Annotated in this window: 50 protein-coding genes (1 of these 50 running past the window's edge); 17 read left to right on the top strand and 33 right to left on the bottom strand. The window is 46.7% G+C overall.

The features are described 5' to 3' along the window. The 6 genes from yidD to xerD all read right to left on the bottom strand — a co-directional run. Window positions 1-219 carry the 5' portion of a membrane protein insertion efficiency factor YidD gene (yidD, locus tag F7D20_RS03630; RefSeq protein ID WP_194253481.1) on the bottom strand. The gene continues 27 nt to the left of window position 1, outside the view, so only the first 219 of its 246 coding nucleotides appear in the window; it begins with the start codon at window positions 217-219; its stop codon lies off the left edge, out of view. 46 nt (window positions 220-265) lie between these two features. After that, window positions 266-718 (bottom strand): ribonuclease P protein component, encoded by a 453-nt coding sequence (gene rnpA, locus F7D20_RS03625; RefSeq protein WP_022252514.1) that lies wholly within the window; start codon window positions 716-718, stop codon window positions 266-268. A 3-nt stretch (window positions 719-721) separates the two neighbouring features. Further along, the gene (locus F7D20_RS03620; protein WP_158462883.1) at window positions 722-1,471 is read right to left on the bottom strand and encodes a uroporphyrinogen-III synthase; all 750 of its coding nucleotides are present in this window, start codon (window positions 1,469-1,471) and stop codon (window positions 722-724) included. A 6-nt stretch (window positions 1,472-1,477) separates the two neighbouring features. Further along, window positions 1,478-2,497, bottom strand: a complete 1,020-nt coding sequence (locus F7D20_RS03615; protein ID WP_022252512.1) for a DUF4271 domain-containing protein — start codon at window positions 2,495-2,497, stop codon at window positions 1,478-1,480. A 3-nt stretch (window positions 2,498-2,500) separates the two neighbouring features. Continuing rightward, window positions 2,501-3,775: a methionine adenosyltransferase gene (gene metK, locus F7D20_RS03610; protein WP_158462882.1), complete on the bottom strand. Its 1,275-nt coding sequence runs from the start codon at window positions 3,773-3,775 to the stop codon at window positions 2,501-2,503. Window positions 3,776-3,891: 116 nt separating this feature from the next. Further along, window positions 3,892-4,818, bottom strand: a complete 927-nt coding sequence (xerD, locus tag F7D20_RS03605) for a site-specific tyrosine recombinase XerD (RefSeq protein WP_158462881.1) — start codon at window positions 4,816-4,818, stop codon at window positions 3,892-3,894. 127 nt (window positions 4,819-4,945) lie between these two features. On the opposite strand from xerD, the gene aroQ reads away from it, so the two are divergent. Both aroQ and F7D20_RS03595 read left to right on the top strand, forming a co-directional pair. Next, window positions 4,946-5,368 (top strand): type II 3-dehydroquinate dehydratase, encoded by a 423-nt coding sequence (gene aroQ, locus F7D20_RS03600; RefSeq protein ID WP_022252509.1) that lies wholly within the window; start codon window positions 4,946-4,948, stop codon window positions 5,366-5,368. Between the two features lies 1 nt (window position 5,369). Continuing rightward, window positions 5,370-6,008: an O-methyltransferase gene (locus F7D20_RS03595; protein ID WP_022252508.1), complete on the top strand. Its 639-nt coding sequence runs from the start codon at window positions 5,370-5,372 to the stop codon at window positions 6,006-6,008. Window positions 6,009-6,037: 29 nt separating this feature from the next. Here F7D20_RS03595 and F7D20_RS03590 read toward each other — a convergent pair whose 3' ends face one another. The 12 genes from F7D20_RS03590 to F7D20_RS03535 all read right to left on the bottom strand — a co-directional run bounded on the left by F7D20_RS03590 (window position 6,038) and on the right by F7D20_RS03535 (window position 19,230). Continuing rightward, window positions 6,038-7,267 (bottom strand): FtsX-like permease family protein, encoded by a 1,230-nt coding sequence (locus F7D20_RS03590; protein WP_022252507.1) that lies wholly within the window; start codon window positions 7,265-7,267, stop codon window positions 6,038-6,040. 78 nt (window positions 7,268-7,345) lie between these two features. Next, a complete protein-coding gene (rbfA, locus tag F7D20_RS03585; protein ID WP_022252506.1) occupies window positions 7,346-7,681 on the bottom strand; it encodes a 30S ribosome-binding factor RbfA in 336 nt (111 codons plus the stop codon). Between the two features lie 74 nt (window positions 7,682-7,755). Beyond that, window positions 7,756-8,592, bottom strand: a complete 837-nt coding sequence (murI, locus tag F7D20_RS03580; RefSeq protein ID WP_022252505.1) for a glutamate racemase — start codon at window positions 8,590-8,592, stop codon at window positions 7,756-7,758. Next, on the bottom strand, window positions 8,589-9,131 hold the full coding sequence (locus F7D20_RS03575; protein WP_158462880.1) for an OmpH family outer membrane protein: 543 nt from the start codon (window positions 9,129-9,131) through the stop codon (window positions 8,589-8,591). Before F7D20_RS03575 ends, murI begins: the two co-directional genes overlap by 4 nt. A gap of 115 nt (window positions 9,132-9,246) precedes the next feature. Beyond that, window positions 9,247-9,732 (bottom strand): OmpH family outer membrane protein, encoded by a 486-nt coding sequence (locus F7D20_RS03570; protein ID WP_158462879.1) that lies wholly within the window; start codon window positions 9,730-9,732, stop codon window positions 9,247-9,249. Between the two features lie 136 nt (window positions 9,733-9,868). After that, the gene (locus F7D20_RS03565) at window positions 9,869-10,384 is read right to left on the bottom strand and encodes an OmpH family outer membrane protein (RefSeq protein ID WP_158462878.1); all 516 of its coding nucleotides are present in this window, start codon (window positions 10,382-10,384) and stop codon (window positions 9,869-9,871) included. 56 nt (window positions 10,385-10,440) lie between these two features. Next, entirely contained in the window at window positions 10,441-13,077 is a 2,637-nt protein-coding gene (locus F7D20_RS03560) for a BamA/OMP85 family outer membrane protein (protein ID WP_158462877.1), read from the bottom strand. 81 nt (window positions 13,078-13,158) lie between these two features. Further along, window positions 13,159-13,923: an isoprenyl transferase gene (locus F7D20_RS03555; RefSeq protein ID WP_158462876.1), complete on the bottom strand. Its 765-nt coding sequence runs from the start codon at window positions 13,921-13,923 to the stop codon at window positions 13,159-13,161. Beyond that, window positions 13,923-14,606 (bottom strand): DUF6089 family protein, encoded by a 684-nt coding sequence (locus F7D20_RS03550; protein ID WP_022252498.1) that lies wholly within the window; start codon window positions 14,604-14,606, stop codon window positions 13,923-13,925. Before F7D20_RS03550 ends, F7D20_RS03555 begins: the two co-directional genes overlap by 1 nt. 32 nt (window positions 14,607-14,638) lie before the next feature. Then, window positions 14,639-16,105, bottom strand: a complete 1,467-nt coding sequence (locus F7D20_RS03545; protein ID WP_158462875.1) for a DUF6242 domain-containing protein — start codon at window positions 16,103-16,105, stop codon at window positions 14,639-14,641. Between the two features lie 309 nt (window positions 16,106-16,414). Further along, a complete protein-coding gene (pckA, locus tag F7D20_RS03540) occupies window positions 16,415-18,028 on the bottom strand; it encodes a phosphoenolpyruvate carboxykinase (ATP) (RefSeq protein ID WP_022121513.1) in 1,614 nt (537 codons plus the stop codon). Window positions 18,029-18,318: 290 nt separating this feature from the next. Then, window positions 18,319-19,230, bottom strand: a complete 912-nt coding sequence (locus F7D20_RS03535; protein ID WP_158462874.1) for a DNA/RNA non-specific endonuclease — start codon at window positions 19,228-19,230, stop codon at window positions 18,319-18,321. A 204-nt stretch (window positions 19,231-19,434) separates the two neighbouring features. On the opposite strand from F7D20_RS03535, the gene upp reads away from it, so the two are divergent. After that, complete coding sequence (upp, locus tag F7D20_RS03530) at window positions 19,435-20,094, top strand: uracil phosphoribosyltransferase (RefSeq protein WP_158462873.1); 660 nt, start codon at window positions 19,435-19,437, stop codon at window positions 20,092-20,094. 609 nt (window positions 20,095-20,703) lie between these two features. On the opposite strand, the gene F7D20_RS03525 is transcribed toward upp, so the two are convergent. Then, entirely contained in the window at window positions 20,704-22,365 is a 1,662-nt protein-coding gene (locus F7D20_RS03525) for a nucleoside kinase (RefSeq protein ID WP_158462872.1), read from the bottom strand. 107 nt (window positions 22,366-22,472) lie between these two features. Here F7D20_RS03525 and F7D20_RS03520 point away from each other — a divergent pair, with 107 nt between their 5' ends. The 9 genes from F7D20_RS03520 (at window position 22,473) to F7D20_RS03480 (ending at window position 33,454) form a co-directional block, all read left to right on the top strand. After that, window positions 22,473-24,182: a Na/Pi cotransporter family protein gene (locus tag F7D20_RS03520; protein WP_158462871.1), complete on the top strand. Its 1,710-nt coding sequence runs from the start codon at window positions 22,473-22,475 to the stop codon at window positions 24,180-24,182. A gap of 148 nt (window positions 24,183-24,330) precedes the next feature. Continuing rightward, a complete protein-coding gene (locus F7D20_RS03515) occupies window positions 24,331-25,326 on the top strand; it encodes an NAD-dependent epimerase/dehydratase family protein (protein WP_158462870.1) in 996 nt (331 codons plus the stop codon). Between the two features lie 2 nt (window positions 25,327-25,328). Further along, window positions 25,329-26,378: a phosphatase PAP2 family protein gene (locus tag F7D20_RS03510; protein WP_158462915.1), complete on the top strand. Its 1,050-nt coding sequence runs from the start codon at window positions 25,329-25,331 to the stop codon at window positions 26,376-26,378. A gap of 219 nt (window positions 26,379-26,597) precedes the next feature. Further along, a complete protein-coding gene (gene miaB / locus F7D20_RS03505) occupies window positions 26,598-27,932 on the top strand; it encodes a tRNA (N6-isopentenyl adenosine(37)-C2)-methylthiotransferase MiaB (protein ID WP_158462869.1) in 1,335 nt (444 codons plus the stop codon). Window positions 27,933-27,992: 60 nt separating this feature from the next. Beyond that, on the top strand, window positions 27,993-29,846 hold the full coding sequence (locus F7D20_RS03500) for an ABC transporter ATP-binding protein (RefSeq protein WP_158462868.1): 1,854 nt from the start codon (window positions 27,993-27,995) through the stop codon (window positions 29,844-29,846). A gap of 56 nt (window positions 29,847-29,902) precedes the next feature. Next, window positions 29,903-30,835, top strand: a complete 933-nt coding sequence (locus F7D20_RS03495; RefSeq protein ID WP_158462867.1) for a lysophospholipid acyltransferase family protein — start codon at window positions 29,903-29,905, stop codon at window positions 30,833-30,835. Between the two features lie 33 nt (window positions 30,836-30,868). Continuing rightward, window positions 30,869-31,687 carry an alpha-1,2-fucosyltransferase gene (locus tag F7D20_RS03490; RefSeq protein ID WP_158462866.1) on the top strand — a complete coding sequence of 273 codons (819 nt, stop codon included), beginning with the start codon at window positions 30,869-30,871 and terminating at the stop codon, window positions 31,685-31,687. A 12-nt stretch (window positions 31,688-31,699) separates the two neighbouring features. After that, a complete protein-coding gene (locus F7D20_RS03485; RefSeq protein ID WP_022252484.1) occupies window positions 31,700-32,641 on the top strand; it encodes a glycosyltransferase family 2 protein in 942 nt (313 codons plus the stop codon). 12 nt (window positions 32,642-32,653) lie between these two features. Beyond that, window positions 32,654-33,454: a glycosyltransferase family 2 protein gene (locus F7D20_RS03480; protein ID WP_158462865.1), complete on the top strand. Its 801-nt coding sequence runs from the start codon at window positions 32,654-32,656 to the stop codon at window positions 33,452-33,454. Between the two features lie 59 nt (window positions 33,455-33,513). On the opposite strand, the gene F7D20_RS03475 is transcribed toward F7D20_RS03480, so the two are convergent. The 7 genes from F7D20_RS03475 to F7D20_RS03445 all read right to left on the bottom strand — a co-directional run bounded on the left by F7D20_RS03475 (window position 33,514) and on the right by F7D20_RS03445 (window position 43,273). After that, a complete protein-coding gene (locus F7D20_RS03475; RefSeq protein WP_022252482.1) occupies window positions 33,514-34,287 on the bottom strand; it encodes a glycosyltransferase family 2 protein in 774 nt (257 codons plus the stop codon). Window positions 34,288-34,309: 22 nt separating this feature from the next. After that, window positions 34,310-35,509: an ATP-binding protein gene (locus F7D20_RS03470; protein ID WP_158462864.1), complete on the bottom strand. Its 1,200-nt coding sequence runs from the start codon at window positions 35,507-35,509 to the stop codon at window positions 34,310-34,312. A 157-nt stretch (window positions 35,510-35,666) separates the two neighbouring features. Beyond that, window positions 35,667-37,013, bottom strand: a complete 1,347-nt coding sequence (locus F7D20_RS03465) for an adenylyltransferase/cytidyltransferase family protein (protein WP_158462863.1) — start codon at window positions 37,011-37,013, stop codon at window positions 35,667-35,669. 25 nt (window positions 37,014-37,038) lie between these two features. After that, window positions 37,039-38,112 carry a pyridoxal-phosphate-dependent aminotransferase family protein gene (locus F7D20_RS03460; protein WP_158462862.1) on the bottom strand — a complete coding sequence of 358 codons (1,074 nt, stop codon included), beginning with the start codon at window positions 38,110-38,112 and terminating at the stop codon, window positions 37,039-37,041. Window positions 38,113-38,119: 7 nt separating this feature from the next. Beyond that, window positions 38,120-39,178: a CDP-glycerol glycerophosphotransferase family protein gene (locus F7D20_RS03455; protein WP_158462861.1), complete on the bottom strand. Its 1,059-nt coding sequence runs from the start codon at window positions 39,176-39,178 to the stop codon at window positions 38,120-38,122. A 21-nt stretch (window positions 39,179-39,199) separates the two neighbouring features. Continuing rightward, window positions 39,200-41,146, bottom strand: a complete 1,947-nt coding sequence (locus F7D20_RS03450; protein ID WP_158462914.1) for an LTA synthase family protein — start codon at window positions 41,144-41,146, stop codon at window positions 39,200-39,202. Window positions 41,147-41,293: 147 nt separating this feature from the next. Next, window positions 41,294-43,273, bottom strand: a complete 1,980-nt coding sequence (locus F7D20_RS03445; protein ID WP_158462860.1) for a helix-hairpin-helix domain-containing protein — start codon at window positions 43,271-43,273, stop codon at window positions 41,294-41,296. A 180-nt stretch (window positions 43,274-43,453) separates the two neighbouring features. On the opposite strand from F7D20_RS03445, the gene F7D20_RS03440 reads away from it, so the two are divergent. Next, on the top strand, window positions 43,454-44,104 hold the full coding sequence (locus F7D20_RS03440) for a DUF4294 domain-containing protein (RefSeq protein WP_158462859.1): 651 nt from the start codon (window positions 43,454-43,456) through the stop codon (window positions 44,102-44,104). Window positions 44,105-44,538: 434 nt separating this feature from the next. Here the strand turns inward: F7D20_RS03440 and F7D20_RS03435 are convergent, their stop codons facing one another. From F7D20_RS03435 to cysS, 4 genes are all read right to left on the bottom strand, one after another. After that, a complete protein-coding gene (locus F7D20_RS03435; protein ID WP_158462858.1) occupies window positions 44,539-45,567 on the bottom strand; it encodes a M28 family peptidase in 1,029 nt (342 codons plus the stop codon). A gap of 45 nt (window positions 45,568-45,612) precedes the next feature. Then, window positions 45,613-47,361 (bottom strand): membrane dipeptidase, encoded by a 1,749-nt coding sequence (locus tag F7D20_RS03430; RefSeq protein ID WP_158462857.1) that lies wholly within the window; start codon window positions 47,359-47,361, stop codon window positions 45,613-45,615. After that, the gene (locus tag F7D20_RS03425; RefSeq protein WP_022252473.1) at window positions 47,362-47,829 is read right to left on the bottom strand and encodes an Lrp/AsnC family transcriptional regulator; all 468 of its coding nucleotides are present in this window, start codon (window positions 47,827-47,829) and stop codon (window positions 47,362-47,364) included. It abuts the gene before it with no gap. A gap of 77 nt (window positions 47,830-47,906) precedes the next feature. Beyond that, window positions 47,907-49,397 carry a cysteine--tRNA ligase gene (gene cysS / locus F7D20_RS03420; RefSeq protein WP_158462856.1) on the bottom strand — a complete coding sequence of 497 codons (1,491 nt, stop codon included), beginning with the start codon at window positions 49,395-49,397 and terminating at the stop codon, window positions 47,907-47,909. A gap of 367 nt (window positions 49,398-49,764) precedes the next feature. Between cysS and F7D20_RS03415 the strand changes: the two genes are divergently transcribed. After that, window positions 49,765-51,270, top strand: a complete 1,506-nt coding sequence (locus tag F7D20_RS03415; protein ID WP_022252470.1) for an acetyl-CoA hydrolase/transferase C-terminal domain-containing protein — start codon at window positions 49,765-49,767, stop codon at window positions 51,268-51,270. 139 nt (window positions 51,271-51,409) lie between these two features. On the opposite strand, the gene F7D20_RS03410 is transcribed toward F7D20_RS03415, so the two are convergent. From F7D20_RS03410 to F7D20_RS03400, 3 genes are read right to left on the bottom strand one after another with little or no spacing between them, the layout of a single operon-like run. After that, window positions 51,410-52,399 carry an FKBP-type peptidyl-prolyl cis-trans isomerase gene (locus F7D20_RS03410; RefSeq protein WP_158462855.1) on the bottom strand — a complete coding sequence of 330 codons (990 nt, stop codon included), beginning with the start codon at window positions 52,397-52,399 and terminating at the stop codon, window positions 51,410-51,412. Between the two features lie 43 nt (window positions 52,400-52,442). Further along, window positions 52,443-53,318: an FKBP-type peptidyl-prolyl cis-trans isomerase gene (locus F7D20_RS03405; RefSeq protein WP_158462854.1), complete on the bottom strand. Its 876-nt coding sequence runs from the start codon at window positions 53,316-53,318 to the stop codon at window positions 52,443-52,445. Window positions 53,319-53,350: 32 nt separating this feature from the next. Further along, window positions 53,351-53,953, bottom strand: a complete 603-nt coding sequence (locus F7D20_RS03400; RefSeq protein WP_022252467.1) for an FKBP-type peptidyl-prolyl cis-trans isomerase — start codon at window positions 53,951-53,953, stop codon at window positions 53,351-53,353. A gap of 138 nt (window positions 53,954-54,091) precedes the next feature. On the opposite strand from F7D20_RS03400, the gene F7D20_RS03395 reads away from it, so the two are divergent. The 3 genes from F7D20_RS03395 to F7D20_RS03385 all read left to right on the top strand — a co-directional run bounded on the left by F7D20_RS03395 (window position 54,092) and on the right by F7D20_RS03385 (window position 57,604). Further along, the gene (locus F7D20_RS03395) at window positions 54,092-54,790 is read left to right on the top strand and encodes an SIR2 family NAD-dependent protein deacylase (protein ID WP_158462853.1); all 699 of its coding nucleotides are present in this window, start codon (window positions 54,092-54,094) and stop codon (window positions 54,788-54,790) included. A gap of 102 nt (window positions 54,791-54,892) precedes the next feature. Then, window positions 54,893-57,190, top strand: coding sequence for a ribonuclease R (gene rnr, locus F7D20_RS03390; RefSeq protein WP_158462852.1), 2,298 nt, complete (start codon window positions 54,893-54,895; stop codon window positions 57,188-57,190). A gap of 237 nt (window positions 57,191-57,427) precedes the next feature. Then, the gene (locus F7D20_RS03385) at window positions 57,428-57,604 is read left to right on the top strand and encodes a hypothetical protein (protein WP_158462851.1); all 177 of its coding nucleotides are present in this window, start codon (window positions 57,428-57,430) and stop codon (window positions 57,602-57,604) included. Window positions 57,605-57,671 lie beyond the last annotated feature (67 nt).

Below are 57,671 nucleotides of genomic sequence, written 5' to 3'. Positions count from 1 at the left end.
ACCCCATGGGTTGCATCTTAATATGCGCCTGACAGCAAGCAGCATGCCCTTGAAGGGTCCATGCTTGAGTATAGCCTGACGGGCATACTCTGAGCACGTAGGCGTAAACCGACAAGAAGGAGGTGTGAAGGGAGTGATGCACTTCTGATAGAACAGGATAGGCCCAACCAGCAACTTGGTCAAGACCATTTTAAAGCCCTGCCATACCCACTTCATCATTTGCTTCAGGCTAAACACCATTTTCTTCCCTTCCAAAATATAGTGTCTACTTATCTTCCTTACTGCACGAAGGCAATCTGTCTTCCTCATGGAGCAGTTTGTCTGCCACACGTCGCAGAAGTATTTGTATCTTACTTTCCACTCTTGCCGTATCATGCAATTTGGCATCCTGCCATATCACCGCCAACAGCAATTTCTTGCCTGTTACTTTCTCCAAGGCTTCAGCAATCAAAGCCTTGTTCTTGCGATAAGCCTCACGAATCTGTCGTTTCACACGATTTCTCTTGACTGCACGCTTGAAATAACGCTTCGAAACACTTATCAACAACTCAGTACTGGCTGCCTTCTCGCTCTGGCAGTCATCAACAAGTAAGAACACACCTCTTATTGGCCAGGCTGAGAAAGAACTGGCTTTTCCGCTGAAGAGTTGGTCTATGAGCAACTTGCGACACAACCTCTCTTCCTTGCCAAAAGTATAGGTTCCTGTTGTTGATTCCATTTTCTATTTATTATGCTTCTGCAGATAATCCTTTAGCGCACCCGTCATGGATGGGAATTCCTTGGTTGGTGCACTGAGGTCTAAACGAAGTCCCTCCTCGTCTACCGTCTTGGCTGTTGCAGGGCCAAAAGCACCGACTGCGACCTTGCCTTGCTTGAAGTTAGGGAAGTTCTTCTTGAGAGCCTTCACTCCTGTTGGGCTAAAGAATACCATCATATCGTAATCAAATCCCTCGATTTCTTCTTCGGTGAAGTCATTGCTCACGGTACGATACATCACACACTCGGTATGGTTGAGTTTCTTCTCATCAAGCAGATTCTTGACATCATCATTATGCACACAGCTCAATGGTACGAGATACTTCTCTGTTTTATGACGAGCCATCTGTGGTATCAATCCATCAATCTTTCCTGTTGTTCCGAAGAACACCTTGCGCTTGCGATATTGCACATATTTCTGGATATAAAGGGCGATGGTCTCAATCACACAGAAATATTTCATATCTTCTGGAATGGTGATTCGCATCTCTTTTGCCAGATTGAAATAGTTATCAACTGCATGGCGTGATGTGAAAACTACTGCAGTATAGTCGAGCAAGTTTATCTTCTGCTGACGAAACTCCTTTGCAGAAAGTCCCTCAACCTTGAAGAATGGACGGAACACACATTCTACACCATACTCCTTCTCAATATCATAGTAAGGCGATTTCTCACTTGCAGGTTTGGGTTGAGAAACTAAGATCTTTTTAATCATTTTGTCTTAAAAGTTTATTTTCAAATAATGGCTCATCAATACCAGTCCTCCACACAATGCAGAGAAAGGCACCGCTTCGAGGGCACAAAAGTACAAAAATATTTGCAAAAACGAGCCGTTTCCTCTAAAAAAGATGATATAACTCTTATAAAATGAGAGGATTTTAACTAATCCTACCACTATCAGAGCATAAATGATAGCTGCATCCAGCGATAAATTAAAGTATGTCAACAGCATAACTACTGGAAACAAAAGCACTCCTTCACATGAGAAGAGAAAGAGATAAGCTTTCATCCATTGTACGTTTTTTTTTCTATCAAAGAACACCCATCCCACAACAGAATAGAGCAATGCCTTGAACAGAAAATAAGAAGCCACAACTCCAGCATAGATTGCTATCACCTGATACTGCTCGATGGTAAATGTGTCGCTGATTGATGCTCGAGAATAAAGAAAGAATCCAATGGCTCCCAACAAACAGGTTTGCAGCACCAAGAAGAGTTGGAACCTCAATTCAGTAGAGGTCTCCGATATCTCGGTAGTACCAAAGCGAGGCGTATAAAAGAACTTTCGTAACTGCCGGAGGATAAACTCACGTGACTGAGCAAAAGCAACACATGCCAATACAAAGCATAGCAACAACAGCGATGTGACAAAGTTGTCGCCCGAAACCGAATATGGAACCGGGTCGCCCGAAACACCCATTCGACCGCCACGCAACTCGGGATGAAATAAAGAGTCCTTCGAAAAGAAAGACTCTCTATAATATTGCGGCAAGGAGACATCCCGAAAGCTCTTTCCTGCAGGATGACCCGGCAAATGAAGGGTGTCAGGCATCGTGCTCCATCTGATTTCACTGGGCTTGATATGAGCCCGAATCATGGAGTCCTGCTGAGCCGGTGTCGCATTGCGTGGCAACCAGCTCAGCACTTTCCGTGGCGTAAGTTCGCCTGTATGCACAACGGGGTTCTGAAGACTTTCTTCTTCAGCAGCCTCTACCTGTACAGAATCTGCCTGTAACACCATTGCTTAGAGTCCGAAAACTTTCTTGATTTCTTCTACCTTGTCCAACTTTTCCCAAGTAAACAACTCTACCGTCATCTTCTTGATTTCATGATAACGGCTGGTGAATATCTTTTCCACCACCTCGTTCTTGCGACCCATGTGTCCATAGGCAGCAGTCTCAAGGAACATAGGCTGACGCAATTTTAATTTACGCTCAATAGCCTTAGGGCGAAGGTCGAACATCTCCATTATCTTTTTCGCAATCTCACCATCAGTCATATTGACATGGCTACGACCATAAGTATTGACATAAATGCTTACAGGCTCTGCCACGCCGATAGCGTAGCTTACCTGTACGAGCATCTCGTCTGCCACACCTGCAGCCACCATGTTCTTGGCTATATAACGAGTGGCATAAGCAGCCGAACGGTCTACCTTGCTGCTGTCCTTACCCGAGAAGGCTCCTCCACCATGAGCACCTTTGCCTCCATAGGTATCAACGATAATTTTACGACCGGTAAGACCAGTATCACCATGAGGACCACCTATCACGAACTTGCCTGTAGGATTGACATAATACTTGATGTCATCATTAAACAAGGCCAGCACCTTTTCACTCAACTGCTTCTTGACACGAGGAATCAGGATATTGATCACGTCCTCTCGGATTTTTGCCAGCATAGCCTCATCATCATCGTTACCATTAGCATCTTTAATAAAGTCATCATGCTGAGTTGACACCACGATGGTATCAATGCGCTGAGGGATATTATCGTCAGAATACTCTATAGTAACCTGGCTCTTAGAGTCAGGACGGAGATATGTCATCTCCTTGCCTTCCTTACGGATATTGGCAAGCTCGCGCATGATAATCTGAGCCAAGTCGAGCGACACTGGCATGTAATTATCCGTCTCGTTGGTAGCATAGCCGAACATCATACCCTGATCTCCGGCTCCCTGTTCCTCATCCTCCTCACGGCTTACGCCTCTGTTGATGTCATCACTCTGCTCATGAATGGCTGTAAGCACGCCACAAGAGTCTCCGTCAAACTGATATTCCGACTTAGTATAGCCTATCTTCTTGACGGTCTTGCGGGCGATAGTCTGCAAGTCTACATATTCCGACGAGCGAACCTCACCCATAATAATTACCTGACCAGTGGTGCAGAAAGACTCAATAGCGCAATGAGCGTTCTCGTCGTAAGCCAAAAACTGATCAAGCAAAGCGTCTGATATCTGGTCAGCCACTTTATCTGGATGTCCTTCAGAAACTGATTCTGATGAAAACAAATATGCCATATTTTTTCTTGTTAAAATCTTGGTTATTATATATATAATATTTATCGGGCTGCAAAGTTACGCATTATTTTCCACATACCAATGTGTTTGCTCAAAAAAGTTGTGTTTTTTGACTTTTATCCATTCTTATCATACATGATGTTGCGAGGATGATGCTCCAAGATGGCCTTTCTGAGGTCGGAATCCTCCAGATGAGTATAAACTTCTGTCGTTCCTATATCCTCATGTCCAAGCATGGCTTGTATGACTCGCAGGTCGGCACCTCCCTTGAGCAATGCTGTGGCAAAACTATGCCGCAAGGTATGGGGCGAGATGGTCTTGGTGATGCCTGCCATGATCGCATACTGCTTGATCATAATCAGAATCATGGTACGAGTAAGATGAGCGCCCCTGCGATTGAGGAAAACATAGTCTTCCTCACCCGGTTTGATATTCATCTTATTACGGTCGCCATACCAGGCATGCAATTCATCCAATGCCTTCTGCGAGATAGGAACCAACCGTTCTTTGTTTCCCTTTCCCAATATACGAACGAATTTCTCCTCCTCAAAAAGATTGCTCAACTTAAGATTGACAAGCTCACTCACACGCAAGCCACACGAGAAGAGTACTTCAATAATGGCTTTGTTGCGTTGCCCCTCCCATTTACTTAGGTCGATAGCATTTTCCAGTTGGTCTACTTCCTCAGTTGTCAGATACTCAGGCAAGTGCTGACCCACCTGTGGATTTTCCAACAACTCGGTAGGATCATCCTTAAGATAACCATCAAGAACCAAGAAACGATAGAACGAGCGTATGCCACTCAGGATACGGGCCTGTGTACGGGCTCCCACCCCAACATCATGGATAGATGCCGAGAAATGCTGTAAGTCTGGCAATTTGACATCAAGCACTGACATATTGTTCTGAGCCACATAACTGAGCAAGTAATCCAAATCGTGCCTGTATGCCTCCAACGTATTGACAGAGAAATTGCGCTCCAACTTAAGATATCTCATATAGTTCTTTACAATTTCCGTACTCGTTTTCTTGCTTGTTTCCATTTTTATTATTACCTTTGCATATACAACTGCGAACATGAACGCCTATAGCCCTCAGACAACAGGCTCGCTCTTTGCTCGCAAAAGTACAAAAAAATTCTGATATTTAAAACAAAAACATCGTTTAGATATGAAGATACAGATTATCAATGGCCCCAACCTCAATCTGCTTGGTGTTCGCGAGCCAGGTATTTACGGCAACAATTCTTTCGAAAGTTACCTTCCACAACTGAAGGCTAAATATCCCGATATCGAGATAGAGTATTATCAGAGCAATATCGAGGGCGAGCTCATCAATAAGTTGCAGGAAGTAGGATTCAGTTACGACGGAGTTGTTCTCAATGCCGGTGCCTACACGCATACCAGTATAGCCCTGCAAGACTGTATACGGAGCATGAAATGCCCCGTAGTGGAAGTTCATATCTCCAACGTTCACAAGCGTGAGGAATTCCGACATCACTCTTATCTGTCGGCAGCTTGCCTGGGTGTTATCTGCGGCTTCGGATTAGCTTCATACGACCTTGCCATTGCCGGCATTTTAGCACAAAAATAGCATGACAGAGACAGAGGTTATTGACAAGTATATCTGCCAGCATATTGAGCCAGAAGGCGATTATCTGTATCGACTGTACCGCGCCACCAATATTCACACCATCCATGGGCGTATGGCAAGCGGACACATACAAGGCAGACTGTTAAAGATGCTCGTTGAGATGATTCGTCCCAACAACATTCTTGAGGTAGGTACCTTCAGTGGATACAGTGCCATCTGTCTGGCAGAAGGTCTGAAAGAAGGAGGCAAACTGTACACCTTCGAGATCAACGACGAAATGGAAGACTTTACCCGACCATGGATAGAAGGCTCATCGGTTGCCGACAAGATTGACTTTCGTATAGGAGATGCAAACATAGAAGCACCCAAACTGGGCATTACGTTCGACATGGCGTTTGTTGATGGCGACAAACGCACCTATCTCGAAACTTACGAAATGGTATTGGGTCTCCTGAATCCAGGAGGCTATATCCTTGCTGACAACACCTTATGGGATGGACATGTGACAGATTCCTGTTACGACCACGACCACCAGACTCAAGGCATACGCAAGTTCAACGATTTCATCGCCAAAGATCCTCGTGTAGAAGTTGTCATTCTTCCTTTGAGAGATGGTCTTACCCTTATCAGAAAGAAATAGCTTACACTCTCAAAAGAAAGATTCACTCATTAATTTATCAACCGCTTGCTAAGATACCTTACGGGATACCAGACTGAAAGCCATCCCACGGCAATGACCGTCACCAAGATAAGCAACACATCCAGATAATGTACACTGACAGGATAGGCATTCACGATAAACGACCCCTCAGAGTCGCCCAAACGCACCAATCCATATTGTTGCTGAAGGAAACAAAGCAAAAGTCCCAAACCGATACCAAAGAGTGCTCCAACAGCAGAAATCATTCGTCCTTCAAAAAGAAAGATACGAGCTATTTGCTTATCTGTGGCACCCAAGTTTCTTAATGTCAGAACATCATCCTTCTTGTCGATGATGAGCATAGACAGCGAGCCTATAATATTGAAGCAAGCCACCACCAGAATAAAAGTAAGGAAGATGTAGGCTATCATCTTCTCTATAGACATGATGCGAAATGTGTCTTCCTGCTGTTCATAGCGGTCGAGCACCTTATACTTTCCTCCTGCTATCTTGAGCATTTTCGACTTTACAGCCTCAAGATCACTACCCGGCTTCAAGCGAATCTCCAATGAGGACAACATACCTTGCTGTCCAAACAGATTACGGGCAAAGGCAATAGAGGTGATGATATAATTCTTGTCATACTTCGACTGCTTAACAGAGAACAGCACACCTGGGCTATTGATCGAGTCGACCACAAAGCCTGCATCAGGATTGGACATATCAAACTGTCCTTCCTTCTGTGGAGCATAAATTCGCAGAAATCCATTCCATTGCGCTCCCACACCGAGAGTCTGGGCCAACCTTATGCCCAAGACTCCAAACTCCAAATTGGCAGCATGCAAGGAAAAAGTACCGTCGCCATAAAGGATATCTGTGATATGCGTCAACTCCGAGAAGTTGTCATCCACACCCTTCACCATAACCATGGCTTGCTTATCCTGATAGATGGCCAAAGCCTGATCTTCCACCGACTCAGTAGCGACATCTACCTGTGGCAATGCCTTTATCTCGGTCAATATGGGATCATCGGCAGGAACCGTCTTTCCCTCTACAGGAACAACTTTCAGTTGCGGGTCAAAGTTGGTGAAAAGCGAAGCCACCAAATCGTGGAATCCATTAAATACGCTCAGCACTATGACCAATGCCATAGTAGCCACAGCTACACCTATGGCACTGATAGCACTAATGATATTAATGGCATGCGTACTCTTCTTGGCAAAAATATACCTTCTCGCAATGAAAAAAGGAAAATTCATAGATTCTGCTTTGCTTGTTTGGCCTAAAAGTTTACAGGGAGTCAAATACGCCAGTCTTGACTCCCTTATTCTCACATCCTACTTTTTCAATAATTCATCAATGCGCTCCAGATAATCCAAGCTGTCATCAAGGAAGAATCGCAACTCAGGAATAATGCGCAACTGATTTCTCACATTCTTGCCCAAATCGTAACGAATCGTCTTCTCGTTGGCAGTAATGTTCTGCAATATCTCCTCTCCCTTCTCTGATGGAAACACACTGAGATAGGCTGTACAGATGCTGAGGTCTGGGCTTATTTTCACCTTGGTCACACTCACCATCACACCATGCATCATGCGTGTTTGAGACTGGAAGATAAGACTGAGCTCTTTCTGCAGCAGTCTTGATATACGGTTTTGTCTTGTTTCTTGCATATTTTTCTCAATTTTAAAGTATAATCATTCAATTCTTTGAACAACTAAACATAAATACACTGGTTATAAAACTATTACTCTAAGTCCACATGAGTCACATTGACGCGCTCATGCAGAAAAATCTGTGCAGACTCTTTGAACTTTTCCTCACTCTCAGTGGTAAGATACTGACAAGTGCCGTTTTGCGTGATATTACGCTCCAGTTCTGGATGCCTGTTCAGATATTCGTGAAGGCTATTAGCCACATATTGCCCTTGTGGTACGATACGCACACCATCAGGCACATTCTTCACTATGCTGTTCATCAGCAAAGGATAATGCGTACAACCCAAAATGACGGTGTCTATATCCGAATCCTTCCTCATCAGCTGATCGATACGTTTTTTTACAAAATAGTCGGCTCCCGGGCTATCTGCCTCATTGGCTTCCACAATAGCTGCCCATAAAGGGCAAGCCACACCACTTACCTGAATATCTGGCCACAGTTTTCCTATCTCCATCTTGTAGCTCTCGCTCTTGATGGTTCCTTCCGTAGCAAGAATACCCACATGTCTGCTTTTTGTAAGGTTGCCTATCACTTCAGCTGTAGGACGAATAATACCCAATACCCTACGATTGGGGTCAAGCTCCGGAATATCCCTTTGCTGGATGGAGCGCAAAGCCTTTGCCGAAGCTGTATTACAACCCAATATCACCAGATGGCAACCCATAGAGAACAACTTAATAACAGCTTGACGGGTAAACTTATACACAACCTCGAACGAACGAGAGCCATAAGGAGCCCTGGCATTATCACCTAAATACATATAGTCGTATTGCGGCAAAACCTGGCGAAGTCCATGCAAAATAGTCAGACCGCCATAACCAGAATCAAAGATTCCAATAGGACCTGGATTAGAAGGCAACATCATTTCAAATTCTCCTTGATTAATAGGGTTACATCCTCACCACATAGGGCATTCACATAAGGAAAAGCTCCCTTGTCTGTGTTCAGAATAAAAGCAAGTCCTTTCACCTTTCCCACCTTTTGCACAGCAGCATCTATCTGCGCCTTTAATGGAGCATAAGCATCAGCATCAGCCTGTTGCAAGAGGCGCACAGCCTCCGCCTTGAAGGTGACATTCTTAGCCATCAGTTCACGAAGCTCGGCCTGTCTCTTTTCCAAGATAGAAGGCGCAAAACTTCTCTGTCCGTCGAGGAACTCCTCGTACTTGGCATTAAACTCATCCTCAGCACGCTTGGTTTCAGCATCATACTTCGCTCTGAGGTCGTCCATATTATGCTTGGCTATCGCATAACCAGGCATGGTATGAAGCACCTCTTCATAGCTGAAATACCCAAAACGCAAAGACTGTTCTACAGGAGCCACCACTTGTGGATGAGCAGACTGCTGAGCCGAAGCCACAACAGGCATAAGCATAAAGACCAAAGGCAAGAGTATCTGTTTCATGAGTTACACCTTTTAGATAATGAAAATAAATAATGACACCTTATTATATATAAGAGAAACAAGGGCAAGCATGGATGCCTGCCCTTTTTATTCTATTGTCCAACCAGTAATCGGATTACTTGATCTTAGACTGAACTTCCTTAGTTACATCTACGACGTTGGAGCCTGTGTAAATAGCAGCACCCTCCTCGAAGATATAAGTATAGTTGCCAGCCTTGCCTACAGCGTCAATGGCAGCACGCACCTTGGTAACGATAGGTTGCATCAGCTCGTTGCTCTTCTTCTGCAACTCCTGCTGACCATCCTGATAAGCCTGCTGAATCTTCTGCTGAAGTCCCTGCAACTCTGTCTCCTTCTGCTGCTTAGCAGTAGCGTTCATAGTGCTTGCACCCTTCTGGTACTCGTCAGCCTTGCGCTGGAACTCTTCCTGCATAGCCTTCAACTCGTTGTCCTTCTGCTTCTGCAGAGCCTCAAGCTCACCATTAGCCTTAGCAACATCTGGCAGAGCCTGCATGATAGTCTGGGTGTTGACCTTACCAAACTTCTGCGCCATCATTGTCATAGGAGCAAGAAGCATCAACATTAAAACTAATTTTTTCATTGTTCTATTTGTTTTTAATTATTAATTCACTACTGTTTATTAGTTCTTTCGGTTGCAATATAATAACCGCTTGCAAAGATAGCACAATTTTCCGATTATGCGAAAAGAAAAGCTATTATTTTAAGCCTTATTAGGCTTAGTTGGCAGAATAGCCCAATTTCTTCAGCACTTCATTGCTGATGTCGATCTTTGGCGAGCCGAAGATAATGCCACTGTTGCTGGCACGGTCGAGAACCAACGAATAGCCACGCAGGTCGGAAACCTCCTTTACGGCATTGTAGATTTCCTCCTGTATAGGTCCCATCAGCGCCTCACGCTTCTTGAAGAGCTCACCCTCAGGACCGAAGTATTTTTTCTTCAGTTCGCTGGCTTCTTTCTCCTTGTTCATGATAGCCTCCTGCTTGTTTTTTTTCTGCTCTTGCGAGAGGAAGACCACTTCGTTCTGATAGTTCTTGTACATGGTGCTTGCCTCTATGTTGAGAGCTTCCACTTCTGCCTGCCACTTTTTGCTCACCTGGTTGAGCTGTTCGTTGGCACGCTCATAGGCAGGCACATTTTTCAGGATGTACTCCATGTCTATCAAGGCATATTTCTGTGCGTTCGCTGTGATGGCCATTACTGCCATCATCAGCATCATTATTATCTTCTTCATTTCAAATCCTCCACAAATGAATTCTTCACTTTTCGTTCTTCACTCTTCACTTTAAATTAGAACTCCTGTCCCAAGATGAAGTGGAACTGACTTCCACCCTTCTTATACTGACTTCCGTTCCATACCTTGTCGAAACCATAAGCCCAGTCGATACCCATCAAGCCCACCATAGGCAGGAAGATACGTACACCCACACCGGCACTGCGCTTCATGCTGAACGGATTGAAGTTCTTGGTTTCATACCAAGCATTACCAGCCTCAACGAAGGTCAAACCATAAATAGTGGTGTTACCCAAGAGGAAAGGATAGCGGAGCTCCAATGAGAAGCGGTCGTATGCATAAGCATAATAGCCAGTACTGCGGTTGTAAGATACCGAACCATTCTCGTAACCACGAAGACCGATAGTCTCCTCACCATAGTATGATGAATATCCGCTCATGCCGTCACCACCCACATAGTAGGTCTCGAACGGACTCTTCTTATACTTGTTGTAAGCTCCCAACAAGCCAAGCTCCACACGTGTCATCAGCACGAAGCACTTCTGGCCATTGGTCAGGGCTGTATAGGTCTTGGCCTTGAACTTCCACTTGTGGTATTCTACCCAGCGATATTTCTCCTGCTGCTCGGCAGCATAGGTAGGCGACTTGGAATCGTTGGCAAGATTCTTATAGTCCTTGCCATCAAACATACTCCATGGTGGAGTAAGGTTGACACTTGCCTCAAACTCAGAGCCTCTTCGTGGGAAGAGCTGGTTGTCGGTAGATGTACGGTTGAGCGAAATGGTAAAGTTCAGGTTGTTCGCATTACCATTGGTCATCAACATATAGTTCCAGTTCTTCATCATGTAGCGCTGATAAGCCACCTGTACCGAGAGGGTAAAGTAATCATCAGGCCAACGCAGGCGCTTGCCCCATCCGAGGCTCAAGCCCAGCATCTGAATGTACTTATCTGGATCGTAATAGTTTTCGTAATTGTTATAATAGCTATTACCATAACCATACATATAACTGTAGTAGTTGTTCATGTAGGCACTGTTGTAATAGTTGCTCGACACGTCGGTAGACTTACTATAGTAGGCACCCACACTGAACTGGATAGGACGCTTTCCGCCAAACCAGTTGGTAGAATAGCTGATGTTGTACGACTGATAATAGGTACCGTTGGTCTGCGCACCGATGCTCAGCACCTCGCCGTCACCAATAGGCATAATGCCGCGATGCTCTTTGTTCTTGTTGAAGAGGTTGCGCATAGAGAAGTTGTTCAACTTCAATCCCACACGACCGATAACACCCGTCTGACCCCATCCGAGCGAGAACTCTATCTGGTCGTTGCTCTTCTGTGTAAGGTCGTAGTTGATGTCTACGGTACCATCCTCGTAGTTAGGCTTGATATCTGGATTCATCTTCTCAGGATCGAAGTGTCCCATAGAAGCCAACTCACGCAGAGAACGATTGACAGCTTCCTTAGAGAAGAGGTCGCCTGGCTTGGTACGAAGCTCTCTACGAACCACATTCTCGTACAGACGGGTGTTACCGTTGATACGAATATGACTCAGATAAGCCTGTGGGCCTTCAGTAACTCGCATTTCCAGGTCGATAGAGTCGCCATCGATATTCACCTCTGCAGGATTGATGTTCGAGAACACATAACCATTGTTGTAATAAAGGTTGCCAACAGCATCTTCATCCTCATTGAGTCGCTTGTGCAACAACTTCTGATTATACACATCGCCCTTCTTCATACCGAGCAATGCCGACAGATAGTCGGTAGAGTATACGGTGTTGCCCACCCATGTCACGTTGCGGAGGAAATACTGCTTACCCTCATCCACCTTCAGATAGATGTCCACATGCTTTCCATCGTAATTGCTGACACTGTCTTCCAGAATCTGGGCATCACGATAGCCATGCTCATAATACTTGTCGATAAGTTTCTGCTTGTCTTCCTTCCAGCGTTCGGGAGTAAACTTCTTGGCTTTGAGGAAGCTGCTCAGCTTGCCAGCCTCATGAGTCTTGGCAAAGGCACCTTTCGAGAAGAGTCCACCCTTTATCTTACGGTCGCTCAGTTTCTCGTTACCCTCGATGGTAATCTTGTGAACCTTTGTTTTCTCCTTCTTATCCACCACTACGTCGAGGATGACATGATTCTTTTCTGTCACATCCTCGCGCTGGTTGATCTCGATATCAGCATTCTTAAAGCCTTTATCGTCGAAATATTTCTTGGCCAGAATCTTAGCACGGTCTATCATGTTAGGAGTCAGCTGAGTACCTTTCACCATACCCAACTTCTGCTCCATATCCTCACGCTCGCTCTTCTTCAGACCGATATAGTTGATATTGGAGATACGTGGACGTACCGACAGATAGATGTGCAGATAGAGTTTATCACCCACAATAGAGTCGGCAGCCACAGCCACCTTAGAGAACAAGCCATGCTTCCAATAGCGTTTTACCGCATTGGTAATATCATCACCAGGCACTTCTACCTGCTCGCCTACCGACAGGCCAGAGATACCGGTGAGTACATAGTCTTCATATCCCTCGACACCCGACACATTGATGCCTCCTATGGTCAGTGTACGAGGAGTACCGGCATACGAGATGTCTGGGTTTACTATCTTGTCCTGTGCCTGCACCTGCATTCCTATAGCCAGGCCATACAAGAGGATGAAAATCTTTCTTATCTTATCCATTGATGTCTTATATGTATCAAATACGTTGCTTTATCTTATTTTATTCTGGTCGAAGACAGCCTATACTGATTCAGCTAACTCCTACTTTTCTTCTTCCTCCACCTGCGCCTCTGTCTTGCCGAAGCGACGCTGCCTGCTCTGATAGCTTGCTATGGCCTTGCGAAGGTCTTCCTCTCTGAAGTCAGGCCAATAAGTGTCGCAGAAATACAGTTCCGAATAGGCTATCTGCCACAACAGATAGTTGCTGATGCGCAGTTCGCCTCCTGTACGTATGAGGAGTTCTGGGTCGGGCATGAAATAAGTGTCCAGATGACGGCTGAAGTTTTCCTCTGTGAGTTGCTTCTCCAGCTCATAATAACTGCCAGTAGGGCAAGAGCCGTTGGTCAAAGCCTCGAAAACAGTTTCCTTCATAGCATTGACAATTTCCCATCTCGACGAGTAGCTCAAGGCCACCACCATGGTCATGGCGTCATTCTGTGCCGTATGCTCCATGGTCTGCCACAACTTGTCCTGCACCTGTTGTGGCAGGCGCTTTATGTCGCCAATGACACGGAACCTCACATTATTCTTCATAAAGATCTCGTCCTCAAGCGAAGTAAGGACAAGTCCCATGAGTGCTGCCACCTCGTCAGCCGGACGATTCCAGTTCTCGGTAGAGAAAGTATAGAGTGTGAGATACTTTACTCCGAGGCGTGTACATTCCGACGTGATGCGGCGCACTGTCTCCACTCCAGCCTGATGGCCGAAGCTGCGCTCCTTTCCGCGTTCTGTAGCCCAGCGTCCATTGCCATCCATGATGATAGCGATATGCTGGGGTATTCTGTTCATATCCAAGTCGTTAGCCATTAATCTTCTTTATTGCAAGTTCTACATTTAGCACTAAAGCTGTAAGTAAGCGTCAGCTGAAGTGCCGAATAGCAGTCGGTATTCTTGAAGAGTCCACTGCTCTTGATGCCATAAGGATCCTTCACTCCGTCGAGTTCATCGCTCAACGAGAAGTGTATCGCCCAGTCGAGCCCTACATTCACTCTTTCTGACATCTTATATTTTATGCCCAGTCCGATGGGCACATTGCCTGTAAATACATTTTTATCGCCACCTTTCACATACGTAGCTCCCAGACCTCCAAAGATGAAGGGAGTGAGACGCTTGGCTCCGCGATAGTCGCGCCCTGTACCATAAGGCCAGAAGTTGTATTCGAATACCAAGTTTACGTCTACCAGCGTATTGCTGAAACTATAGGAGGCATCCTCAAAATCTGGATAATAAGTTTCCACCTTGTCAGATGAACCTTTCAGCTTACCGAAGCTCACTCCCATTTTCAGAGCCTTATAAGCATCTATATTATAGCGCCCCACGACTGTTCCCAAGGGTTGCATCTGGGCAAATATATTGCCATTGAAATCGCCCTCGTAAGTCACAAGTCCTACTCCAGCACCCACCTCCATACGATACTGCGGGTCATCCTGCGCACTCATCCGAGCAGCAGTAGCCATCATTATCAGTATCATGAAGAGTATCTTGCGCATGCTTTTTACACCTTATTATATATAGGGGTATTTTAGTTTTTTCTCAACCATCCGTCACGATTGTAGCGTCCCTTCCATACATTGCCACCATTTACCAACCAGTAGATATAGGTGTCGTATGATGTTCCGTCGGGAGCCACAGCAGCTTCTTTCACCTTGACAAAAGCAAAAGGCTTGGTCTTGTCGAAGGCAGGTGTCTGTTTTGGCATGACGACCATGGTGTCTACCTTCCAAGAGAGACCACCATCGATGCTCTCATACCATTTGGCGTCGCTACCGAGCGCTATATAGCTATCTTCAGCCTTAGCTACTACAAGCTGGTCGAGCTTTGGCATCTTGTAGGGTTGGTTGTTGTCGTACTCTACGAAGTTCCACTTGCTGCCAGCGAAATTATTGCCTGAGAAATCGATGGTACGGTTCCATACCATGGCGATAGTATCAGTCTTCTCTGTTGTGTTGCGGTTTCCGATAAGGAGTACATTCTCTGCATCCTTGGTAGAGCGAACAGCCGAATATGACATATTGATATTTGAAACTGGCAAGTACTTGGCGTCAGCATCAAGTTGCTCTGCTGTCCATGAAGCACCCTTGTCAGTAGATACAGAAATGCCGGTTACGCCTTCGTCATTTCCTGAGTATGCATAAAGATTCTTGCTGCCAGCTCCTATCAACTGCTTGAGCGAGGCAAAAGTACCAACGAGAGTCCAATTCTCCGCATCCATAGACTTCAACAGCTGATGCGTTTCTGGATTAAGAACATAGATACTATTGTCGAACACCACCACATTCTCGGCAGCCTGATTACCCAAGTTAGCCTCAGTGCTGACATCTTTCCACTGCTTGCCATTCTCGCTCTTAAACATCTCAAGAGCACCTTCAGCATTTTTACCGAAGAGCACAACCTTTCCACCTGCACTGACAGCCTTCATGCTATTAAGTGCAACCAACTTAGCATTGGCCTGTGTCAAAGACTGCCAAATAAAGGTATCAGGGCGCTGCGTGTGCACGTTTACCTTCACTTTGTAGTCGGCATAAGCTGAAGCATCCTGTGCATAGACACGGATAGCCTTCTCCTTGGTCTTGGTAAAGTCAATAGAGTCGGTACTGTTGTACCACACGAGAGAATCGGTCTCGCCCTCTTTCTCAGGCTTCTGCTTTACATAATTTATCTGAATATAACTGCTGTTCTTGGCAGAAATAGTAGCAAGAACGGCAGCGATACGAGTATTCACAGGGAGAGAATCGAGATTATAAATCTCATGATTGGCCTGGTCGATGGTGAAACCGAAGGTAGAGCCGTCTACGACACCTCTCAGGAGAGAATCACTAACGCCATCCTTCTTCTTTCCGAACTTGTCCATCTTGCCCAACGAGAAGTCGGTGATGGCAGTATCATGATAATATACTATATTAGTATTGTTGTCAGTGCTGTCAAGACAAGACGACAACGACAAACCTGCTGTCACCAGCAAGATGAAAGCTAAAAACTTCCTTTTCATTACACTCTAAATATTTTTAGCTGCAAATTTACGGAGAATTCTTCAAAAAAAGTCCCTTTTGTTCGCTTTATTATGCAAAATATGGAAATTAACGGCAATTTTTAAGTTTGTTTAGTGATTTAAAGGAACTATTCTGGCAGTTAAGCCACCTGTTTCCAGTTTTTTTCTTTCAATGGTTTAGCCTTTCAGCCTTTATGCTGAAACAAAAGAAATCCCATTTCTCTTGCGAGAAACGGGATTCCATTATAATGAATTTTATCGATTTTTCGATAGGAACATGCTCCCCCGTCATGGGAAAGCGTGCTTGAATTAGAGCTGTGGACCAGCAGCAACAAGAGCCTTACCAGCCTCGTTAGTCTCGTACTTCTTGAAGTTCTTGATGAAACGAGCAGCCAAATCCTTAGCCTTCTCCTCCCACTGAGAAGCCTCAGCGTATGTATCACGTGGATCGAGGATCTTAGGATCTACGCCTTCCAACTGTGTAGGAACTACGAAGTTGAAGAATGGGATAGTCTTTGTAGGAGCAGCGTCGATTGAGTGGTCGAGGATAGCGTCGATGATACCACGTGTATCACGGATAGAGATACGCTTGCCTGTACCGTTCCAACCTGTGTTAACCAAGTATGCCTTAGCACCAGACTTCTGCATCTTCTTAACCAACTCCTCAGCGTACTTAGTTGGGTGCAACTCCAAGAATGCCTGACCGAAGCAAGCAGAGAATGTTGGAGTAGGCTCGGTGATACCGCGCTCTGTACCAGCCAACTTAGCTGTGAAGCCAGAGAGGAAGTAGTACTTAGTCTGCTCAGCGTTCAAGATAGATACTGGTGGCAATACACCGAATGCATCTGCTGACAAGAAGATAACCTGCTTAGCAGCTGGACCCTGAGAGAATGGACGCTGGATGTTCTTGATGTGGTAGATAGGATAAGATACACGAGTATTCTCGGTAACAGTCTTATCTGCGAAGTCAATCTTACCATCCTTAGCTACAGTTACGTTCTCGAGGAGAGCGTCACGTGTGATAGCACCGTAGATGTCTGGCTCAGACTCCTTGTCGAGGTTGATAACCTTAGCGTAGCAACCACCTTCGAAGTTGAACACACCCTCGTCGTCCCATCCGTGCTCATCGTCACCGATCAACTTACGCTTAGGATCTGTTGACAATGTAGTCTTACCTGTACCAGAAAGACCGAAGAAGATAGCAGTGTTCTCACCGTTCATATCTGTGTTGGCAGAGCAGTGCATAGAAGCCATACCCTTCAATGGCAAGAAGTAGTTCATCATAGAGAACATACCCTTCTTCATCTCACCACCATACCATGTGTTGATGATAACCTGCTCCTTAGAAGTTACGTTGAAGACAACAGCAGTCTCTGAGTGGAGACCCAACTCCTTCCAGTTCTCAACCTTTGCCTTAGAAGCATTGTAAACGATGAAGTCTGGCTCCTGATCGAACTCAGCCTCGTTCTGAGGACGGATGAACATATTTGTTACGAAGTGTGCCTGCCATGCTACCTCAACGATGAAACGTACCTTCATACGTGTATCCTTGTGTGTACCGCAGAAACCATCTACTACGAACAACTTCTTGTTAGAAAGCTCCTTCTTAGCGATCTCCTTAACGGCGTTCCATGCCTCTGGAGTAGCCTTGTGGTTATCGTTGTGATACTCCTCAGAATCCCACCATACTGTGTCGTGAGATGTAGCATCGTCAACGATGAACTTGTCTTTAGGAGAACGACCGGTATAGATACCTGTCATTACGTTAACTGCACCGAGCTCAGTCTCCTGACCAACCTCAAAACCCTCGAGACCTTCCTTAGTCTCCTCGTTGAACAATACCTCATAAGAAGGATTGTAGAGAACCTCAGTTGTACCTGTGATTCCGTACTTTGCTAAAACTGACTTATCAAACTTTGCCATTTTTATTAAATGTATTTAAGTTGTGAATTAATTCTTTCTAACTTTTAAGATGTTATTCTGATTTTCTTTCAAAGCCGCCGCAAAGTTACGAAAAATATGTTTCCCGACCAACTTTAGCTTATATATTTCCTGCATTTTAAAACCTTTTTAGGTTAAAGAAAATTAAATGAAAGGATTTCAGCCGCAATTTGGCACATAGACTTTGCAAATATTATTAACCCGATGCACTTTGGGGCGAAAAGTTACACCTTATTATATATAGCAAGCCAGACTTGCCACAGCCCAAAAAACTACCAACTGTCCAAATCGCACTCGGCCTCTATCCGGTTCTCCACCTTGTCATCAAGATGACTGAAGAAGTTGAGTCCCGTCATCTTTTCCACCTCATCTACCGAACGGGCATAATATTCCATTTTGTGGCGTCCTTCCACATTATTATAAATAAACCCGATGGACTTGGGCGTATCCTGTTTTTTACCTAAAGTGAGAACTACCTTAAAGAATGCATCGGGCACGGATACTTCATGTTCGCCTACCGTCTGGGGATTCTTCGAACGGAAGACCGGCCCCGACACGATATAGATCTTGCCATACTTACTGGCCCAGTCGCGACAGGCTTCCTCAAGATATTTCCAGTCACGCTGGTTCAAGTCGCCATTTTGCGGACAGATGTTCGTCATCAGGAAAGCCTCCTTCTGCGCCTTATACGACCACTTGTTGTCGCCTGCCGGACACATATGTCCACGCTGATAGCCACACTCTCCCTCGCGAATATCGTAATAAGCCGCACGTGGCTCAGGCACGTCCATATCTTCCATAAACTTATGTCCGCCACGGGAATACTCACCGTCGACATGATCGGCTGTAAGTGTCCACGCCACCCAGTTGGGATTGCGCGTCCCGGCATTGTAAGAAGTAATATAGGCATAACGGTTCAGGCGCTGTTCAGGAACCTTCTGCCCTTCGTTGAGAGGCACCATGTAAGCCTCATCCTCTGCCGAATACCAGGCGGAACTGTCGTCTTTGGGCTCGCTCTCAGCCTTCGTGTCCGACTTTTCTGCCAGGACTGTCTTATTGGCCGGCTTGACAATCTCTTTTTCCGAATCAAGCGATCTTCTGAATGCGAACCAGACGCTCGCCACAACGAGAACTACGACTAAACCTATCAGACGCTCTTTCAAACTTCTTTTCTTTCTACTCATGATGCAATATCTTTTTAGGCACAAAAGTACTACTTTTTTACAAAGAAAGCATAAAGAGGAATATATTTTTCAAAAAAACGACAACTTTTCTTTGCTTAATCTGCATTTTCGTGTATCTTTGCATAAGATAAGCTGCACTCGGCAATCAGAAAGTAAACTTTCATTGCGCTCGCTTGCAATATCTTTGCATAAAAATTGTACGATATGAAAATAATTAACCTAAGCGATCAGAACTCCATCATCAACCGCTATTTGGCTGAGATGCGTGACAAAGAGTATCAAAAGAACCGACTCCTCTTTCGCAACAACATCAAGAGAATCGGCGAGTATGAGGCTTTCGAGATTTCCAAAACACTCGACTACAAGCCCGAGAATGTAACAACACCTTTAGGCGTAGCCCGGGTAAACCTGCCTACCGATGATATTGTCATCGGAACCATATTCCGTGCAGGACTGCCTTTCCATGAAGGCTTCCTCAACATCTTCGACCACTCTGGAAACGCCTTTGTCAGCGCCTTCCGCGAATATACAGACAAGAACCATACCGAGGTGGGAATACACATCGAGTACTTGGCCACTCCAGAGATTGGCGACAAGACACTCATCATTGCCGACCCGATGCTGGCTACTGGTGGAAGCATGGAGTTAGGACTGAAGGCCATTCTCACGAAAGGCTCGCCCAAGCACATCCATGTAGCTTGTGTACTGGCAACTCCCGAGGGTATTGAGCACATCAAGAACACTTTCCCCGATGACAAGACCACTATCTGGTGCGCCGCCATCGACGAGGGACTGAATGAGCACAAATACATTGTGCCGGGCTTTGGCGATGCCGGCGATCTCTGCTACGGAGGAAAGCTGTAGAAATCAGAGAGCTCGCATTGTGTCAAGAAACGCAAAAATCTTCACCCTTCACCTTTTCTTTGGAAACCCCTGTGTTTATAGGCATTCCGAGCGAAAAGATGAAGGGTGAAGGGTATTTTGCGTAATCCATTTTTATTTTAAATACCGATGCCGACAAAATGTTCTTTTTAGCCTATAAAAATCTATGTTCTAAACTATCGAACTTATGTTCTAAACTTTCGAACTTAAGTTCTAAACTTTCGAACTTGTATCCTAAACTTTAGAACATAGATTTATAAACTAACAGAAAACAATTTGTATAGTATTAAAGTAATTGCTCGTGGCTATAGGAGTGCTGAGTTGTTATAAGTAAATATTACGAAGGGCTTTATTAGCATCTGCCCAAGCCTTTGGGCAACTTTACCCATAACGATGGGCAAAGTTGTTCATAGTTATGGGTAAAGTTGCCCATCGCAGTGGGCATGGTGCATAGTTGTACGTCTATATAAGTCATCTATTATGACCGATAAAGGTCGTCTATTATGACCGATGCGAGTCATCTATTATGACCGACGCTGGTCATAATAGACGACCCAAACCGGCATTCACTTTCGCAAGCACAAAAACACTTTAATAGTGGAACGAACTTCCGCCAAGAAACTCGCGCAACAGTGACGTAGGAGGCAGATTGTTGAAAGGAATGCCCTTAAAATACTTCAGGAACTTCAGCAGTCGGTAAGCCTCAGCATACTCGTCGCAGTTTTCGGGCACCTGCTCCAGCAGCGGTTCTGCCTGCATCTTGAGAACAGCCAACTCGTAGAGCATGGCCGTATTGAGCATGGCATCGGCATTCTCCTGGAAAGGGAAAATCCACTTGTTCTCGCCAGCACGTACCGACGGCCATCGGTGAATCGTATCCTGAGCCGAGACGCCACGATATTTGTAGTCGCGTATGATGCGGCGCAACAGACGGTTGTCGGTTGTCGGGATGTAGTTGTGATTATCGAGCAAAATAGTGGTAAGCGCAGAGGCATAGACACGGAAAATCTGCTCGTTGGGAATCTGGGCTGTCAGTTCGGGATTGAGCGCATGAATGCCTTCCACCACGAGCACATTATTGTCGTTCATCTTGAGTCGCTGGCCGCTCTTCTTACTCTTGCCGCTCTGAAAATCGTACTTAGGCAGTTCCACCTCCTCACCACGGAAGAGGGCATTAAACTGGTCGTTGATCTTCTGAAGGTCGAGGGCATAGATACTCTCATAATCATATTCTCCATTCTCGTCCTTAGGCGTTCGCTCGCGATCGACGAAATAGTCATCGAGAGAAATCTGCAGAGGTTTCAGTCCGTTGACAGCCAACTGTATGGAGAGACGCTTGCACGAAGTCGTCTTACCCGACGACGAAGGTCCAGCCAGGAGGACGAGTTTCACCCCAGGCCGTGCTGCTATCTGCTCGGCTATCTGGGCAATCTTCTTCTCCTGAAGCGCCTCGCTGATATTGATAATATCCGTGGCATGGCCCGCATCAACAGCCGCATTGAAGTCGCCCACTGTTCGGATGCCGATAATATCCTGCCAGTGATGATGCTCCTTGAAGATTTCGAACATCTTGTCCTGACGGGTTACCTCGCCCAGTTCATCAGGGTTCTTGAGCGACGGAATGCGCAACAGCATGCCGTCGTAATACTTCTCCAACCCAAAGAGATAGAGCTGCGAGGTGTTGGTGAGGAGCGTGCCATAATAGAAGTCTACGTATTCACCTATTTTATAATAGGTAGTATAGAGCGAGCCCGAAGTGCGCAGCAGCTTCACCTTCTCCACATCACCTTTCTCCTCGAAGAGGGCTATGGCGTCCTCGGTAGGCACCATATAGCGGCGGATAGGCATACGTGCATCCACGATTTCCTGCATTCGCTTACGGATGCAGTCCACATCATCGGCCGTAACATCACGTTCCAGTCGCACATCGACATAAAAACCATTCGACACCGGAATGTCGATCACCACATCATGCCCGGGATAAAGATCCTGCACAGCCTTGCAGAGCACAAAAAAAAGTGTACGAGTATAGGCTCTCGAGCCGGAGGAAGTGTGCATATCGAGGAACTCAATATCCTTGTTGTTGTAAACACGATAATGCATGCCTTCCACCTTGTTATTCACCTTGGCAGACACGGGCCCATGCTCCATTTTGAGGTTAAATGAAGAAAAAATATCAGAAAGTGTGCTTCCGTTTGCTACTTTCTGAGTTTTTTTATTATTTTTGCAGCGGATTTGTACTACTTGTTTCATTTTCGTTTCGATAGTGTTACAAAGTTAAACGTTCTCTCAACTTTCGGGTAAAATTACAAATAAAAAAGGAAACAACATGCTATTAGCAACTTAAATTAAATTAAAATATGTCGATTTGGATTTTTTTTAGGCTTATCGGAGCACTCGCCTTATTGATGTTTGGTATGAAGTCGATGAGCGACAGTTTACAGAAGATGGCTGGCCCACAGCTGCGCCATGTATTAGGAACCATGACCACCAACCGCCTGACAGGCATCCTCTCAGGAACACTCATCACTGCAGCCGTGCAGTCTTCTACTGCCACCACGGTGATGACAGTATCATTTGTCAACGCTGGTCTTCTCACCTTGGCGCAAGCCATATCGGTCATCATGGGTGCCAATATCGGAACCACCCTCACCGCCTGGATCATGAGTGCAGGCTTCTCGTTCAACATCACCGACTTTGTATGGCCGGCTTTCTTCTTCGCCATCATCCTTATCTATAGCAAGAAACGCAAAATCGTTGGCGACTTCATCTTTGGTATTTCCTTTATGTTCCTTGGTTTGGGAACTCTCCGACAAACCGGTATCGACATGGACTTGGCTCACAACCAGCCCGTCCTCGACTTCTTCGCAAGCTTTGATCCTCACAGTTTCAATACTACCATCGTCTTCTTATTGATAGGTAGCGTGCTTACCATGTGCGTACAGAGTTCGGCAGCCGTCATGGCCATCACGATGATACTCTGTTCCACCGGCGTACTGCCCATTTATCAAGGCATTGCCCTCGTGATGGGTGAGAACATCGGAACCACAGTAACCTCGAATGTGGCAGCCCTCACAGCCAACACGCAAGCCCGAAGGGCGGCCATGGCGCACATGGTGTTCAATTTCTTCGGTGTGCTGTGGATCCTGTGCGTGTTCCGTCCTTTCATCCATCTCGTATGCGGATGGGTGGGCTACGACGACGTGATGGAAAAGAGCGACCCGCACTTCATCGCCAATGCTGCCAAGCTGTCCTTTGTGCTTGCCGCTTTCCATACCACCTTCAATATCTCCAACACCTTCATCCTGGTATGGTTTATTCCACAGTTAGAGAAATTGGTGTGCAAGATCATCCGTCCTAAGAAGAATGCCGACGAGGACGACTTCCGTCTGCGCTTCATCCAGACTGGTATCATGAAGACACCAGAAATTTCTGTCCTCGAGGCACAAAAGGAAATCCACTCCTTTGCCGAGCGCATACAGCGAATGTTTGGCATGGTGAAAGAGCTCCTGGGCGAGACCAACGAAGACAAGTTTGTGAAACTCTTCACCCGTATCGAGAAGTACGAGGGAATCTCAGACAATATGGAGATAGAGATTGCCAAGTATTTGGATCAGGTGAGCGACTCACATCTGAGTGACGAGACCAAGGCTAAGATACGCGCCATGCTGCGTGAGATTTCAGAAATAGAAAGTATCGGCGACAGCTGCTACAACATAGCAAGAACCCTGAACCGACGCATCAAGGGCAAGGAAGACTTCATACCTTCACAGTATGAGCACATGCACCAGATGATGGAGCTTACCGACCAGGCGCTCACACAGATGAACATCACGCTCGTAGGACATAAGGTAGACAACGATGCCAATCTCTCGTTCAACATAGAGAACGAAATCAACAACTACCGAAACCAGTTGAAGAGCCAGAACATCAACGACGTGAACAACCACCTCTACACCTACGCCATAGGCACGATGTACATGGATATCGTACAGGAATGCGAGAAACTCGGCGACTATGTGGTAAACGTCGTAGAAGCCCGAATGGGCGTGCGTCAGCACGAGGCTTAAATCGCTACATTTCAGCCCCAAGAAGGTCATATCATCCCAGAAAACAGGATGATATGACCTTCTTTATTGAAAAAAAGACCTTTTTCCTTTGCCATGTGTACAAATAAGCGTATCTTTGCACCTTAAATTGCAATTTTATAAAGATTTAATGAAGATATTAGTGACGGGTGCGTCGGGATTCATAGGGAGCTTCATCGTAGAAGAGGCCCTCAGGCAAGGTATGGAAACATGGGCGGCAGTTCGCCCCTCCAGTTCCAGAAAATACCTGCAGGACGAGCGCATCCATTTTATCAACCTCAATCTTTCCTCCAAGGAAGAACTTATCAGCCAGTTAGACGGACACGAGTTCGACTATGTGGTTCATGCAGCAGGCGCAACGAAGTGTCTGCACGTTGACGACTTTTACCGCGTCAACACCGAAGGAACCAAGAACCTGGCAGATGCCATCATCGCGCTGAAGATGCCCATCAAGCGATTCGTCTTCGTAAGCTCACTCAGCATCTTTGGTGCCATACGCGAGAAGCAGCCTTATCAGGAAATCACAGAGCACGACACACCCAAACCCAACACGGCATACGGAAAGAGCAAGCTCAAGGCCGAACGCTACCTCGACAGTTTAGGCATAGGATTTCCCTACATCATACTGCGACCTACAGGTGTTTACGGACCTCGCGAGAAAGACTATTTCCTGATGGCAAAAAGCATCAAGCAGCACATCGATTTCTCGGTAGGCTTCAAGCGTCAGGACATCACTTTCGTATACGTTCAGGATGTGGTGCAGGCTGTGTTCCTTGCCCTCAACCATGGTAAGAACGGACGCAAATACTTCCTCAGCGACGGAGAAGTATATCAGTCGGAAACATTCAGCGACCTGCTTCACCACGAGTTGGGCGACACATGCCTCCTGCGCATCAAAGCGCCTATATGGGTGCTCCGCCTGGTAACCTTCTTTGGCGAATACATTGGAAGGATGACTGGCAAGATGTCGGCTCTTAATAACGACAAATACAACATTCTGAAACAGCGCAACTGGAGATGCGACATCGAGCCTGCTGTCGATGAGCTGGGATTTCATCCTCGCTACAAGCTGAAACAAGGCGTCAAGCTGGCCGTAGAATGGTACAAGAAGAACGGATGGCTGTAATGATGGGACAGAAAGACAGACTTTCACTACGACCTTCAGAAAAAACAACAAACAAGAATAGTGTGATAAAAGATTATTTCAAGATAGAGAAAAACCCGAAGAAAGGACTCCTGGCACTGGAATGGGTCATGTTGGGATATATGGCCATCACCGTGATAGCCATGCTCTTCACTTACACCAAACTGGTAAACCCCGAGTCTATGGTATGGGGACGCATCAGAGTACTGTTCATCACAGCAGCCATGTGGGCTGTATATCGCATGATTCCCTGCCGCATCACCAAGATGGCAAGAATCCTCGCCCAACTGTCGCTCCTCGCCTGGTGGTATCCAGACACTTACGAGATCAACCGCATGTTCCCCAATCTGGACCATGTTTTTGCCCAATGGGAGCAGTCGCTATTCGGATTCCAGCCAGCACTGGTGTTTGCCAAGAACATGCCCTGGGTCATCGTGAGCGAGCTGATGGACTTGGGCTACGTGATGTACTATCCCATGATGGTCATTGTGGCTTACTACTACTTCTTCTGCCGATACAGAGAGTTCGAGCGTGCCACATTCGTCATCTACGCCTCGTTTATCATCTATTATGTGATATTTATCTTCGTGCCCGTAGCCGGACCAACGTTCTACTATCATGCCGTAGGACTGAGCGACATAGCCAAAGGTGTTTTTCCACCCATGCACGACTATTTCAACTACTGCACCGACTGCCTGCCTACACCAGGCTATACCGACGGCATATTCTATCATCTCGTAGAAGACGCCAAGGCAGCAGGCGAGCGCCCCACAGCAGCCTTTCCAAGCTCGCATGTCAGCATCAGCACCGTATGCATGCTGTTGGCATGGCACTCGGGCAACCGCAAGCTCACCTACACTCTCCTGCCTTTCTACATCTTCCTGTGCCTGGCCACTGTATACATACAGGCTCACTACCTCATAGATGCCTTGGCAGGATTGGTGACAGGAGTAGCAGTATACTTCGGGCTGATGGCTGTATCGCGCAACATGACCGAGCACAACACCTCAACCGCCAAACTGAGTCAGAGATAATATACACATTATTATATATATTGCAAATGGGGAAGTTAAAGAATTTAAAGAAGTTAGAGAAGTTAAAGCCATATGCTTTACAGCTAAATATTCAATCAAAAAAGGCTGTTGGCTATAACTTCTAACGACCGAAGGGAGTGATAACTTCTTTAACTTCTATAACTTCTGAACTTGCTAAAGTTCAATTAATAACAAAACAAATAGAATTCATCTAGAACAATGAAGAAACTATTTATCGAAACTTATGGCTGCCAGATGAATGTGGCAGACAGCGAAGTTGTAGCCAGCATCATGCAAATGGCAGGCTACGACATGTGTGAGAAGGAAGAAGAGGCCGATGCTATCTTCCTCAACACCTGCAGCATCAGAGAGAATGCAGAGAACAAGATTTACCACCGTCTGGAAACTCTTCACGCCGAACAGAAGAAAGGACGGAAAGTAATATTGGGCGTGCTGGGCTGTATGGCAGAACGAGTAAAGACCGACCTCATCGAGAACCATTATGCCAACTTGGTATGCGGACCAGACAGCTATCTCAACCTGCCCGACATGATAGCACAGTGCGAAAACGGCAACAACGCCATCAACATAGAACTATCCAAGACTGAGACTTACCGCGACATCGTGCCTCAGCGAATCGGCGGAAACCGTATCAGCGGATTTGTAAGCATCATGCGTGGATGCAACAACTTCTGCCACTATTGTATCGTTCCTTATACACGAGGCCGAGAGAGAAGCCGTGATGCAGAAAGCATCCTGCGCGAAGTACGCGACCTGCACGACCGTGGTTTCAAGGAAGTAACCCTGTTGGGACAGAACGTCAACAGCTACGGTCTCTCTCCATCGGGCAAGCGCGAGGAAGGAAGCCTGTCCTTTGCCCAGTTGCTGCACATGGTGGCTCAGGCCGTGCCCGATATGCGCGTACGATTTACCACTTCCAACCCCGAAGACATGACAGAGGACATCCTGCAAGCCATAGCCAAAGAGCCCAACCTCTGTAAACATATCCACTTCCCTGCCCAGAGCGGAAGCAACAAGATTCTGAAGCTCATGAACCGCAAGTACACACGTGAGGAATATCTGGACAAGATAGCCGCCATCAAGCGCATCATTCCAGGTTGCGGCATCACGACAGATATCTTTGTGGGCTACCACGACGAGACTGAGGAAGACCAACAGCTCACCTTGTCGCTCGTCAAGGAAGTCGGCTTCGACAGCGCCTTTATGTTCAAGTATTCTGAGCGTCCTGGCACCTATGCAGCCAAGCATCTGCCCGACAACATATCAGAGGAGACAAAGATAGCCCGACTCAATGAACTCATCAAACTGCAGACCGAGATTAGCGCCCAGCAAAACAAGAAAGACGAGGGCAAGGAGTTTACTATCCTCATCGAGGGCTTCAGCAAAAGAAGCCGCGAACAACTCATGGGACGCACCGAACAGAACAAGGCCGTCATCATGGACAAAGGCAATCATCACATAGGCGAATTTGTGAAAGTACGCATCACAGGTTCCACCTCTGCTACACTCTTTGGTGAGGAAATAACAGAATAAAAACAAGAAAAACGCAAAAAGGCTTTGCGTTTTTCAATAAAAGCACTATATTTGCAGACTATGAAGGAATTCTTGCAAGTCTTACGACGCTTTGTGCCACCCTACAAGAAGTACCTGGCACTTTCTATCGTCTTCAATATCCTGTCAGCGATATTGAACATCTTCTCATTTGCAGCACTCATACCAATCCTGCAAATCCTGTTTCAGGTAGACGGAGGCATACGTGCCAACGACTACATGAGCTGGAATGGAGACCTTGGCAGCATCAAGGAAGTAGCTACCAACAATATGTACTACTACATCCAGGAGTTTATCGTAGAGTATAGTGCCTCTACGGCGCTTTTGGTCATCGGTCTGTTCCTGGCCTTCATGACATTCCTGAAGACTGGAGCCTACTTCCTCTCATCTGCCATGATTATTCCCATCAGGACAGGCATCGTGCGCGATATCCGAAACCAGCTCTACCACAAGATTACCTCCCTCTCGTTGGGATTCTTCAGCGAGGAGCGCAAGGGCGACATCATAGCACGAATGAGCGGCGATGTACAGGAAGTGGAAAATAGCATCATGTCGTCACTCGACATGCTCTTCAAGAATCCTATCCTCATCGTAGCCTACTTCACTGCTCTCGTCGTCATCAGCTGGCAGCTCACCATCTTCACCATCCTCTTCGTACCAGGATTCGGATGGTTTATGGGCTTTGTGGGCAGGAAGCTGAAAGCACAAAGTACAGAGGCACAGTCGCTGTGGAGCGACACTATGAGCATGGTAGAAGAAACTCTTGGCGGTCTGCGCATCATCAAGGCTTTCTGTGCTGAAAGCAAGATGAACGCAGCTTTCGCCAAAGTGAACGGATTGTATCGCGACCACATCATGCGAGTAAACATACGTCAGCAGATGGCACATCCTATGAGTGAGTTCTTGGGCACCATACTCATCGTCATCGTATTGTGGTTTGGAGGTATTCTCGTTCTCGACTACGGACGCATCGACGGTCCTACCATCATCTTCTATCTCGTCATGCTCTACAGCATCATCAATCCACTGAAAGAGTTCTCGAAGGCAAGCTACAACATCCCTAAGGGTCTTGCCTCCATGGACCGTATCGACAAGATACTGCAGGCAAAGATAGAAATCAAGGATAAGGAGAACCCTGCTCATATAAGTAGCTTTGAGCATCAGATAGAATTCCGCAATGTATCCTTCGCCTATACCGACCACCGCAACAACGAGTTGGTTTATGTGCTGAAGAACATCAACCTGGTGATTCCCAAGGGAAAAACCGTTGCCCTGGTAGGACAGAGCGGTAGCGGAAAGAGTACGATGGTAGACCTCATACCACGTTACTACGATGTACAGGAAGGAGAAGTGCTTATCGACGGTATCAACGTGAAAGACCTGGCCGTGCACGACCTCCGACAGCTGATAGGCAACGTGAATCAGGAGGCAATCCTCTTCAATGCTTCCTTCAAGGACAACATACGATTTGGCAAGACCGATGCCACAGAAGAAGAAATAGCCAACGCAGCAAAAATAGCCAATGCCTACAACTTCATCACACAGTCGGAACAAGGCTTCGATACAAATATCGGCGACCGTGGCGGACGTCTCTCAGGTGGCCAGCGCCAGCGTGTCAGCATCGCCCGTGCCATCTTGAAGAATCCACCTATCCTCATCCTTGACGAGGCTACATCAGCACTCGACACAGAGAGCGAGCGACTGGTACAGGATGCTCTTGAAAAACTGATGAAGACCCGCACCACTGTGGCTGTAGCCCACCGCCTGAGCACCATCAAGAATGCCGACGAGATATGTGTGCTCCATGAGGGACGCATCGTAGAAAGAGGCACTCACGAAGACCTGATAGCCAAGAATGGCTATTACCGCAAGTTGCACGACATGCAGCAGGTGTAAGCAAAAAAGAAACTAAAATAATGCTCAATGTTGAGTAACATTTTCGCAGAACAACAATGAAGAAAATATTATATGGCAGTGTATTCTGCATTTGGTATTTGATGTCTCTGCTGCCGCTGAGAGTGCTCTACATTCTCAGCGACGGCTTATATTACCTTATTTATTATTTGGTGAAATATCGTCGCCCACTGGTAAGGAAACACCTCTTCGACTCTTTCCCTGAAAAAAACGAGGCAGAGCGCATCAAGATAGAGAAGGAATTCTACTCCTGGTTCTGTGACTACATTGTAGAGACCATCAAGCTCTTCACGATGAGCAAGAAGCAAATCAAGAAGCGCATGCAGTTTGTAGGAGCCGAAAAGGTAAGAGAATCCTGCCAGAAAGGCCAGTCGTGCGCAATCTATTTGGGACATTACTGCAACTGGGAATGGGTTACATCCCTACCTCTTTGGGCTGGCGAGGACATTACATTCGGCCAGATTTATCATGTACTGGAGAACGAGGCTTTCGACAAACTCTTCCTCTACCTCCGCAACCGCCTGGGTTCCATCAGCATCCCTATGGCTGAAACTTTAAGAAAGATTGTTAAAATGCGACAGGAAGGTAAACAGATTGTCATTGGTTTCATTGCCGACCAGGTACCTTTTTGGAACAACATCCATTACTGGACCGACTTTCTGCACCATGACACTCCTGTGCTCACTGGTACAGAGAAAATAGCCATAAAAGCCAACTTTGCTGTATACTACTTGGATATGCAACGAGTGAAACGTGGCTATTATAAAGGAGAATTCAAACTATTGACCGACAAACCCAAAGAATGTAAGGAGTTTGAAATCACCGAGATGTATTTCCGCGAATTGGAAAAAACTATCCAGCGTCAGCCTCCTTATTGGCTCTGGACACACAACCGCTGGAAGCGTACACGTGAACAATGGCTTAAAGTTGTAGACCCATTGACGCATAAAATGAGAAGAGATCTACAATAATTATCAGAATTTATATTTAACCAGATAAAAAAGATGATATTTGTAACAGACAAAGGACGTATGTGTAACAATATCTTGCAGTATGGTCATGTTTACGCTTGGGCACGTGAGCATGGCAGAAAAAGCATTTCTATGCGTTTCTGCTATAAATACCAATATTTCAAGATATGCCACACTAAAGGCCATAACTTCCTGACTTATATAATAGCTAAATACGCTGCCAAGTGGGGACTGATAGCTACCGTGGACTTCAACGACATAGCCGAAGAGGCTATTGAAAGAGATGCTGCTATTGTAGCCCGCAACAAACACGTTCTGATTAAAGGCTGGTGTGTCCGTTTCTACGAACTCTTCATCAAGTATAAAGCAGAAATCATAGACCTCTTTTCCTTCGACAAGCCTATTCTGGATAAAGCCCAGGCCTTTATGGGCAAAAAGAAGATTGATGAGATTAGGCTTGGTGTGCATATTCGCCGAGGTGACTACAAGACATGGCATAATGGGAAATACTATTTTGAAGATGATGTATACCAAGATTACATTCAGCAGTTCCAGTCGCTGTTTCCAGATAAGCAGTTGACAGTGTATATCTGCAGCAACGATCCTGCCCTTGACAAGTCATTCTATCGTGATCAGCTAAAAGGTGCCACCATCGTATATCCACAAGGCGGTCAAGAAGATGACCTATGCCTGCTTTCGGAATGTGATTACCTGATAGGTGCTCCAAGTACATTCTCTCTGGTGGCAGCCATGTATCATGACCTTCCGCTATATTGGCTTGAAGATAAAGAGGAAAAACTCTCCATCTCATCTTTCGAAAAGTTCAATCATTTATTCCGTAATATCAGATAAACTATTTGTTATATGCCAAAAGTCAGCATTATTGTACCCAACTACAATTACCGCAAATATCTTCCTCAAAGGTTACAATCCATATTTGAGCAGACATTTACCGACTATGAAGTTATATTACTAGATGACTGCTCAACAGACGGCAGCCGCCAATATCTTCAACAATTTGCATCGCATCCCAAGGTAAGCCACCTTATCTTGGGTGAAACAAACACGGGCAACCCATTCGTACAATGGGAGAAAGGTATCGCTTTGGCACAAGGCGAATATATCTGGATAGCAGAAAGCGATGATTATTGCGATAAGACATTCCTACAAAATGCTGTGAGAATATTAGACGAAAAACCTCGTATCTCATTCACACATTGTGGGTCAATCCTAGTAGACCAGGATGGAAAGAAATTGGAACGTAATTATGATACCTGGCCTTTAGGTAAAGATAATGGCAAGACATACACCTATACTTCCCACCAATACCTAAAAGACTTCATGTTATATCATGATGAAACCTACAATGCCAGCATGACCGTCTTCCGCAAGAGCAAGTATCACCTCATTGATAAAGACTTTACTGCTATGCACTATTGTGGAGATTGGCTCTTCTGGATAAAAATGGCAGAGAAAGGTGATGTCGCCATCTTACACAAACGACTTAATCGGTTCAGGCGACATAGCCAAAGTGTTACAGTTCAAATAGATAGAAAGGAAAAGCAATTAGCAGAAAAGCTAATCATTTTCACCTATCTTTGGGATAAACTTATATTAAATGGATTTCAACTTACCTTATCAAAAGGTTATGTATATAAGGAAATCATCAGAACGAACATGGAGGCAAGCCGCAAGAAACAAACACTTGCCAACATGCGCAAATATGGAGTAACTAAGAAATGCTATTACTTGGAGCGCATTATCAAAACACTCTGCCAGATATTACATATTAAGCTAAGACTATAAAACAAGATAACAATGAAAAAAATAAAAGTTAGTATTCTTGTATCTACATACAATTGGCCGGAAGCATTAGAGTTTTCCATCAAAAGTATGTTTACACAAACCATTTTACCCGATGAGATTGTTATAGCAGATGATGGTTCTTCACATGAGACTACAGATCTCATTGAACGATTAAGAAATGAAACCTCCATTCCTATCAAACACATATGGCATGAAGACAAAGGATTTCGCAAAACTATCATACTAAACAAAGCTATTGCGCAAATTTCAGGAGAGTACATCTTACAAGTTGATGGAGATGTTGTCCTGTCACCTCATTTCGTAAGTGACCATCTTGAACTTGCAGAAAAGAACTATTTCGTATGTGGCAGTAGAGTGAAGCTATCTCCTAAAGTAACCAAACGATTGATGGATTCTAAAAAATTCAAGCTGAGCATTTGGAATATGCCAATTACGTTTGTTTTCAACAGTTTCCGTTCCAAGTTCTTACGCCATTTTATGGCAGAAAGATATGCTAAAAAAATAGACCACTTACGTGGCTGCAATATGGCCTTTTGGAAAGATGACCTAATTAAGGTAAACGGCTTCAATGAGGACTTAATGCAATGGGGACACGAGGATGGAGAAATTGCTTTTCGCCTTCATTTTGCTGGTGTCAAGAAGAAAGCTCTTAAAATGGGAGGAAATGTTTACCACCTTTACCACAAAGAGGCATCTAAAAATAACGAACAACGACACCTTGCAGAACTTGACAAAGTAAAACGAGAACACCTTTCATGGTGTGAAAACGGAATAGATAAGTATCTATCCTAAGATGAAGCAATAACACAATCAGCGTGAAGTGCCATTTCCAACACACTTCACGCTGATTTTCATTTTTCATTCTTACGATTCCTATCTTCCAGTATCTTGCTCACTGCCACAAATTGATAAATACCTTCATAACAAGCACAAATAAAGCCTTCTATTCCATCGCGGAAACCGCCCTTCTGTATGTAAGCTCTAAAAAATCTAACAAACGGACGATAAAACAAAGCACCTATTCCATAATTTCGGTCTTTCTTCTTTTCTATTTCACTTTCTGTATATTGGTTGATTTTAGCCATACGAGAAGAAATGGAATCGTCGGCAAGATGTACAAATGCCAAATTTTCATTGTTTGAAGGCAATTTATCAATTCGGCCTTGAATAATCGGATCTGCATGAATGATAGCAGGCCAAACAGTACCTTCCTTTATAAAAAAGCGAAGTTGGTAATCAGGATAAAAACAATGCATAAACCGACCCATAAACTTACTTTTTCTTGGAACATAATATCCCTGGGCAACATCTTCATGAGCTATCAAACCATAAAGATAATCCTTTAACTGCATAGGAACCAACTCATCAGCATCCACTACAAAGACCCATTTATGAGAAGCAGCATCAATAGCAGTTTGGCGTGCGGGCTCACAGATTTGATAGTTGCCACGCGGGAAGACAACAATCTTACATCCATATCGCTTTGCTATGTCGCAAGTATCATCGGTACTTTCCATGTCGCAAATCACTATCTCGTCGAAGTCTTTGACGGTTTCAAGCACTCGTGCCAAATGCTGCGAAGCATTGTAAGTATTGATTACTACTGATATCTTATTATTGCTCATATCCATTTTATCTTTTAATATTTTAATTTTCCCTTCTCAACCAGTCCAACACATACTGTTGCTTGATGCCATCATGGAATATCTGCGGATCGTTGTCAAGCGTCAATAGGTATTTGGGATAATTATCCGGTATGGCTTGCAAGGGTTCCAATTCTCGCTTCATTGTATCCTCATCCCTCACACTAAGTGAAACTTGATAATACGCTTTTCGCTCACCTTGAACAACAACGAAATCTATCTCGGCATCACCTATTTTTCCAACATAGATTTCTCCACCCCGACGCGCCAATTCCAAATAGACGACATTCTCCAACACATGCCCCAAGTCGCCACCCTTGGTACCATTGATGATACTGCGCAAACCAACATCCACAAGATAATACTTCTGTCCTGTCTTCAACAATTGCTTCCCCTTGGCATCATATCTCGGAACAGAATAAAAAATATAACTGTTCGTTAAGGCTGAGATATAGTTTTCTACAGTATGCGAAGCTATTTTTCTTCCCAAAGAAGTCATCGTGTCACTGATACGCTTGATGACGGATATATTGCCAATATTATCGGCCAGAAAACGAACAACGCTCTCCAGCATCATGACATCCGTTATCTTCCTGCGACTCACCACGTCTTTCAGTACTATCGTGTTGTACAACCCCGTAAGGTATTCACGCACCATCTCACGGTCATTTTTGATTTGCAAGACATAAGGGAATGAACTCTTCTCGATATATTCACGATAAGCTGCCTCAATATTCGCATCAGAAGGCATAGATTGGAGATATTCATTGAAAGAGAATGGGAACAACTTGATTTCTACATATCTACCAGTAAGTAAGGTTGCTATCTCACCAGACAAGAGATAAGCATTGGAGCCAGTCACATAGAGGTCAACATTATCTAATAAGAATAAGCTGTCTATCGCCTTTTGGAATCCATCCACCATCTGAATCTCATCAAAAAAGAGATAATTCATCTTTCCTGGACAAAGATTCTTCTTGACATGCGAGTACAAAGCCTTATAGTTGAGAAATGGCTCATTGTCCAAGTCTTCGAAGTTGAGTTCCTGCACCTGTTGTTCAGACACGCCTTCAACAAGAAGCTTCTCACGAAACATCCTCAAAAGAGAAGACTTGCCACAACGACGGATACCAGTCACCACTTTTATTATTTTCTTATCTCTCCATTTCTCCAGAAGAGACATATACTCTGTACGTTCTATCATAAGCAGAAAAAAAATGAATTACACTGCAAATATACAAAACTTTCTCAAGAAAAATGAAATGCACTGCATTTTTCTTTCGAAAATACATAAGATTTGCAGCGCGCTGCTATTTCAGTTCCTCTATTGGAAGGAGGTGCAAGAAGGATTAACATCCTTATCAGATAACAACCATATCCTTTCGTGCCTCAAAATCGGCAATAACCTTGATGATGCATTCCGATATGTCGCCCGACACATACGAGAAGTCCTTGCCGGTGCGGATGGCCTTGAGAAAGGAGAGGAGCTCATAGCGCAAGCCCTCGCCGTCCAACTGATAGAAATAACGCTTGTTGTTCTGCGGATTCTCGTATCTCACCTCAAAGTAATCGGTTTTCCACCAAGGAGCCGGCACATAGATATAGCCCTTGGTGCCTGATATGACAAGCGAGCCTTCCGACTTGACACCCTGCCCCACCTTGAGCGAGGCTACAGCATGAGGATAAACTAAAGAAATCTTCGTAAAGGCATCATACTTCTGATGCTCGTCTAAGAAGTGAGTGGCAATCTGCTTTGAGGTGAAACCTGTTCCCAACAACTGAAAGATGGGCAGGAGCGCTGTAGGACCCCATGCGCAGATGCTGTTCCATTCGTAAAGGCTCTTCTGAGAGTCTTGAGTCGGATCAAAATCCACCAGACTTGTACAGGTGGCATCTACAGAAATGATGTCGCCTATGACGCCTCCCTTTGCCAATAATAGAAGACGATAGTAAGCCACAGAATAAGCCGTCTTGATGGAATCCATGAGCACCAACTTCCTGTCTTTTGCCATCTGTCGCAGTTCTTCCCACTGCTCAGTCTCCATGGTGACTGGCGACTCACAGAGCACGTGCTTCCCCTTCTGCAGCGCCTCCTTGATCTGTGCATAATGCTTCTCGGGAGCCGAAATGACATAGAGCGCATCGCTGTCGTCGAGCAAGTCCTGATAGGATGCAGCCTGCTGGGATGGGCGCTTCAGACTGTCTGAAAGATAAGTGTCGTTCAGTGTAAACACCTTGCCCGACTCAAGTCCATTCACATACTGGCTCTCACGCTCTATCTTGTTGAGTATGGGCGACTCGCCCACCAGTCCTAAGCGCACCACTTGCTGCTCTGAGCGTATCTCTGTGCTCGACACGCCACTGGTCCTATCCAAATACACCACCTGACAATAGGCTTTAAGATAGTCGAACTTGCCTTTCCAGTCGGAGCCTACCGTAAAGATGTCGACATTCAGGCGCTTGATGTCGTCAATCTTCTGTCCCTCATATTCCTCGATGATAATTTCATCTGCCAGCCCCGTGGCTCTTACAGCCTCCACACGCTCCATGAGCGACTGCTGTACGTTGATCTTTCCACGTTCGCGGTCGAAGGTGTCGGATGTTACTCCCACGATGAGATAATCGCCCAAAGCCTTGGCACGCTCCAAGAGGCGAACATGACCGTAATGCAACAGGTCGTAGGTTCCGTATGTGATGACTTTTACCATTATTCTTTGTTTATGGAGTTTTTGTTCAGAGCAGTCCTTTTTGCTGCATGTCCTTGAGTGCATTCACCAAAGTGGTGTTGTCCTCGGGTGAGAGATGTCCGAGATGTCCCACACGGAACACCTTCTCTGCCATGTCTCCGCCATTAGGGCAAACCCAGATGCCATACTCATCCTTCAGTTTCAGGAAGATGTCGTAGGCCGACGCATGGAGCGGATGGAGCGGAGTGACAGCATTCGACATCGACTTCGACACGATGGTGAATGGCAAGTCCTTGATCTTGCTTCTGAAGTCTTCTGCCAACATTTTCATTCTGCGGTTCTCGCTCTCCACGCCTCCGTTGCGCTCTATCTCCTTCAGCCGGGCATTGATCTGCAACAATGTTCCGACTGCAGGTGTAAAGGGAGTCTGTCCACGCTCGCCATTCTTCAGGGCGTCCTTCAGGTCGAAGTACATCGACTTCACCTGGTTGGCTTCCACTCGCTTCTGAGCCTCAGCATCGAGAACGATAACCGATATGCCCGGAGGACAAGCCAGAGCTTTCTGCGAACCTGTTATCATCACGTTGACGCCCAATGCCTGCATGTCGAATGGATCGGCAAGGAACGAACTGATGGAGTCAACTGCCAAGAACATTTGGTTGCGATGACAGAAGTCGCTGATCATCTTTATGTCGTAGAGAACACCCGTTGAGGTTTCGTGCAGGTTGACAAGGAATCCTGTATAGCCTTGTCCCTCATAGGCGCTCAGCTCTTCGGCTGTCAACGGATTGCCCGTCTCCAACTTGATTTCGGTATAAGGAATGTCGTGTATCTGGCACAGTTGAACGAAACGATGACCGAAGCTACCTCCGTTCACCACCAACAGCTTGTCGACAGACGTGAAGCAATTCATCACCACAGCCTCCATCGAGGCAGTTCCCGAACCTGTGATAAACACCACGCGGGCATCATCAGAAGCCTTGGCAAACTCCTTCATCAGCCGTTCGTTCTCCTTCATGGTTTCTGAGAACTCTGCTGTTCTGAAATATGGAACCTGCTCAGCACCGATAGCTCTAACCTCATCGCTTGCCATGACAGGTCCTACTGTAAAATTAAGCATATTTTATTTATCCTTTTTTGATTCTTCCAAATGTTTTGATGCTGGTATATTTACGCCAAAGGTTCAGCTTCCTCTTCTTCGGCACGCCGTGGCGACGTATGTAGTCCTCAGCACCAGCTATCATGCGCTCGCACACCCTGCCGTCCAGATAGGGATCGTAGTTGTCTACTATCCACTGCCGCTTGGCTATAGCCTCAGGGTCGGTCAGGGCATGGTCGTAAGCAGCAATGAGCAGCGACGGCTCGGTGATGTTCTCCCAGTAGATGGCTTTCGAGATTGTGCCCAGCGTGATGACAGGACGCGAGAGCAACAGGAACTCATAGATGGTGGACGACGTGTCGCTGATGAGCACATCCGACATGAGCTGATACTTGGTGACATTCTCGCCCTTGTCGATGAAGATGACATCATTCCTCTGGCTCGCCCAGTCGCGATATTCGTCTACCCATTCCTGTCGGGTCAATGGATGAAACTTCATCAGCACCAAGGCATTTCGCTCCTCTGCCAGTCTGCCGAGCTGTTCCTTGATGTAAGGCAGCGATGTAAGCTTGGGCGAGAAAGTGGGCGCATAGAGAATGATGGTTTTCTTGCCACTCTGGCTGAGCAACTGCTCACGCTCGGCATCATACTTATGCAGATTGGCCTTGATCCAGTCTTGCTTGGGCCATCCTGTCTCAAGCACCTCGAAGTCGCCATACTTCTTCGACAAAGCCTTAAAATGTGAAGTGAAATAAGGACCCTGTGTAAAGTATGTATCGAAATATCTGCGTATAATCCAGTGGTCTTTCTTCTCGGCAGCATAGCCATGAAACACCTGTATCTTGACTCCAGGCAGATAGTAGGGGACGATGTTTCCCGGCACGTAGATGGCATCGGGAGAGAAGTCGTAAACCTCCTGTATTGAGCCTGTCCATCTCACCTTATCGGCATACTCAAACTTGTCTATCTTGGGCTGATGAATGTACCACAGCACCTCGTGCGGCAAGTGGTTGGCTGTCACGTATTCCTGTATCGGGTTGAGAATGTCGATGGCATACTTGTTCTCACAAAACAGAACGATTCTCATATCTTTGCTTTTTCTTGTTGTTTACTTCTTTTTGTTGTTCTCATTGGCATACACCAGTCGGTTTTGCGTCATTCGCTCCATGTACGACTGTATGATGGCTTTCACCTGACGCTCCATCTCCTGGCGCACCTTGGGTTCCTTGTCTGCCACGTTGTTCTTCAGCAACAGGTCGGTGCGGAAACGATACATAGCCTTGGTCTTCTGTCCGTCCCACTGCAACAGATAGTCACCCTTCACATACTGATAGAAACCATTGATGTAGTTGACAGCCCATGTGTCCTTGGCTGGCGTGGTGAGCAGGTCGATGCCGAAGCCCACATACTTCTTGTCGTAGCCCAAATAGCTCAGTACCGTAGGCATGATGTCTATCTGCTGGGCGATGGCATCGCGCATGCCAGGCTTAAATTCACCGCTCGGGTCGAAGAAGATGATAGGCGAGCAGAAACCACCTAAGTCGGTCTGATAGTATGCATGGTCGCTCAAGTTGGTGTGGTCGGATGTAATCACAAAGAGCGTATTCTTATACCAAGGCATGGTTTTCGCCTTGTTGAAGAACTTCCGCAGGGCATTGTCGGTATAGCGTATACATTTGTGGATGACGATACCTTCCTCAGGAAAAACCTTCTTATACTCATCAGGTATGACATACGGATGATGGGAAGAGGCTGTAAAGAGAGCCGTCATGAAAGGCTGCTTCATCTCGCCCATTTTTGTGGCGTAAAACTGCATGAAAGGCTCGTCCCAAATTGCCCATGTGCCATCAAAATCCTTGTCTCCATCAAAGCGCTTGTCTGCATCATATTCTGTACGACCGAAATAATCCGTAAAACCTGTGGTGCGGGCAAAAGCCTGAAAGCCCATCGAACCATTCTCGGCTCCGTGGAAGAAGGCAGAATAATAGCCCTCCTTCTTCAGTTCGCCAGCCAGTCCGCTCACATTGTTCATCGAGGCAGGCGTCAGGAAGAATGGTTCCACAAACATTGGAATGCTCGACAAGATACTGGGCATTCCGTCGATGCTCTTTCTACCATTGCAATATGAGTACAGATAAGTGGCACTATGCTGCATCAGCGAGTCAACAAAAGGTGTATAACCCTTATACTTGCCACCATCGAGCCACTTATTGAAGCCGCCAATATATTCTCGTCCGAAACTCTCTATGATGATTACCACAACGTTCTTCTTGCGCTTAACAAGCGTATCAGAAGGATGATGGATAGGCGAATAGATGGCATTGAGTTGCTTTTCTGTATAGTAGTTTGGCACCTCGAAGATGGGCTTGTCGATGGTACGGATAATAGAAAAAGGAGTGTTTAATACAATAGCCGCTTCTTGCGGGCGCTCCACATACTGGTTGGCATTGCTGATGGTGATGGGACGCACGGCTGTAGTGAATCCACCTCGCATACCTGCAACACAGAAAGGCACGAAGACTGCCAGACAAACCGTCTGCACGGCATAGTATCTTGCCATAGGTTTCAACCTGTAAGGGCGCTTCACAGCCTCAGGACGCTCGCCCTTGGGCATGCGGTAGAAATACCACAGTGCAGCTATCAGCACCACGCCGATGAGCACTAAATACCAATGGCGCAAAAGCTCTACGCCGAAGATGCTACCTAAGTTGTTCTCGTTCTTGAACTCAGAGAACACTGTTCCTGTGGTGCGACGGGTTGTGTACTGAAAATACACACAGTCGGTCAGATTGGCCACTATGCTCACGGCATTCACCACGACAAACACCCATTTGGCTACCTTCTGATACAGGGCACTCTCCTTGTAGTGGATGGGGAAAAGCATCAGGAGCGCATAGAGTGCGTTGGTATAAAGAATGGCAGAAGTGTCGAAGAACCAGCCGCCCACGAGCATCTCGCCAAAAGCCTGCCAGGTAAGCGAGTCGGAGAACATACTCCAGTTGACTGCCAGAAACACCAGGCGGCATATTTCATAAACGATGTATACAATCGCCATATTGATGACGAAACAGAGTGGCGAGGTAAACAAATTTCTCTTTAATCTCACGTTTGTGTTATTTTAGCTGTTTATTACATGTTGTTACAGTTGGCAAAATTACTTAAAAATCATGTAATATACAAATAATTGGCTGCGTATTTTGACTTACCATCGCCATTTCACCTGTATTTCGATATCAGTCTGCGAGGAATCGTCTATCTGCTGCAGTCCTGACGAAATACAGTCGCGGTCGAAATACTTGGTACTGCCCACCTTGCAGAGGGCTACGAGATGACTGCCCACATCGGCGCGGGTTGTCAGCACAAGGCGCATGCCACGGCCGAAGAAACTGCCGAAATGTGTGCCGTAGAGCAGTGTGGGCTCGCTGGCATAGATGCGCGCAGCATAGTCGTCGGTACTGAAGTAGCCGGCCATACACGTCAGCCTCAGCCACCGCCATCGGTAGGCTGCTTGCTGGCTTGCCATCCATCCTCGGCTTGCAGCTTCGGGCTCGCGCACATAACTCATGTCGCACTGCGTCTTACAACTCCAGCTTCTGCCCCCATACGTGGCATAAAGTCTGCCTCGCTGGGTCTGATTGTTCTGCTTGTCGCGATAACGGTAACGTGCACCCAACAAGGTTGAGCCCGATGGACGGAAGGTGATGCTGAGCAGATTGTCCCAACTGTGCGTGCTGCCCGTGGTGCCAAACTTGGGCCAGGCGAAATAAGCCACATCAGTGTAAGCCGTCACGTTCCAGCTGTCGGTAGGCGTCCAGCTGCCGCCCAGGTACACGCCACTTTCGTCCTGCACACTGGTTCCGTCGGCAAAGGAACGGGCGTAAAGCGAATAGTAACGATAGGGATAAAAGCGCTGAAGAGCTACCAACGAGAAGCGGTTGGAGAAGACGTAGCTCACGGCGTTGACTGTGGCCACGACCCCACACGAGCCGGTTGCCGTCTCGCCTTGCACCACAAGCCGGGGCGAAACGTAGGAATAGTCTACACTCGCATTCCAGAATGCACTCCCTACAGGCGCAAAACGTTTGTACAACAACTTGCGGTTGGGCGTAAGGGGCAGCGAGAAAGAGTTGTAGAAACCTGTGGCTCCCACATGCAGAGCGCCCCTTCGATAACTCACATTGCCTCCTGCAAGAAAAGCCGACGCCACATCCTTCTTAGCCATCTCGGAGGCGGTGCGGTGCAGTCCTGAGGTGAGAATGGTCTGTATGCCTCCGTCCTTCAGTGTGGCGTCTATCTTGCGATACGACACAAAGCCTGTCACGTCGAGTCCGCGCACTACCGTCACCGTGGCAGCCGCGCCCTGCAGATAGTTGGCTGCATAGCGCGAGCTGTGCGCCCTGATCACATTGCTGTTGCGGCCCAGAGCCGAGAGTGTGGACAACTTGCCAAACGAGAAGTCGTTGTTCAGTATCAGTCCCATTCCCTCATGCAGCCTGTAGCGGCCCAAGGTGAGGTTTTTCAGCCTGCCCCAACCGCGTATCTGAAGATAAAAAGAATAGAAATCGTATCCAGCTCCGTTGCCTTTGCTCATGAAGGGTTCGCCAGCATCTTTCGAACCAGTGAAACCCATTTTCACTTTGTCGCTATAACGAAACTGATAGCGCAGCCAGTGCTTGTAACGACTCCCCATATAACTGCCGTCGGCATCGCCCTTGCGCTCATACAGGGGCACTTTCACCATGCCCATCAGCTCGTGCTTTCCATATTTAGCAATCTGGCGCAGAGAGGGGAAACTCCTTGTCTTCACCTCACCGACATAGACAAAGCACGTCAACAACTGGCGCTGAGCCCACGACATGCCGTTTATCATGGCAAGCTCGCCCAGGCTCTTCATCGCCCCATAGCGATAGATGTAAGCCTCGATGTCCTCTATCTGCTGGGCAGTGAGAAACGGCAGGCGCTGAAGGTCTTCCGTAGTGGCGGTATTGATGTTGATGGGGTGTTCTGCCAACTCGTTCAGCACGTCCTCATATTCCTCCCACGACTGGTCCTCAAAGTCCTCCACATCGCTCAGTTGATCCAGATATTGCTGCCACGGTGTCGCAGCAGTTATCTCCTTCTGAGCCAGGACCATGACCGGCATCAGACATACGAACAAAAGCCAAATTGTCCTCTTCGTCATCTCTTTGGGGCTTTTAGGTTGATCTGTAGATTGTCATTATTGCTTAGGTGCGTACGAGAATGCTCTGTACTTCGGACAAAGGTACTGTGAAATAATGAAAAAGAAGAAGAAAATGGCAAATATTTTTCTTTAAATGCAAAAATATCGTTACTTTTGCGCACAGAATAAGAAATCATGAAAATGAGAAGACTTTTACCCATACTGTTTCCAGCTATCCTCGCCGCACACTCCGCGCCTGCCTTGGCGCAGAGCGACGATACTTCCACGCCTCATCCCGAAGACAGGGAGGTGGACATGGATACACCTACCTTCGACCCCATGGTGAAGGTGGGAAAGGTGCTGATTGGCAAAGACAGCGTACAGTATGTCGAGGTCAACAAGGTGTACGTCTATCCGGAACCCGAGTTCAAGGATGCCAAACAGCGCATGGCTTACAACCGCCTGGTTTACAACATAAAGAAAGTTTTGCCCATCGCCAAGGAAGTAAGACAGATTATTCTGGAAACAGGAGCTTATCTGGAAACACTGCCCAACAAAAAGGCGAAAGACGAGCACATGAAACGAGTGGAAAAAGACATCAAGCGCGAATACACGCCACGCATGAAGAAACTCACCTACGCCCAGGGCAAACTCTGCATCAAACTGGTTTACCGCGAGTGTAACTCATCTTCCTATCAGCTGATACAGGCTTTTCTTGGTCCCATCCGTGCTGGCTTCTATCAGGCTTTTGCCGCCCTCTTTGGTGCCAGCCTTACCAAGAAATACGACCCCAACGGCGTAGACCGACTTACCGAACGTGTGGTAAGACAGGTGGAATCGGGACAGATTTGACTTTTCTATGTATGGAAAGGTCATATACTGTAACATCTTGAAAAGTTAGTCATTTTAGTCATTAGTCATTAGTCATTTTGACACTTTGACATTTTGACACTTTGGAATCGTGGTTTCCTGACTTGCTTCATTTTCTCTTAATGACTAATGACTAATGACTAAAAAACAGAGAAGAGGATGCTGAAATTCGGTCATTTTGTGTCATGGTCATTTTGTGTCATTTTCGTTTTTAAAGAGAAAAAGCGCTCTATATAACTGAGGTCTCTTAAGCCCCACGGAGGCATCTATTATGACCAAGGGAGGTCACAATAGACGACCGGCGTCGGTCGTCTATTAAGACCCAAAGGAGGCACAATACAGAGCTATGCAGCATGGTGAACAAATGCTACAATATCTCTGCTCAAGATGGGGCTTCCCAACATACGACGAGGAAACTATTCCTCGGTGTAAAGCACCTGAATGATGGTTTGCCCCACAGCCTTGAGAGTGTTCTTGTCGAGATGAGCCATGTCGTCGTTCACGGTGTGCCAAGTAGGACCGAAACTGCTCTGCTGGCAATCGGGATAATAGGGGATGATGTCGATGGTAGGAATCTTCGCCTTCTGGTTGACAGGAATGTGATCGTCGGTAATCATGCCTCCGTCGCTTTTGGGGAAGAAACTGCCATAACCAGCCTGGCGGGCTGCACGCCACACCTTATGAACTACCGAAGAGGCATACTGCATGGACATGCCCTCACGATAGAACTGAGCGCCCTGTCCGCCTACCATATCGAGCAGAATGCCGTAACGGGGCTGATAATCAGAAGGTTTGTTCTCGCTCCAATATTGAGCACCTAAAGCCCAGGAGTCGCCATCGTCCTGAACGTCAGCCCACTGTGGAGTTCCCCAGTCCTCGGTATCGAAGCACACGAAGTCGACTCCGATTTGTGGATTCAGTTTCTTGTCGGCCTGCAGCTGTCGGGCTATCTCCAACATCACGGCTATGCCGCTTGCGCCATCGTTGGCAGCCATGACCGGCTTGCGCCAGTTGGCACTGTCGGGATCATTGTCTGCCCATGGACGACTGTCCCAATGGGCACACAGAAGGATGCGTGTGGATGCCTGAGGATTGTAATGGGCTATGATGTTGGTGTTCTTGAGTACAGTACCGTCGTAGCCCTTAAGATCGGCTTTCTGGGTTTCCACCTGACAGCCGAACTGACGGAACTTGCTGACGATCCATTCGCCACAACGCTCGTGCGCTTCGCTGTTCATGGTACGCGGACCGAACTGGCATTGTGCGTTACAATAGGCGAAAGCGGAGTCGGCATTGAAGGCTGGACCCACGGGATTGAGTTTCTCGGCCTCTTCCACCTCCTGCACGTCGGGCGACACACTATGGCTATTGGTATAGGTGTAAGCCCCGGCAGCAATGGCTGCCGCAGCAACAAAGCCCAATATGATTTTCATCTTTTTTGTCATCGTTTAATATTTTCTTCTCTTACAACGTTCTACTTTCTTCATTCTTCACTTAACACTCTCCTGTACCTGCTGCATGACACGAAGCCAGTTGCCGCCCCAAATCTTGGCAATATCTGTCTCGCTGTACTTGCGGCGCAACAGCTGCTGGGTGAAGAGAATGAGCTCTGAGGAATCGGCAAGTCCGCGAATGCCTCCATCACCGTCAAAGTCGGTTCCCAAGCCCACGTGATCGATTCCCACAATGCTGATGGCATGCTCCAGATGGGCAATGGCGTCGAGAATGTCGGCCTCGCCATCCTTGCGAAGGAAACCATGATAGAGCGTAACTTGCGCCACACCTCCACGGGCAGCCAATGCACGAAGCTGGTCGTCGGTAAGATTGCGTGGAACATCGCAGAGGGCACGGCAACTGCTGTGACTGCACACGATAGGTGTACTGCTTATCTGAAGAGCATCGTAGAAACTCTTCTCGGAGGCATGACTCAGGTCGACCATGAGGCCCAGACGGTTCATCTCGCGAATAACCTGCTCGCCAAAGTCGCTCACTCCATGATGGGTGTTGTTGCCACGGGCACTGTCACAAATATCATTGTCGCCGTTGTGGCAAAGTGTGATATAGACGATGCCTCGCTGGGCAAAATGTTCCACATTGGCAAGGTCGTGATGAATTGCCAAACCGTTCTCTATGCCGAGCATGATGCTCTTGCGACCAGACTGCTTGTTGGCATACAATTGGGCTGGAGTGCGGGCAAATGCCAGATAATCGGAATTCTGAGCCACGATGTCGCCTATCTTATCGAAGATGAGGTCGGCATACTGCACAGGCGTCTCTACATCAAACTCCACCTTGCTGCTGAAACTCTCACCGGGCTTGGGTTGCGGCAGATAAGCCACCATCGTAGTGGCGTCCTGCCGACCGTCAGTCATCTTGTGAAGGTCGACAAGGATGCGAGAATCGCGATGGTCGAACCGAACACCCTGAGGAAAGAACATCGGAGTGTCGCAATGGGTGTCGAGAGTAAGATTGCGGGCATGAAACTGCTTGGCAGCATAGAACTCGTCTGCCCTTTCTACCAGCCAACGGAAGATTTTCTGACCTTCCGCCTCGAGCCATTCTGGATGCCATTGCACACCGAGAATCGACTTGTACTCGCTGCTCTCTATGGCCTCGATGATGTTGTCGGCAGAACGGGCAATGACACGGAAGCGCTTGCCGGGCTGGCTCACAGCCTGATGATGAAACGAATTGACCATGATGCGCTCGCTGCCATATATATTATATAAGGTAGAGTCCTTGACCAAGCTGACGCTGTGGGTTGGCTCCGAACGGTCGGCATCCTGGCTGTGCTTCACCTGCTGTTCTATATCTTGTTCCACCTTTCCGCCAAGGGCTATCGCCAAGGTCTGTATGCCACGACAGATGCCCAACATAGGAATCTGACGATTGAAGGCAAGGCGAACGAGCAAGAGTTCGGCAAGATCGCGCTCACGATTGATGTTGTGCAGACGGGGCGAAGGCTCCTCGCCCATCCACAAAGGGTTATGGTCGCCACCGCCCGTCAGAATGAGTCCGTCCAACTGCTGGAGGGTATTGATGATGACGGCTGTGTCGGCCACTGGAGGAACGATGACCGGCACTCCGCCAGCCTCGACCACCTGCTTGTAATAACGTTCACGAAGCGTAGCGTCGATGCCCTCGTAATTGGCAGTAAGGCCTATGAGGGGACGATGCTTCGCTTCGGGAAAGGCGGAGTACACACCCTGCAGGTGCGACTCCAAATCAAAGTTTTCCATTTATTCGTCTTCCAAAATAACAGGTATCTCACGCTTGATGCTCTGCTCCAGAGAGATGAGAGTCTCGGTGGAAACGACACCAGGGATGGCCTGCAACTTATTGTTGAGCAAATCCATGAGCTGCTCGTTATCGCGGGCATAGAGTTTAAGAAGCATGGTATAGGAACCAGTGGTGAAATGGCACTCCACGATTTCGGGGATGTTGAGCAGACGCTCCACCACCTTCTTGTACATGTTGCCTCGCTCGAGGTTGATACCGACATAGGTGCAGGTGGAATAACCCAAGCTCTTGGGGTTGACATCGAAACCGCTGCCGGTGATGTAACCATCCTCCACCAAGTGCTGCACACGCTGATGAATGGCTGCACGCGACACACCACACTCTGCTGCTACGTCCTTGAAAGGTATGCGGGCATTCTTAGACAAGATGCCCAGGATTTTTCTGTCAAGATTATCTATTTTATCCATTCTTTATGTTTTTAATGTCGTTATTTCATCTTTGTGGCCATGATAATACAATATGGTCCAAGCACTTCTTACAATTTTTATTTATTCAGTTTCCAGGTTACACCATCCTTGGTGTCCTTCACCTCGAAACCTGCCTCAGCAAGGGCATCGCGAATCTGGTCGCTGGTAGCCCAGTCTTTGTCAGCCTTGGCCTTGGCACGCAGGTTGAGCACCATGTCGACAACCTTGCCGTAAGCTTCCTCACGGGCATCGTTGTTGGCTCCCTTCTCGCTCTTCAGTCCCAGAAGGTCGAAGGTGAAAAGACGCATGGTGTCAGAAAGTTCCTTCAAGTCGTCGGCCGAGATATTGGCCTTATGGTCAAGGGCGGTATTGATGACATGACATGCCTCGAAGAGATAACTGATGACAAGCTGTGTCTGGAAGTCGTCGTTCATCGCATCATAGCAACGCTGGCGCAACTCGCCCACAAACTTCTTCACCTGCTCGTCGCTCTGCTTGGCTACAGGCACACGCTCAAGGTCGTTCAAGCCATTCATCAAGCGCTCCAGTCCTTTCTGACTTGCCTTCAGGGCATCGTTGGAGAAATCGACGGTGCTGCGATAGTGGGCAGAAAGGATGAAGAAACGGATGGTCATAGGCGAATAAGCCTGCTCCAGACTCTTATGGGCACCAGTGAAGAACTGCTCAAGCGTAATGAAGTTGCCGAGGCTCTTGCCCATCTTCTGTCCGTTGATGGTAATCATGTTGTTGTGCATCCAGTAGTGAACCATCTGGTCGCCCTGCGAAGCCACAGCCTGCGCTATCTCGCACTCATGATGAGGGAAGATGAGGTCCATGCCGCCTCCGTGAATATCGAAATGGCTGCCCAGATATTTTCTGCCCATAGCAGTACACTCGCAATGCCAGCCGGGGAAACCATCGCTCCAAGGACTTGGCCAGCGCATGATGTGCTCGGGCGAAGCCTTCTTCCAAAGGGCAAAGTCGGCCTGATTTTTCTTCTCGCCGATACCGGCAAGCTCACGGCTCTCGTTGATGACATTCTCTAAGTTGCGGCCCGAAAGAATGCCATACTTATGGTCTTTGTTATACTTCTCTATATCGAAATAGATAGAGCCATTGCTCTCGTAGGCATAACCGTTGTCGAGAATCTCCTGCACCAGCTTCTCCTGCTCGATGATATGACCCGTGGCATGAGGCTCAATGCTTGGAGGAAGTACATTGAGTGCCTCCATCGCATCGTGATAGCGGTTGGTGTAGTACTGGGCTATCTCCATTGGCTCCAACTGCTCCAGTCGTGCCTTCTTCTCTATCTTGTCGTCGCCCTCATCGGCATCGTGCTCCAGGTGTCCCACATCGGTAATGTTGCGCACATAGCGCACCTTGTATCCCAAATGCTTGAGATAACGAAAAAGAATATCGAAAGTAATGGCAGGACGCGCATGACCAAGATGCGGGTCGCCATACACAGTGGGGCCACAAACGTACATGCCTACATTGGGGGCATGAAGCGGTGTAAATCTCTCCTTTGTGCGGGTGAGGGTGTTATAGATCAATAGTTTCTGTTCCATATTTTATAACGCTTTTTCTTTTTTGTTTATTATGTTGCAAAGTTAGTGTTTTTTTTCGATTAATCAGTCAATTTGCTAACAAAATGTTGCTATAATCGTTAAAATCTTCTTAAACTGCCATAAAAAACTCACCTAATGATAGTTTATCGCAAAAAGAATTAAAGCAATAAAGTTATAGGGAATAAAGCATACAATGACAACATTACAGCACTTATTTTTGCATAAAGCAGAAAACAATCGTATATATATACAACAAAGATAACTAAATAACCTTTTATTTGCATAAAACTAACAAAAAGTTATTTTGTTTTAAAAGATTTGTGTAACTTTGCAACCCAAACATCAAAGATTTAAACATAAAGAAAAAATGGCATACACAAGGCTGACAGCTGCCGAAGCAGCAGCTATGATCAAGGATCAAGACAACATCGGACTGAGTGGATTTACTCCTAACGGCGTACCAAAGGCTACTTTCCGAGAACTCTCTAAGAGAGCCATCGCCGAACACGAGGCTGGACGCCCGTTCCAGGTGGGAATCCTGACTGGTGCCTCTACATCGCAGAGCATCGAAGGCGACATGGCTGCAGCCAACGCCATCAAGTTCCGTGCGCCATTTTCGACCAATAAAGACTTCCGCACGCATACCAACATGGGCGAAATAGACTATGAGGATATGCACTTAGGGCACATGGCTGAGCGTCTGCGCCGCGGCTTCTATGGAGAGATAGACCTTGCCATCATCGAGGTTTCCGACCTGGAGGAGGGCGAAACTACCTGCAAGGCTTTCCTCACATCGGCTGGCGGCATCGTGCCCACAATCGTGCGTCTCGCCAAAAAGGTGCTCATCGAGAAGAATTCATTCCATAGCCCTGCATCTCGATTTCTGCACGACGTGTATGAAATTGCAGAATGCCCATTCCGCAAACCTATTCCAATACTGAATGTAGGCGACAGAATAGGAAAAGAGTATGTAGAAATAGACGCAAGAAAGATTGTGGGAGTGGTGGAATGCAATATTCCGGAAGAGGCACGAGCCTTCAAACCTCTCGACCCTGTGACAGAACAGATGGGACACAACGTTGCCGACTTCCTGGTATCAGACCTGAAAAAGGGACATATTCCTCCACAGTTCCTGCCGCTTCAGAGCGGTGTGGGAGTCACTTCGAATGCTGTTCTGGAGGCATTAGGACAAAATCCGAACGTGCCGGTATTCAGCGTTTACACCGAAGTGGTACAGGATGCGGTGGTGAAATACATGCGTGAGGGAAGAATCAAGGACGCTTCATGCTCGTCGCTCACCGTGACCAACGATACATTGAAAGAAGTGTACGACGACATCGACTACTTCAAACAGCACCTCACCATCCGGCAGAGCGAGATAAGCAACTCGCCAGAGGTGATTCGCCGACTGGGAGTCATCGCCATGAACACCGCCATAGAATGCGACATTTATGGCAACGAGAACTCAAGCCACATCTGTGGAAGCAAGTTGATGAACGGAATCGGAGGAAGCTGCGACTACGAACGAAACGGATTCATATCGATCTTCACCACACAGAGCACCACCAAGAACGGCTGCATCTCTGCCATTGTGCCTATGTGCAGCCATGTGGACAGCACGGAGCACGATGTGGACGTCATTGTGACTGAACAGGGCGTTGCTGACCTGCGAGGAAAGGGTCCGCTGCGCAGAGCTAAAGAGATTATCGAGAATTGTGCTCATCCCGACTACCGACCCATGCTGCGCGAATACCTGAAGCTGGCAGAGAAGGGACACGAACCTCAGAGCATGAGGGCTGCGCTCGCCATGCACGACACCTTCCTGAAGAAGGGCGATATGCGACTCACCGACTTCGGGGAATATCTGAAATAAAACAGACAAAGCAGATGATGAAGATTTAAACAAAAAGAGCTTGATGAGCGGACCGATATCGGCCATTCATCAAGCTCTTTGCTTTATGCTTCTGTTTCTACAGAATTCTCTTAGTGAGGAATTTAAACCGTCACTTAGTTTACTTTCTTCTCTTGGCTACAGCCTTTTTGGCAGGAGTCAATTTCTTGGCAGAAACAACTTTCTTGGCTGCAGCTGTCTTGTCGCTCACTTCTGTGGCTGGCTGAGCTTCCTTAACCTCTGGCTTTACGATGCTTACCAACTCCAGGTCGAACACCAAAGTAGAATAAGGAGGAATCTGACCAGCACCACGCTCGCCATAAGCCAACTCCTGAGGAATGTAAATTTCCCACTTACTGCCTACAGGCATCATCGTCAAGGCTTCAGTCCAGCCCTTGATAAGACGGCCGGCATTAAACTTGTCTGTCTTGGCACCATGATGCTTGGAAGTGGCATCAAACACTGTGCCGTCGAGCATACGACCCTCATAGATGACCTCTACCTCATCGCTCGCCTTAGGGACTTCGCCATTGCCTTCCTTCAGCACCTTGTACTGCAAACCGCTTGGAGTAACCTTCACGCCTTCTTTCTTGGCATTCTCTGCCAACCAACGCTTGCCGGCACCCATCAGCACATCTTCTGTATACTCAGCTGCCTTGGCAGGAGTGAAGAAAGTGGTGTCCTTAGAAAGTGTGGCAACAAAACCCTGGTTGAACAAGTCGGCAACAATAGAATCCTTGCTCGACTTAAACTCCTTCTGTGTGGCAGGAAGAATACGGTTCTTCGCCATCTGGGCAATGAGAATACCTGCAGCATAAGCCACATCCTGAGGAGTATTGCCACGCTGGAAAGCCTCGCTGTAACCCTTAACAAAATCGCTCATATAGGCTGTATCAACCTGATAAGCCTGCTGAAGATAAGGTATCAAACCCTGATTGCTTGCTTTCATTCCGGCAGCATAGCTCAACGAGTCGGAAACTGAAGCCAACACTACTGCAGACGCGGCTGGCTTCTTGGCCTTGTCCTTTTTCTTACCCTTGCCTGCAGCGCTCGCCGTAAACAAAGAAGCACTCGCCACGAGGACGAGCGCTGTCATTATCATTTTATTCATATTTCTCGAAAGTCCTCTTTATTATTGAGTCTCTTAAAGGATATTACTTGGCACCAAGTGAAACCAACTCTATCTTGAAGATAAGAGCAGAGAATGGCTTAATCTGAGCCTGCTCACGCTCGCCGTAAGCCAATTCCTGAGGAATGTAAACCTCCCAAACTGAACCTACAGGCATGCGAACCAAAGCCTCTGTCCAGCCCTTGATAACCTGATTGGCACGAAGGGTAACAGCATCGCCACGCTTATAAGAAGAATCGAATACCTTGCCATCGATGGTCTTGCCCTCATAATTTACCTTTACCAAAGAAGTGTCCTTAGGCATTGGACCATTTCCCTCCTTGATTACCTTGTACTGAAGACCTGAAGGAAGTGTTACCACACCCGGCTTCTTCTTGTTGGCAGCGAGGAATTTCTCACCAGCCCGCTTGTTAGGACCATACTGCTTCTCCATAGCCTTAGCCTTGATAGCCATCATCTTGGCCTGAGCCACCTGCTGAGCCTGCTCTACTGTCATCAAGCCCTTCTTGCCTGTAGTACCGGTGATGAAACCAGCCATGAAGTTCTTCAAAGAGATTGTCTGGGTAGAGTCATTGCCAAACACTTCGTGGTTAATACCCTTTACCATCTGGTTGCTAATCTGCTGACCAATCTGAATACCAGCATAGTAAGCTGCCTTCTTCTTGTCATCGCCAGCATTGGCACCATCATTCAGACCCTTGATAAAATCGTCCATGTAAGCTGTATCCACGCCCATGCGTTCTACCAAGAACTCCTTCAAGCCCTGAGTTTGAGACATACCCATGGCATAACTCATTGTGTCGACATCGTTCTTGAGGTCTGCCTTAGGAGTTGAGTTGCCGCAAGCTACAAATGTAGCTGCTGCACAAGCCACAACGGCTCCGAAAAATAACTTTTTCATTGTTTTCTTTATGTTTTAATCTTAATTCTCGTTTACTTTACTGCTACAAGCTCTACATCAAAAATCAATGCTGAGAATGGAGGAATAGCAGCACCTGCGCCACGCTCGCCATAACCCAACTGATAAGGAATGAAGAAGCGGTACTTGGCACCCTCGGTCATGAGCTGAAGGCCCTCGGTCCAACCTGCGATAACCTGATTCAATGGGAAGGTGGCAGTCTGACCACGGTCATAAGAGCTGTCAAACTTGGTTCCGTCGATGAGAGTTCCCTCATAGTGGCACTCCACCTGATCGGTAGCCTTAGGAGCCTTGCCGTTTCCTTCACGCAAAACCTGATATTGCAAACCACTCTTGGTGGTGATGATGCCTTCCTTCTTACCATTCTCGGCGAGGAACTTTTCACCAGCTTCCTTGGCTACTTTGCCCTTCTCGGCTGCTGCAGCCTGAGCCTTAGCCTCCTGAGCGGCGAAGAAATTCTGAACCAACTCCTGTGCCTCCTGCTCGCTAATCTGCAACTTGCCAGCAATGGCGTCCTTGACCGCCTGAGCAAAATCATCGATGTTTAATGTCTCTGCACCCATCGATGCCAACTGGCGACCAATGCCAATACCCAAAGCGTAACTTACTTTGTCCATAAATCTATCTATAAAAGTTTTTTGTTATTAATATTCTTATTTTACTTTAAAACGAGTGCAAAGATAACATTTTTCTTACTCATAACGATGCTATTTGCAGAAAAATTGCTATTTTTGTGCATTCTTAATAAAAGATTTATGAAGAAACTCGTATTTTTAACAGGTGCCGGCATGTCGGTGGAAAGCGGATTCAAGACTTTCCGGGGCAATGATGGATTGTGGGAGAACTATCCTGTGGAACAGATAGCCACCCACGAAGGCTGGGAGGCCGACCCAACCTTAGTGACCAACTTCTATAATATGCTGCGCAAGAAACTGTACGCGGCAAAGCCCAACGAGGGACATAAGCTCATCAAGGAGCTGGAGAATAACTTCGAGGTGACCGTGATTACGCAGAACGTGGACAACCTGCACGAGAAGGCTGGCTCAAGCCATGTCATACATCTGCATGGAGAACTCTCCAAGGTTTGTTCTTCCGACAATCCTTACGACTATCGCTACATCAAGGAGTTGCCAGAGGATGATTGCGAGGTGGAGCCTGGCACCAAGGCAGGCGATGGCAGTCTCTTGCGCCCCTTCATCGTCTTCTTCGGCGAGAATGTTCCGATGATAGAACCTGCTGCCGAGGCGGTGCAGAATGCCGACATCTTCGTCATCATCGGCACCTCCCTCAACGTCTATCCTGCCGCCGGCTTGATTTCCTACACCAAGCCCCACATCCCTATCTACCTGATTGACCCAGGCGCTGTCAGCACGAACGGATACTACAAGATTGAGCATATCATGAAGGGGGCTTCCGAAGGAATGAAAGATTTAAAGGACATATTGCTGAAATAGTGACAACAAAGCTACTTTGAGCATCAGTTCCTAAAACTCTATACCTTAAACATCCCCCTAATTATTAAAACAACCCCCTTAACTATTAAAATAAGAAAAACTATGGGAAAAGGAAAAAAAGGAGGCAAAAGAATGAACAAGGCACAGCTTACTGAGAAGCTGCACGATTTCTTTGCCAGTCAGCCAGGCGTCACTCTCAGTTTCAAGGAAATTTTCCGTGCCCTGCATCTTGATACACATCCTCTGAAGATGTTGGCTATCGACATCATGGAGGAAATGGCATGGGACGATTATCTCGCCAAAGTAAGTGACAACTCATACAGGCTCAACCAGAGCATTCAGGTCATGGAGGGAAAGTTTGTGCGAAAACCAAATGGTAAGAACTCTGTAATACCTGAAGGAAGCGAGAAACCGATCTTTGTGTCGGAACGAAACTCAATGGGTGCTCTCAGCGGCGACATGGTGGAATTTACGTTCCTCGCACGACGCAAGAACCACATCAAGGAGGCACAGGTCAACAGAATCATAGAACGTGCCAAGGACAGCTTCGTGGGACGACTGAAAGTAGATAAGGATATCGCTTATCTGGTAACACCAAGTGATGTGTTTGCTCACAACATCATCATTCCTAAACGAAAGTTGAAAGGTGGAAAAACTGACGACAAGGCTGTGGTACGCATCATAGAATGGCCAGACGGAGAAAACAAAAGCCCCATCGGAGAAGTGGTGGATGTGCTGGGACAGAAGGGCGACAACGATGTGGAGATGAACTCTATCTTAGCCCAATATGGATTGCCATACAAGTATCCTAAAAACGTAGAGGATGCTGCCAACAAAATTACTGGCGAAATCACAGAGCAAGATTATAAGGAAAGAGAAGACTTCAGGGATGTGTTCACTTGCACAATAGACCCTAAGGACGCAAAAGACTTCGACGACGCACTCAGTATACAGAAACTGGACAACGGAAACTGGCAGGTGGGTGTGCACATTGCTGACGTTTCACACTACGTCACAGAAGGAAGTATCATAGACAAGGAAGCTGTGAAGCGTGCCACATCTGTCTATCTCGTTGACCGCACTATCCCTATGTTGCCAGAACGACTCTGCAACTTCATCTGCTCTCTGCGACCCGACGAGGAGAAACTGGCTTACAGTGTTATCTTCGAACTCGACAATAATGCAGAAGTAAAGAACTACCGAATCGTTCATACTGTCATCAAGAGTAACCGACGCTATAAATATGAAGAGGTTCAGGAATTACTGGAAGCCAATGGAGTTGTCGACGGAACTGGAGAACCGGCACCAGCAGAAACCAAGCAACATCCTTATCAGGGAGAAAATGCGCTGCAGCTCATCACACTCGACAGACTGGCTAAGAAACTCCGTGCAGCACGATTCAAGAACGGAGCCGTGAAGTTCGACCGCGAGGAATTGCACTTCGATGTTGACGAAAAGGGAAAACCTATAAGCTGCTATTTCAAACGCTCTAAGGATGCAAACAAACTTGTAGAGGAATTCATGCTCCTTGCCAACCGCACAGTGGCAGAAAGCATCGGAAAGACAAAGAAAGGAAAGAAGTCTAAAACCCTGCCTTACCGTATACACGACAATCCGGATCCACAGAAACTGGAAACACTGCGCGAGTTTGTCGTAAAGTTCGGCTATAAGATGAAAACGGAAGGAACAAAGGGAGCCACGGCAAAGAGCCTGAACAAACTGATGGCCGACTGTGAGGGGAAACCCGAAAACAACCTTATTCAGATGGTTGCTCTGCGAGCCATGATGAAGGCAAAATACTCAGTACACAACATCGGACACTTTGGTTTGGCTTTTGAGTATTACACGCACTTTACTTCTCCAATACGCCGTTATCCCGACACGATGGTGCATCGTTTACTGACCAAGTATGCTGCTGGTGGAAGAAGCGCCAACGAAAAGCATTACGAAGAACTCTGCGAACATTGCTCTGAAATGGAACAGATTGCACAGAATGCGGAACGAGACAGCATCAAATACAAAATGGTAGAATTTATGGGCGATAAGCTCGGAGAGGAATTTGATGCCCACATTAGTGGAATAACAAGCTATGGTATCTATGCAACAATAGACGAAAACCACTGCGAAGGTATGATTCCTATGCGAGATATCGCTGATGACTATTACGACTTCGACGAAAGAAACTTCTGCCTGGTAGGGCGTCGCCATCACAATAAATATCAGTTAGGTGATGAAATCCGCATCAAGGTGGCTCAGGCCAACCTCGAAAAGAAACAACTTGACTTCACTCTGGCTGGAGATTCTGCTCCTGTTCGCAAAGAAAAGCCTGCGGCAAGCTCATCATCTAAAAGAACTAAGAAGTCTAAGCAGAAGACACGCAATCATCGTAAAAACAAATAATCTCTCAATATCATACTGGGCTAACCTTCATGGTTAGTCCAGTTTTTTATTAATCCCGTACCTATACGCACAAAATTCTGCGTAATCAAGGACCGAACTAATCTAAATCTGTAATATTAAATATCCCCCATTAAATTTATATTAAAAATCAGTACCATTAGTGAATGAAGGAAAAAGAAAAAGCGACGAAATAAGATCTACGGGTGCTACAACATCATTAAGAATTGTGTCTTCAGCATGATTTATCAGAAGAGCCAACAAAAGCTGCATCAGCAAATGGAAATGCATCAACAAGAGCAACATTATCAGCAAGAACAGCATTATCAACAAGAGCTGCTTCATTATTGTGAATTACAGCATCAGCGTGATCAGTGTGGAAAAACGAAAAAGCCTCAGGAATCTTTCGAAACCTGAGGCCTTGATGAAAAAAGGAGGCGGCTACCTACTCTCCCGCATTGCATTGCAGTACCATCGGCGCAAG

The organism is Segatella copri, from assembly GCF_009495355.1.
In the GTDB taxonomy this organism is placed as follows: Bacteria; Bacteroidota; Bacteroidia; order Bacteroidales; family Bacteroidaceae; genus Prevotella.
Note: the sequence above shows the minus strand (reverse complement) of the source record. Positions and strands in the feature narration are given on the sequence as shown.

What these genes read in the sequence shown, in the direction of transcription:
- F7D20_RS03590 (WP_022252507.1), bottom strand. Translation starts at nt 7,267, where the DNA reads ATGAATTTTCCTTTTTTCATTGCGAGAAGGTATATTTTTGCCAAGAAG.
- rnpA (WP_022252514.1), bottom strand. Translation starts at nt 718, where the DNA reads ATGGAATCAACAACAGGAACCTATACTTTTGGCAAGGAAGAGAGGTTG.
- F7D20_RS03485 (WP_022252484.1), top strand. Translation starts at nt 31,700, where the DNA reads ATGCCAAAAGTCAGCATTATTGTACCCAACTACAATTACCGCAAATAT.
- F7D20_RS03520 (WP_158462871.1), top strand. Translation starts at nt 22,473, where the DNA reads ATGTCGATTTGGATTTTTTTTAGGCTTATCGGAGCACTCGCCTTATTG.
- pckA (WP_022121513.1), bottom strand. Translation starts at nt 18,028, where the DNA reads ATGGCAAAGTTTGATAAGTCAGTTTTAGCAAAGTACGGAATCACAGGT.
- aroQ (WP_022252509.1), top strand. Translation starts at nt 4,946, where the DNA reads ATGAAGATACAGATTATCAATGGCCCCAACCTCAATCTGCTTGGTGTT.
- F7D20_RS03500 (WP_158462868.1), top strand. Translation starts at nt 27,993, where the DNA reads ATGAAGGAATTCTTGCAAGTCTTACGACGCTTTGTGCCACCCTACAAG.
- F7D20_RS03460 (WP_158462862.1), bottom strand. Translation starts at nt 38,112, where the DNA reads ATGCTTAATTTTACAGTAGGACCTGTCATGGCAAGCGATGAGGTTAGA.
- F7D20_RS03425 (WP_022252473.1), bottom strand. Translation starts at nt 47,829, where the DNA reads ATGGATAAAATAGATAATCTTGACAGAAAAATCCTGGGCATCTTGTCT.
- F7D20_RS03555 (WP_158462876.1), bottom strand. Translation starts at nt 13,923, where the DNA reads ATGGCTAACGACTTGGATATGAACAGAATACCCCAGCATATCGCTATC.
- F7D20_RS03490 (WP_158462866.1), top strand. Translation starts at nt 30,869, where the DNA reads ATGATATTTGTAACAGACAAAGGACGTATGTGTAACAATATCTTGCAG.
- F7D20_RS03395 (WP_158462853.1), top strand. Translation starts at nt 54,092, where the DNA reads ATGAAGAAACTCGTATTTTTAACAGGTGCCGGCATGTCGGTGGAAAGC.
- F7D20_RS03575 (WP_158462880.1), bottom strand. Translation starts at nt 9,131, where the DNA reads ATGAAACAGATACTCTTGCCTTTGGTCTTTATGCTTATGCCTGTTGTG.
- F7D20_RS03545 (WP_158462875.1), bottom strand. Translation starts at nt 16,105, where the DNA reads ATGAAAAGGAAGTTTTTAGCTTTCATCTTGCTGGTGACAGCAGGTTTG.
- upp (WP_158462873.1), top strand. Translation starts at nt 19,435, where the DNA reads ATGAAAATAATTAACCTAAGCGATCAGAACTCCATCATCAACCGCTAT.
- F7D20_RS03410 (WP_158462855.1), bottom strand. Translation starts at nt 52,399, where the DNA reads ATGAATAAAATGATAATGACAGCGCTCGTCCTCGTGGCGAGTGCTTCT.
- F7D20_RS03455 (WP_158462861.1), bottom strand. Translation starts at nt 39,178, where the DNA reads ATGAGAATCGTTCTGTTTTGTGAGAACAAGTATGCCATCGACATTCTC.
- F7D20_RS03440 (WP_158462859.1), top strand. Translation starts at nt 43,454, where the DNA reads ATGAGAAGACTTTTACCCATACTGTTTCCAGCTATCCTCGCCGCACAC.
- F7D20_RS03495 (WP_158462867.1), top strand. Translation starts at nt 29,903, where the DNA reads ATGAAGAAAATATTATATGGCAGTGTATTCTGCATTTGGTATTTGATG.
- F7D20_RS03385 (WP_158462851.1), top strand. Translation starts at nt 57,428, where the DNA reads ATGATTTATCAGAAGAGCCAACAAAAGCTGCATCAGCAAATGGAAATG.
- cysS (WP_158462856.1), bottom strand. Translation starts at nt 49,397, where the DNA reads ATGGAACAGAAACTATTGATCTATAACACCCTCACCCGCACAAAGGAG.
- F7D20_RS03415 (WP_022252470.1), top strand. Translation starts at nt 49,765, where the DNA reads ATGGCATACACAAGGCTGACAGCTGCCGAAGCAGCAGCTATGATCAAG.
- metK (WP_158462882.1), bottom strand. Translation starts at nt 3,775, where the DNA reads ATGGCATATTTGTTTTCATCAGAATCAGTTTCTGAAGGACATCCAGAT.
- rbfA (WP_022252506.1), bottom strand. Translation starts at nt 7,681, where the DNA reads ATGCAAGAAACAAGACAAAACCGTATATCAAGACTGCTGCAGAAAGAG.
- F7D20_RS03560 (WP_158462877.1), bottom strand. Translation starts at nt 13,077, where the DNA reads ATGGATAAGATAAGAAAGATTTTCATCCTCTTGTATGGCCTGGCTATA.
- F7D20_RS03435 (WP_158462858.1), bottom strand. Translation starts at nt 45,567, where the DNA reads ATGACAAAAAAGATGAAAATCATATTGGGCTTTGTTGCTGCGGCAGCC.
- F7D20_RS03620 (WP_158462883.1), bottom strand. Translation starts at nt 1,471, where the DNA reads ATGATTAAAAAGATCTTAGTTTCTCAACCCAAACCTGCAAGTGAGAAA.
- F7D20_RS03480 (WP_158462865.1), top strand. Translation starts at nt 32,654, where the DNA reads ATGAAAAAAATAAAAGTTAGTATTCTTGTATCTACATACAATTGGCCG.
- miaB (WP_158462869.1), top strand. Translation starts at nt 26,598, where the DNA reads ATGAAGAAACTATTTATCGAAACTTATGGCTGCCAGATGAATGTGGCA.
- F7D20_RS03550 (WP_022252498.1), bottom strand. Translation starts at nt 14,606, where the DNA reads ATGCGCAAGATACTCTTCATGATACTGATAATGATGGCTACTGCTGCT.
- F7D20_RS03475 (WP_022252482.1), bottom strand. Translation starts at nt 34,287, where the DNA reads ATGAGCAATAATAAGATATCAGTAGTAATCAATACTTACAATGCTTCG.
- xerD (WP_158462881.1), bottom strand. Translation starts at nt 4,818, where the DNA reads ATGGAAACAAGCAAGAAAACGAGTACGGAAATTGTAAAGAACTATATG.
- F7D20_RS03405 (WP_158462854.1), bottom strand. Translation starts at nt 53,318, where the DNA reads ATGAAAAAGTTATTTTTCGGAGCCGTTGTGGCTTGTGCAGCAGCTACA.
- F7D20_RS03515 (WP_158462870.1), top strand. Translation starts at nt 24,331, where the DNA reads ATGAAGATATTAGTGACGGGTGCGTCGGGATTCATAGGGAGCTTCATC.
- F7D20_RS03465 (WP_158462863.1), bottom strand. Translation starts at nt 37,013, where the DNA reads ATGGTAAAAGTCATCACATACGGAACCTACGACCTGTTGCATTACGGT.
- F7D20_RS03430 (WP_158462857.1), bottom strand. Translation starts at nt 47,361, where the DNA reads ATGGAAAACTTTGATTTGGAGTCGCACCTGCAGGGTGTGTACTCCGCC.
- F7D20_RS03400 (WP_022252467.1), bottom strand. Translation starts at nt 53,953, where the DNA reads ATGGACAAAGTAAGTTACGCTTTGGGTATTGGCATTGGTCGCCAGTTG.
- F7D20_RS03615 (WP_022252512.1), bottom strand. Translation starts at nt 2,497, where the DNA reads ATGGTGTTACAGGCAGATTCTGTACAGGTAGAGGCTGCTGAAGAAGAA.
- F7D20_RS03450 (WP_158462914.1), bottom strand. Translation starts at nt 41,146, where the DNA reads ATGGCGATTGTATACATCGTTTATGAAATATGCCGCCTGGTGTTTCTG.
- F7D20_RS03525 (WP_158462872.1), bottom strand. Translation starts at nt 22,365, where the DNA reads ATGAAACAAGTAGTACAAATCCGCTGCAAAAATAATAAAAAAACTCAG.
- F7D20_RS03595 (WP_022252508.1), top strand. Translation starts at nt 5,370, where the DNA reads ATGACAGAGACAGAGGTTATTGACAAGTATATCTGCCAGCATATTGAG.
- rnr (WP_158462852.1), top strand. Translation starts at nt 54,893, where the DNA reads ATGGGAAAAGGAAAAAAAGGAGGCAAAAGAATGAACAAGGCACAGCTT.
- F7D20_RS03535 (WP_158462874.1), bottom strand. Translation starts at nt 19,230, where the DNA reads ATGAGTAGAAAGAAAAGAAGTTTGAAAGAGCGTCTGATAGGTTTAGTC.
- F7D20_RS03470 (WP_158462864.1), bottom strand. Translation starts at nt 35,509, where the DNA reads ATGATAGAACGTACAGAGTATATGTCTCTTCTGGAGAAATGGAGAGAT.
- F7D20_RS03510 (WP_158462915.1), top strand. Translation starts at nt 25,329, where the DNA reads ATGGGACAGAAAGACAGACTTTCACTACGACCTTCAGAAAAAACAACA.
- F7D20_RS03570 (WP_158462879.1), bottom strand. Translation starts at nt 9,732, where the DNA reads ATGAAAAAATTAGTTTTAATGTTGATGCTTCTTGCTCCTATGACAATG.
- F7D20_RS03445 (WP_158462860.1), bottom strand. Translation starts at nt 43,273, where the DNA reads ATGACGAAGAGGACAATTTGGCTTTTGTTCGTATGTCTGATGCCGGTC.
- F7D20_RS03565 (WP_158462878.1), bottom strand. Translation starts at nt 10,384, where the DNA reads ATGAAGAAGATAATAATGATGCTGATGATGGCAGTAATGGCCATCACA.
- murI (WP_022252505.1), bottom strand. Translation starts at nt 8,592, where the DNA reads ATGATGTTGCCTTCTAATCCAGGTCCTATTGGAATCTTTGATTCTGGT.